General features: G+C 70.7%; 55 protein-coding genes (1 of these 55 cut by a window edge). 24 read left to right on the plus strand and 31 right to left on the minus strand.

Going from position 1 to position 54967, the window contains the following annotated elements; all coding sequences use genetic code 11:
- Positions 1-111: 111 nt before the first annotated feature.
- The 17 genes from ACIOHC_RS21310 to ACIOHC_RS21390 form a co-directional block, all read right to left on the minus strand.
- On the minus strand, positions 112-1926 hold the full coding sequence (locus ACIOHC_RS21310; protein ID WP_401843499.1) for an AAA family ATPase: 1815 nt from the start codon (positions 1924-1926) through the stop codon (positions 112-114).
- A 313-nt stretch (positions 1927-2239) separates the two neighbouring features.
- Positions 2240-2620: a hypothetical protein gene (locus ACIOHC_RS21315; RefSeq protein WP_401843501.1), complete on the minus strand. Its 381-nt coding sequence runs from the start codon at positions 2618-2620 to the stop codon at positions 2240-2242.
- Positions 2621-2670: 50 nt separating this feature from the next.
- Positions 2671-3096, minus strand: a complete 426-nt coding sequence (locus tag ACIOHC_RS21320) for a hypothetical protein (RefSeq protein ID WP_401843503.1) — start codon at positions 3094-3096, stop codon at positions 2671-2673.
- Positions 3093-3341: a hypothetical protein gene (locus ACIOHC_RS21325; protein WP_401843504.1), complete on the minus strand. Its 249-nt coding sequence runs from the start codon at positions 3339-3341 to the stop codon at positions 3093-3095. Before ACIOHC_RS21325 ends, ACIOHC_RS21320 begins: the two co-directional genes overlap by 4 nt.
- Complete coding sequence (locus ACIOHC_RS21330; RefSeq protein ID WP_401843507.1) at positions 3338-3925, minus strand: hypothetical protein; 588 nt, start codon at positions 3923-3925, stop codon at positions 3338-3340. The genes ACIOHC_RS21325 and ACIOHC_RS21330 overlap by 4 nt, the downstream gene beginning before the upstream one ends.
- The gene (locus ACIOHC_RS21335) at positions 3922-4626 is read right to left on the minus strand and encodes a 3'-5' exonuclease (RefSeq protein WP_401843510.1); all 705 of its coding nucleotides are present in this window, start codon (positions 4624-4626) and stop codon (positions 3922-3924) included. The genes ACIOHC_RS21330 and ACIOHC_RS21335 overlap by 4 nt, the downstream gene beginning before the upstream one ends.
- Complete coding sequence (locus tag ACIOHC_RS21340; RefSeq protein ID WP_401843512.1) at positions 4623-5408, minus strand: ERF family protein; 786 nt, start codon at positions 5406-5408, stop codon at positions 4623-4625. The genes ACIOHC_RS21335 and ACIOHC_RS21340 overlap by 4 nt, the downstream gene beginning before the upstream one ends.
- A complete protein-coding gene (locus tag ACIOHC_RS21345; protein ID WP_401843514.1) occupies positions 5405-6451 on the minus strand; it encodes a YqaJ viral recombinase family protein in 1047 nt (348 codons plus the stop codon). The genes ACIOHC_RS21340 and ACIOHC_RS21345 overlap by 4 nt, the downstream gene beginning before the upstream one ends.
- Positions 6451-6912, minus strand: coding sequence for a hypothetical protein (locus ACIOHC_RS21350; protein ID WP_401843517.1), 462 nt, complete (start codon positions 6910-6912; stop codon positions 6451-6453). Before ACIOHC_RS21350 ends, ACIOHC_RS21345 begins: the two co-directional genes overlap by 1 nt.
- The gene (locus tag ACIOHC_RS21355; protein WP_401843519.1) at positions 6909-7103 is read right to left on the minus strand and encodes a hypothetical protein; all 195 of its coding nucleotides are present in this window, start codon (positions 7101-7103) and stop codon (positions 6909-6911) included. The genes ACIOHC_RS21350 and ACIOHC_RS21355 overlap by 4 nt, the downstream gene beginning before the upstream one ends.
- Positions 7100-7381, minus strand: coding sequence for a hypothetical protein (locus ACIOHC_RS21360; RefSeq protein WP_401843521.1), 282 nt, complete (start codon positions 7379-7381; stop codon positions 7100-7102). The genes ACIOHC_RS21355 and ACIOHC_RS21360 overlap by 4 nt, the downstream gene beginning before the upstream one ends.
- Complete coding sequence (locus tag ACIOHC_RS21365; RefSeq protein ID WP_401843524.1) at positions 7378-7800, minus strand: hypothetical protein; 423 nt, start codon at positions 7798-7800, stop codon at positions 7378-7380. The genes ACIOHC_RS21360 and ACIOHC_RS21365 overlap by 4 nt, the downstream gene beginning before the upstream one ends.
- A 70-nt stretch (positions 7801-7870) precedes the next feature.
- On the minus strand, positions 7871-8344 hold the full coding sequence (locus ACIOHC_RS21370) for a hypothetical protein (protein WP_401843527.1): 474 nt from the start codon (positions 8342-8344) through the stop codon (positions 7871-7873).
- On the minus strand, positions 8341-8790 hold the full coding sequence (locus ACIOHC_RS21375; RefSeq protein ID WP_401843530.1) for a hypothetical protein: 450 nt from the start codon (positions 8788-8790) through the stop codon (positions 8341-8343). The genes ACIOHC_RS21370 and ACIOHC_RS21375 overlap by 4 nt, the downstream gene beginning before the upstream one ends.
- Positions 8787-9110, minus strand: a complete 324-nt coding sequence (locus ACIOHC_RS21380; protein ID WP_401843532.1) for a hypothetical protein — start codon at positions 9108-9110, stop codon at positions 8787-8789. The genes ACIOHC_RS21375 and ACIOHC_RS21380 overlap by 4 nt, the downstream gene beginning before the upstream one ends.
- Positions 9111-9194: 84 nt before the next feature.
- Positions 9195-9419 carry a hypothetical protein gene (locus ACIOHC_RS21385; protein ID WP_401843534.1) on the minus strand — a complete coding sequence of 75 codons (225 nt, stop codon included), beginning with the start codon at positions 9417-9419 and terminating at the stop codon, positions 9195-9197.
- A 9-nt stretch (positions 9420-9428) separates the two neighbouring features.
- The gene (locus ACIOHC_RS21390; protein WP_401843537.1) at positions 9429-9677 is read right to left on the minus strand and encodes a helix-turn-helix domain-containing protein; all 249 of its coding nucleotides are present in this window, start codon (positions 9675-9677) and stop codon (positions 9429-9431) included.
- Positions 9678-9851: 174 nt separating this feature from the next.
- Between ACIOHC_RS21390 and ACIOHC_RS21395 the strand changes: the two genes are divergently transcribed.
- Together ACIOHC_RS21395 and ACIOHC_RS21400 are read left to right on the plus strand one after the other, a co-directional pair.
- The gene (locus ACIOHC_RS21395) at positions 9852-10292 is read left to right on the plus strand and encodes a hypothetical protein (RefSeq protein WP_401843540.1); all 441 of its coding nucleotides are present in this window, start codon (positions 9852-9854) and stop codon (positions 10290-10292) included.
- A 404-nt stretch (positions 10293-10696) separates the two neighbouring features.
- On the plus strand, positions 10697-12061 hold the full coding sequence (locus tag ACIOHC_RS21400; RefSeq protein WP_401843542.1) for a LysM peptidoglycan-binding domain-containing protein: 1365 nt from the start codon (positions 10697-10699) through the stop codon (positions 12059-12061).
- A gap of 126 nt (positions 12062-12187) precedes the next feature.
- Here the strand turns inward: ACIOHC_RS21400 and sodN are convergent, their stop codons facing one another.
- Positions 12188-12583: a superoxide dismutase, Ni gene (gene sodN, locus ACIOHC_RS21405; RefSeq protein WP_365692072.1), complete on the minus strand. Its 396-nt coding sequence runs from the start codon at positions 12581-12583 to the stop codon at positions 12188-12190.
- A 123-nt stretch (positions 12584-12706) separates the two neighbouring features.
- Here sodN and sodX point away from each other — a divergent pair, with 123 nt between their 5' ends.
- Positions 12707-13222: a nickel-type superoxide dismutase maturation protease gene (gene sodX / locus ACIOHC_RS21410; protein ID WP_351078571.1), complete on the plus strand. Its 516-nt coding sequence runs from the start codon at positions 12707-12709 to the stop codon at positions 13220-13222.
- On the opposite strand, the gene ACIOHC_RS21415 is transcribed toward sodX, so the two are convergent.
- On the minus strand, positions 13126-13755 hold the full coding sequence (locus ACIOHC_RS21415) for a CGNR zinc finger domain-containing protein (RefSeq protein WP_351078573.1): 630 nt from the start codon (positions 13753-13755) through the stop codon (positions 13126-13128). The genes sodX and ACIOHC_RS21415 overlap by 97 nt on opposite strands.
- A gap of 89 nt (positions 13756-13844) precedes the next feature.
- On the opposite strand from ACIOHC_RS21415, the gene ACIOHC_RS21420 reads away from it, so the two are divergent.
- From ACIOHC_RS21420 to ACIOHC_RS21430, 3 genes are all read left to right on the plus strand, one after another.
- Positions 13845-14606: a class I SAM-dependent methyltransferase gene (locus tag ACIOHC_RS21420; RefSeq protein WP_351078576.1), complete on the plus strand. Its 762-nt coding sequence runs from the start codon at positions 13845-13847 to the stop codon at positions 14604-14606.
- A gap of 146 nt (positions 14607-14752) precedes the next feature.
- The gene (locus ACIOHC_RS21425) at positions 14753-15241 is read left to right on the plus strand and encodes a SigE family RNA polymerase sigma factor (protein ID WP_351078579.1); all 489 of its coding nucleotides are present in this window, start codon (positions 14753-14755) and stop codon (positions 15239-15241) included.
- Entirely contained in the window at positions 15238-16008 is a 771-nt protein-coding gene (locus ACIOHC_RS21430; protein WP_351078581.1) for a hypothetical protein, read from the plus strand. The genes ACIOHC_RS21425 and ACIOHC_RS21430 overlap by 4 nt, the downstream gene beginning before the upstream one ends.
- Positions 16009-16070: 62 nt before the next feature.
- On the opposite strand, the gene ACIOHC_RS21435 is transcribed toward ACIOHC_RS21430, so the two are convergent.
- The 3 genes from ACIOHC_RS21435 to ACIOHC_RS21445 are packed head-to-tail and all read right to left on the minus strand — an operon-like array spanning position 16071 to position 18759.
- Positions 16071-16835 (minus strand): amino acid ABC transporter ATP-binding protein, encoded by a 765-nt coding sequence (locus ACIOHC_RS21435; RefSeq protein ID WP_351078584.1) that lies wholly within the window; start codon positions 16833-16835, stop codon positions 16071-16073.
- Positions 16832-17782 (minus strand): amino acid ABC transporter permease, encoded by a 951-nt coding sequence (locus tag ACIOHC_RS21440; protein ID WP_351078587.1) that lies wholly within the window; start codon positions 17780-17782, stop codon positions 16832-16834. Before ACIOHC_RS21440 ends, ACIOHC_RS21435 begins: the two co-directional genes overlap by 4 nt.
- Positions 17783-17811: 29 nt before the next feature.
- On the minus strand, positions 17812-18759 hold the full coding sequence (locus tag ACIOHC_RS21445) for an ABC transporter substrate-binding protein (RefSeq protein WP_351078590.1): 948 nt from the start codon (positions 18757-18759) through the stop codon (positions 17812-17814).
- A 524-nt stretch (positions 18760-19283) separates the two neighbouring features.
- Between ACIOHC_RS21445 and ACIOHC_RS21450 the strand changes: the two genes are divergently transcribed.
- The 5 genes from ACIOHC_RS21450 to ACIOHC_RS21470 all read left to right on the plus strand — a co-directional run bounded on the left by ACIOHC_RS21450 (position 19284) and on the right by ACIOHC_RS21470 (position 23958).
- Complete coding sequence (locus ACIOHC_RS21450) at positions 19284-20495, plus strand: NADP-dependent malic enzyme (protein ID WP_351078593.1); 1212 nt, start codon at positions 19284-19286, stop codon at positions 20493-20495.
- Positions 20496-20694: 199 nt separating this feature from the next.
- Positions 20695-21660, plus strand: coding sequence for a zinc-binding dehydrogenase (locus tag ACIOHC_RS21455; RefSeq protein ID WP_351078596.1), 966 nt, complete (start codon positions 20695-20697; stop codon positions 21658-21660).
- Between the two features lie 32 nt (positions 21661-21692).
- Positions 21693-23141, plus strand: a complete 1449-nt coding sequence (locus ACIOHC_RS21460; protein ID WP_389636454.1) for a glycoside hydrolase family 5 protein — start codon at positions 21693-21695, stop codon at positions 23139-23141.
- 32 nt (positions 23142-23173) lie between these two features.
- Positions 23174-23383 carry a helix-turn-helix domain-containing protein gene (locus tag ACIOHC_RS21465; protein ID WP_351078602.1) on the plus strand — a complete coding sequence of 70 codons (210 nt, stop codon included), beginning with the start codon at positions 23174-23176 and terminating at the stop codon, positions 23381-23383.
- On the plus strand, positions 23383-23958 hold the full coding sequence (locus ACIOHC_RS21470) for a Clp protease N-terminal domain-containing protein (protein ID WP_351078604.1): 576 nt from the start codon (positions 23383-23385) through the stop codon (positions 23956-23958). Before ACIOHC_RS21465 ends, ACIOHC_RS21470 begins: the two co-directional genes overlap by 1 nt.
- An 87-nt stretch (positions 23959-24045) precedes the next feature.
- On the opposite strand, the gene ACIOHC_RS21475 is transcribed toward ACIOHC_RS21470, so the two are convergent.
- Positions 24046-25041: a helix-turn-helix transcriptional regulator gene (locus tag ACIOHC_RS21475; RefSeq protein WP_365694137.1), complete on the minus strand. Its 996-nt coding sequence runs from the start codon at positions 25039-25041 to the stop codon at positions 24046-24048.
- Between the two features lies 1 nt (position 25042).
- The gene (locus tag ACIOHC_RS21480; protein WP_389636455.1) at positions 25043-25900 is read right to left on the minus strand and encodes a DUF4097 domain-containing protein; all 858 of its coding nucleotides are present in this window, start codon (positions 25898-25900) and stop codon (positions 25043-25045) included.
- Between the two features lie 162 nt (positions 25901-26062).
- On the opposite strand from ACIOHC_RS21480, the gene ACIOHC_RS21485 reads away from it, so the two are divergent.
- Complete coding sequence (locus ACIOHC_RS21485) at positions 26063-26911, plus strand: hypothetical protein (RefSeq protein ID WP_351078611.1); 849 nt, start codon at positions 26063-26065, stop codon at positions 26909-26911.
- A gap of 121 nt (positions 26912-27032) precedes the next feature.
- Here the strand turns inward: ACIOHC_RS21485 and ACIOHC_RS21490 are convergent, their stop codons facing one another.
- Positions 27033-27215 carry a DUF6104 family protein gene (locus ACIOHC_RS21490; RefSeq protein WP_003961784.1) on the minus strand — a complete coding sequence of 61 codons (183 nt, stop codon included), beginning with the start codon at positions 27213-27215 and terminating at the stop codon, positions 27033-27035.
- A 196-nt stretch (positions 27216-27411) separates the two neighbouring features.
- On the opposite strand from ACIOHC_RS21490, the gene ACIOHC_RS21495 reads away from it, so the two are divergent.
- The 9 genes from ACIOHC_RS21495 to fxsT all read left to right on the plus strand — a co-directional run bounded on the left by ACIOHC_RS21495 (position 27412) and on the right by fxsT (position 41523).
- On the plus strand, positions 27412-28170 hold the full coding sequence (locus tag ACIOHC_RS21495; RefSeq protein ID WP_401843552.1) for a CU044_2847 family protein: 759 nt from the start codon (positions 27412-27414) through the stop codon (positions 28168-28170).
- A complete protein-coding gene (locus tag ACIOHC_RS21500) occupies positions 28167-30278 on the plus strand; it encodes a trypsin-like peptidase domain-containing protein (protein ID WP_351078614.1) in 2112 nt (703 codons plus the stop codon). The genes ACIOHC_RS21495 and ACIOHC_RS21500 overlap by 4 nt, the downstream gene beginning before the upstream one ends.
- Before the next feature lie 106 nt (positions 30279-30384).
- Positions 30385-31419 carry a MoxR family ATPase gene (locus ACIOHC_RS21505; protein WP_351078617.1) on the plus strand — a complete coding sequence of 345 codons (1035 nt, stop codon included), beginning with the start codon at positions 30385-30387 and terminating at the stop codon, positions 31417-31419.
- A gap of 7 nt (positions 31420-31426) precedes the next feature.
- On the plus strand, positions 31427-35038 hold the full coding sequence (locus ACIOHC_RS21510; RefSeq protein ID WP_351078620.1) for an SAV_2336 N-terminal domain-related protein: 3612 nt from the start codon (positions 31427-31429) through the stop codon (positions 35036-35038).
- A 222-nt stretch (positions 35039-35260) separates the two neighbouring features.
- A complete protein-coding gene (locus tag ACIOHC_RS21515) occupies positions 35261-35467 on the plus strand; it encodes a hypothetical protein (RefSeq protein WP_351078623.1) in 207 nt (68 codons plus the stop codon).
- A complete protein-coding gene (fxsA, locus tag ACIOHC_RS21520; RefSeq protein ID WP_351078626.1) occupies positions 35467-35664 on the plus strand; it encodes an FxSxx-COOH cyclophane-containing RiPP peptide in 198 nt (65 codons plus the stop codon). The genes ACIOHC_RS21515 and fxsA overlap by 1 nt, the downstream gene beginning before the upstream one ends.
- 238 nt (positions 35665-35902) lie before the next feature.
- Complete coding sequence (locus ACIOHC_RS21525) at positions 35903-37060, plus strand: FxsB family cyclophane-forming radical SAM/SPASM peptide maturase (protein ID WP_401843734.1); 1158 nt, start codon at positions 35903-35905, stop codon at positions 37058-37060.
- Positions 37057-38448 (plus strand): aKG-HExxH-type peptide beta-hydroxylase, encoded by a 1392-nt coding sequence (locus ACIOHC_RS21530; protein ID WP_351078629.1) that lies wholly within the window; start codon positions 37057-37059, stop codon positions 38446-38448. Before ACIOHC_RS21525 ends, ACIOHC_RS21530 begins: the two co-directional genes overlap by 4 nt.
- An 81-nt stretch (positions 38449-38529) precedes the next feature.
- Positions 38530-41523: an FxSxx-COOH system tetratricopeptide repeat protein gene (gene fxsT, locus ACIOHC_RS21535; RefSeq protein ID WP_401843557.1), complete on the plus strand. Its 2994-nt coding sequence runs from the start codon at positions 38530-38532 to the stop codon at positions 41521-41523.
- A gap of 176 nt (positions 41524-41699) precedes the next feature.
- On the opposite strand, the gene ACIOHC_RS21540 is transcribed toward fxsT, so the two are convergent.
- The 4 genes from ACIOHC_RS21540 to ACIOHC_RS21555 form a co-directional block, all read right to left on the minus strand.
- Positions 41700-45530, minus strand: a complete 3831-nt coding sequence (locus tag ACIOHC_RS21540; protein ID WP_401843560.1) for a multifunctional oxoglutarate decarboxylase/oxoglutarate dehydrogenase thiamine pyrophosphate-binding subunit/dihydrolipoyllysine-residue succinyltransferase subunit — start codon at positions 45528-45530, stop codon at positions 41700-41702.
- A gap of 257 nt (positions 45531-45787) precedes the next feature.
- A complete protein-coding gene (locus tag ACIOHC_RS21545) occupies positions 45788-46864 on the minus strand; it encodes a HAMP domain-containing sensor histidine kinase (RefSeq protein ID WP_351077904.1) in 1077 nt (358 codons plus the stop codon).
- Positions 46861-47598, minus strand: coding sequence for a response regulator transcription factor (locus ACIOHC_RS21550; RefSeq protein ID WP_014154105.1), 738 nt, complete (start codon positions 47596-47598; stop codon positions 46861-46863). Before ACIOHC_RS21550 ends, ACIOHC_RS21545 begins: the two co-directional genes overlap by 4 nt.
- Positions 47599-47818: 220 nt before the next feature.
- Complete coding sequence (locus tag ACIOHC_RS21555) at positions 47819-48514, minus strand: spermidine synthase (protein WP_351077900.1); 696 nt, start codon at positions 48512-48514, stop codon at positions 47819-47821.
- Between the two features lie 344 nt (positions 48515-48858).
- Between ACIOHC_RS21555 and ACIOHC_RS21560 the strand changes: the two genes are divergently transcribed.
- Positions 48859-49722, plus strand: a complete 864-nt coding sequence (locus tag ACIOHC_RS21560) for a rhomboid-like protein (RefSeq protein ID WP_401843563.1) — start codon at positions 48859-48861, stop codon at positions 49720-49722.
- Positions 49723-50016: 294 nt separating this feature from the next.
- Positions 50017-52440 (plus strand): endopeptidase La, encoded by a 2424-nt coding sequence (gene lon, locus ACIOHC_RS21565; RefSeq protein ID WP_401843565.1) that lies wholly within the window; start codon positions 50017-50019, stop codon positions 52438-52440.
- Positions 52441-52668: 228 nt separating this feature from the next.
- Here the strand turns inward: lon and ACIOHC_RS21570 are convergent, their stop codons facing one another.
- Both ACIOHC_RS21570 and ACIOHC_RS21575 read right to left on the minus strand, forming a co-directional pair.
- Positions 52669-53427, minus strand: a complete 759-nt coding sequence (locus tag ACIOHC_RS21570; RefSeq protein WP_401843736.1) for a polysaccharide deacetylase family protein — start codon at positions 53425-53427, stop codon at positions 52669-52671.
- 226 nt (positions 53428-53653) lie between these two features.
- On the minus strand, positions 53654-54511 hold the full coding sequence (locus ACIOHC_RS21575; RefSeq protein ID WP_351077873.1) for a lysozyme: 858 nt from the start codon (positions 54509-54511) through the stop codon (positions 53654-53656).
- A gap of 228 nt (positions 54512-54739) precedes the next feature.
- Here ACIOHC_RS21575 and ACIOHC_RS21580 point away from each other — a divergent pair, with 228 nt between their 5' ends.
- On the plus strand, positions 54740-54967 hold the beginning of the coding sequence (locus tag ACIOHC_RS21580) for a MarR family winged helix-turn-helix transcriptional regulator (RefSeq protein ID WP_401843568.1). The gene runs 270 nt beyond the window's last position; only the first 228 of its 498 coding nucleotides appear in the window; the start codon lies at positions 54740-54742; the stop codon falls past the right edge of the window.

Below are 54967 nucleotides of genomic sequence, written 5' to 3' on the forward strand. Positions count from 1 at the left end.
GATCCGTCCGGGGGCGGAAACTTCAGGGCGTGGATTGCGCGGACCGCGGCGCGGAGTTCGGCGGCGGGTGTGGTCATGTCGTGCTCCTGTGTGTGGGTGGAGGGTTCCGGGTTAGGCGGCGGGGTGTGCGGGCCGGTCGGGGTGGCTGCCGGTGGTGGGGTCGCAGCCGATGTGGGTGTCGTATCCGCGGTTGGCCCGGAGGGGCTGGAGGGGGGTGCGGCAGATGGTGCAGAGAGGGGTGTCGGGGGTGGTGTTTTTCTCGTCCTCCCCCACACCTCCCCCCTCCCTAGAGGGGGAGCGGGGGGAGGGAGGTTTTGATGGGCCATCCCCCGGACCTCCCCCCGGCTGTGGGGGGATGTTTGACCTGGGGTTTTCTTCGAACTCCCCCGACCTCCCCCGGGAATCGGGGGGAGTTTGGGGTTCAAGATCGCGGGGGAGGTTTGGGGGGAGGTCATTTCGGACATCCTGAAGCTCCTCGAAAGAGCCCCTCCGCTTACGAATCCGGATGGCCTCTTCGATCTTGTCCTTGCGCATCTGGATGCCCCTGTCGCGGCACCACTCGATGACACGAGGGCTGCCCCACCGCATATCGACCCGGTCCGTGTCGAGGCGCCGCACCAACCACTCCGGGGTGCCGATCGCGGGCACATCGGGCCGCTGGTCAAGGGATTCAAGGACCACAGAGGTGACGGGCCGGCCGTCAGGCTTGTGCTCGCCGTCAAGGGTGACGACCTTCAGCCCGAACTGGAGGTCGGCGCCTTCCTCGGAGTCCTTCTGCTTGCCGACCTTCATCGTGACGACGATGTTCTTGGCGCTGTCGCCCTTCTTGCTGACGTGCATTTCGGACTGGAGGGCGCCCTTGGCGGCGGAGGCCCCGCGGCCGTGCTCGCCGACGTGCCCGGTGTGGTGGATCAGGAGTACGCAGGCATCAGTGGCGCGGCGGAGGTCGTCCATGCGCTCGATGACGATGCCGAGTTCGGTGTTGGAGTTCTCCTCGACGCCGACGGACACGCGTGCCTGGGTGTCGATGACGATCATTGCGGGCTGGAGGCGGCGCATCGCTTCGATGAGGGTGTCCCACTCGGGGCCGCGGGCCTGGACGGGGCGGGGCAGGAACAGAACACCGTGCATCGGCCGCCCGTAGTGCTTCTCCCAGGCCCGGACACGCTGGCGGATACCGCGGGCGCCCTCGGCCACCAGGTAGACGACGGTGCCTTGCCGGACGTGGTGGCCGTGCCACTTCATGCCGGTGCCGACGTGTCCGGCGAGGTCGATGGTGACGAACGACTTCATGTGCCCGGACGGGCCGATGATGCGGGCGAGGGTGTCGAGGTGCAGGAGGTCGCCGACGAGGGGCTCCAGCGTGGGCATGTTGTCGAGGCTGGACGCGTCGAGGAGTTCGGCGAGGAGCGCGTCGGCGGGGTCGCCGGAGCGGCCGGCGGCGCGTTCTTTCTGGCGCTGGAGGTAGTCGTCGATGAAGGTGACGGCCTGGCCGGGTTCGGCGTCGGGGGCGGTGGCCTGTTGGACGATGCGTCGGCCGAGGTCGGCTTCCGCGCGGAGGTCGGCGGCGGCGCGGACCTTCTCGGCGAAGTAGGCAGGCTCGCCGCCGCCGGTGTGGTCGCCGACCTGGACGAGGTAGGGGAGGCCTCCGGCGCGGGTCAGTTGCTTGCGGCTCTCCAGCTCGATACGCAGAGCGACGGGGGTGATAGGGGCGCCGGTGTCGAAGAGGTGGCCGAGCGCGTCCCAGATCAGTTCGTGGGCGGGGCGGGCGAAGTCGCTGCCCTGGAGGATGGTGCGGACGGTGGGGATGTGCCTGGGGTTGTGTAGGCATCCGCCGATCACGTCCAGCTCGGCCTCCATGTCGTCACGCGTCTGGCCGTGCGGGTCCGCCTGGTCGCGCGGTTCGAGGTGGCGGACGTTCTCCACGGGGCGGGCTCCGATCAGAAGAGGGTGGTCGGCTGCGCTGTGCAGTGGTGGTCTGTGACGTGAGGGTGGGGGCAGTCAGTGGGGTGGGTGTGCCCGGTCCAGCGGAGCCGTGGGGAGCTGTGGGGTCCTCCGGCTTTGAGGCACCAGATGAGGCGGTTGGGTGTGCGGACTTCGTTCTGCTGCTCGGGGGTGAGAGGCCGCAGGTCCGCGGTCACCTTCAAGGCGGCGCGCTGGCCCACCCATTGGGTGAGGGTGGGGGCCGCGCACGACGGGCACCGGGAGTCGTCGGCGCCCGTCGTGCGTGACCTGGCCATCAGTCCTCGGTGCCGAGGTAGATGCCGGCACCGTTGCGCAGGATCGATCCGGCGACCTCGTGGCCGAGTTCGTCGAAGCTGCCCTCGGCGGTGCGGGCCCGGTACATGCGCTGCTGGACGTCGCGGAGGACGTTCTCCATGTCGGGGCCCTGCGCGGCCTCGGCGAACGTGGCGCGGACCTTGACGGAGGGGGCCTTGTCCTCGCTGGAGGCACTGCCGGTGTACTGCTTGGCGGTGAGCTCGACGATCACCATGACGGTGGAGTCGGGGTTCTCGAACAGCTCGCGGCGCTGGTCGCGGGTGAGGGACTCCTCGACGGCGCCGCCGAATGCGTCGAGCTTGATCTCGGGAACCTGGTCCTTGGGGAGGCGCGGCATCATGTGGCCTTTCGTTGCTGTTGTGGCGGTGGTCACCGGTCGGGCGGGGTGGGTCAGAGGTTGCGGAGGACGACCCTCGACAGCTCCATGACGAACTGGTCGCGGGCGGGGGCAGGCATGTCGGGGTGGAAGGCGAAGTGCACGCGGATCCGCGGCTGGTCGCCGTTGCCGGGGTCGACGCCGAGCTGAAGGGTGTGGCCGTCAGGCTCCAGCCCGTCGGCGCCGAGGTTTACGGCCCACTCGGACACGTCCGCGGCCCCGACGATGAGGTCGCGGATCTTCTTCTGTGCGGTGCTGAACGCGTCCTCGTTGGGAAGGAGGTCGCCCCACGTGAGGTTGGGGCCGTCCCCGGTAGAGGCGATGATGCTGTCGCCCATTGCCTCGCCGATGCACATGAACTCGGGGTCCTCGGTGAGGCTGGCGTGCTGGTTGGCGGCCTCGGCCCGCAAGTCGTCATCGGTGTACGGCAGGTTGCTCATGCGGCTTGGGCTCCTTGCTGGATGGGGGACCCCGGGCAGGTGGCCGGGTGGGTGGTGCGGATGGTGTGGGTGAAGCGGGTGACGGCCTCGGCGCCGATGACCGTCTCGGTTGTCTCGCAGAGCAGGCATTCGTACTTGGCGGCGGGCTGCTCGATCCACCGGCCGGTTCCGCGGGCCTGCTGGCCGAACTTGACGCTGAGGGCTCCGGTGATCTGCCGGCCATCGGGAAGCATGTAGGCGCTCACCGGGCACCGGCCACGGTCTCGGGCCAGGCGCACCCGTCGAGAGCCTTCAGCGCCCGGTCCGGCACCCTGGCGAGCGGGTAGCCGAGGTGGTGCAACCCCATGGCCATCGCGGTGTACGCGTCGGCCTGGTCGTACCGCCCGACGCCCTCGGTGTGGTGCCCGTACCGGTCCGCAACACCGGAACGAACCTCGCCCTTGGTGGCGTTGCCGCGGCCGGTCGCGAACATCTTGAGGCTGGAGGGCGGGACGACGCCGTACGGGATGCGGTGCCGGTAGCAGTACTGCCGGACCAGGACCCGCAGGCCGGCCAAGTCCTCGTGTCCGGCGAGGGCGGCGTGCCCGTAGGAGGGGCCCTCCATGACCACGAGGTCGGCGCGCTTCACGAAGTCGGCGACGGCGGCGAGCAGGTGGTTGAGGCGGTCGTCGCCGCGGCGCTTGGTGCGGATGATGTCGGACCATCCGGCCCCGGCGACGCCGGTGCAGGTGAGGGACAGGTCCAACCCGATGACGAGGGGGATCCCCGCGGCCGGGCGGGGGGACAGCCCGGCCGCGGGAGTCTGGTCGAACAGGGTGGGGGCGGTCACTGGGCACCGTCCTGCTGGCGGGGGATGAGCGGCCATGCGCCCTCGACGACCGCAGCCGGGTCCTTCTTGCGGAAGTGCTCCTGCAAGCTGGCGGCCTGCTCGGCAGCCCACTCGATCTGCGCCCGGTGTAGTTGCTCCAGCCTCATCGCGGTGAGCGGCGGATGCATGGTGCCCTGCCCCCACGCGACCCGGCACGCGGCGATCGCATCGGCGTCGGCGGTGTGTGCGTCCCCGATCGGTACCCGGTAGTGCTCGCACAGGTCGGTCAGCTTGCGGCTGCCCTTGCGGTACTTGTCGACGTGCTTGTCGATGACGAACGGGTCGACGACCGGGCCGGCCGGGAGCGGGTCGAGGTCGAACCGCTCAGCCTCGCGGTCCAACAAGGTGAGGTCGTAGCGGGCGTTCATCGCGACGACTGGTGTCCCGGCGAGGATGACCTGAGCCAGCCCGGCGAGGATCTCGGCGACCGCTTCGGCGAGCGGTACGCCCTCGGCGCGGGCGCGCTCGGTGGTGACGCCGTGGATGTTCGCGGCCTCGTCGGGGATGGTTTCCCCGTCAGCGTCGGTCAGCCAGTTTGCGGAGACGACGGGCTGTCCGCCGCCGACCTGGACGATGCACGCGGTGACGATGCGCGCGGTCAGCGGGTCGGGCCCGGTGGTTTCGAGGTCGAAGCCAGCCATGCGGCCGAGGTGCCAGCTCATGCGGCACCGCCCGCGATGCGCTCCTGACCGATGCGGAAGAGGAACGCACCCAACTTCTCGTCGTCGCCGACCTCGTTGATAACACTTGCCTCGTAAAGACCGGCCTGCTTGATCTCGTAGTTGATCTGCGCAAGGCGCTGGCGAGACGTGTTCTGTTCGAGGATCTCGTCGCGGTACGAAACCGCCGATCGCACCGGGGCCTCACCGCGCTCCACGTAGGACGCGTCCGGGTCCTTGTCATGCGTCGGCGTCAGCCCGCCCGTCAGAAGCAGCACCCGCAGCGCCACGCTCTGGGCCTTGGCGGTGCCCTTGTCCGCCGAATCGAGGGCCTCGCCCTGCGTCTGGAGAGTCAGGGTGTCGCCCTTCGGCCCGACGATCAGCCACGAGACGCGCACGGTGCACTCGCGCATCTTGTTGCCCTTGCTTGTCGTGGTGTCGCGGTACGACGCATCCACCTGCACCGGCAGGACACTGATGCCGTGCCGCAGCGTGACCGGGCCGAACGTGTTCACCACGGTGTCGACGCCGCGGAAGTTGAACCGGGTACCGCCGCCGTTGTACTGCTCGCCCTTGGCGATGGCACGGACGTCCTTGCGGACCCGCAGCCATGCGATGTGGATGGGCACCATGTCCGGGTCGTCGTTGCCCGGCTCGTAGTCGGCCATCGGGTCCGGTGCCGGGGCGAACTCGGCGGGTGTCGCGAGGAGGACGTGCTCCTCGGCAGCCGGGGTCGTGTCGGTGCGGCCGGCCGCAGCTGCCGCGCGCTCTGCGATGGTGGTCATGCCTGGTGTGCCTCTCGGACGGTGCTCGGGATGTTGATGCGGCGCGACGGCCGGTCTTCTACGCACGCGGCGTAGGCGTCGGGGAACTCTTCGCGGAGCCGCTCGCGGTCGACGTGCTCGCGGCTGGTCTCGTCGTAGGAGTAGGCGACGTGGCCGCCCTGGATGGCCGTGTCTGCGCCGCCTAGGGCGCGGATGAGTACGGCCTTGGCCGTCTTCTTCCTGGCCTTCGCCTCGCGCTCACCGGTTACCGCGTCGAGGTAGTCGGACAAGGCGTCTAGCGCGTCGCCGTCCCGGTCGATTGCGACGACGCCAGCACGCTCGTGGTGCAGCTGCTCGTACAGGTCGAGGAGGACGTCAGGGTCGGCGTCGTGTGGGAGGACCGGCGGGCGTCGCTCGGTGATCTGCTGCCAGGCCCGTTCCCCGGCGGCGCGGAGGTCGGCGATGAGCTGCTGATGCTCGGCGACGCGCACGACGAACTGGCGGTAGTCGTTTCCGCCGATCAGCACGCCGACGTGGATGTGGTCGTATCCGCAGACGTCGGCCTGCCAGAGGGTTTGTGCAAGGACGTCGTCCGGGCAACCGGTGCGCCACTGCCCAGCCTTGAATGCGGCTCGGCACTTGATCTCCACGGCGCAGCGTTCGCGTTCGGTGGCGAGGGGGCATTCGAGGACGCGGCGGTCGAGGGTGCACATCTGCCACGGGCGGTCGACGTTCGCGACGAGGCCGACGCGACGAACGACGCTGCGGTTTCGGCGGGCCCACTCGCGGGCGACGGTGTCCTCGATGGCTCGTCCCCACAGGGCGGGTTCGGAGTCGTCGTTCTCCAAAGGGAGGCCGCCGGTCTTGTCGTGGTAGACGGAGAGGGCGTTGCCGTACCGGCTGATGCCGAGGACGGCGGCCATGTCGGAGGAGCCGAGACCGGAGCGGCGGGCGGTCAGCCAGTCGGCGCGATCGGCGTCGGCGGGGAGAATGAGGCGGCCGGTCGGCGTGACCTTGCGGCCGGCGGCCGGGGCCGAAGCCCCGGCCAGCACGGTGTTCGTCATCAGGCGTCCGCCTCCGGGTCGTACTCGGTGGCGACAGCGACGCGGGTGACGGTGTAGTCCGTGGTTTCCTGCGTGCCCCCGACCGTGGTCAGCAGCTCGGCCGGGTCGCCCGGCTCGAACGCGTCACCGAACCACTCGAAGGACAGCCCGGCGGGGTTCTCCGCGTTGTTCGTGGCGTCGGCCTCGCAGTGCGTGCGGGCGGCGGCCAGGTTGGTGTACGTGCCGAGCGGCGTCATGCCCCACGCCGCCTTGAAGACGCAGGCGACGGTGGGCTCGGTCTCCAGCTGCGGGACCACCGCGGCCGGGGCGGCCTGTGCGGCAGCGAGGGCGAGCGTGGCGTGCACCTGCGCTTCGGTGGCGAGTGCCAGGCCCACGGCCGGGTCGGCGCCGTCGCCGTAGGTGAAGTGGTGGGCGCGGGCGGCGAGGCGCTCGGCCTCGCGGTAGTGCTCGGGTCCGGTCATGCGATCACTCCGGTGGTGGTCAGGGCGGCCACGAGGACCAGCCCGAGGAGGGGAAGAGCAAGGATGAGGAGGCAGGACGCTCCGGCGGCGGGGGCCTGGTCGAAGCTGGCGCGGTCCCTGAGCTCGCGCTGGGAGCGGCCGACGCTGGACCGGTCGGGGCGGGTGTGGAGCCCGCCGAACGTCTCGCTCATCGGGCACCGCCCTGCTCGCGGAGCTGCTGGAGGGTGTGCCGGGCGTCCTCGACCCGGGCCAACTGCGCGGCGGACGCACCCTCGTTGGCCATGCGGCGCAGAAGGTCAGCGGCCCAGTGCGTGCCGGGAGTGGTGGCCCAGAACACGCGGTCGTTCTCGGCGACGATGGCGTCGGCGGCCTCGGCCAGCACCTCGGCGCGGTGCATCGCGACGTGGTCGTGGTCGTCGCGGGTGCACCCGAAGTCGATGGCCTCACGCAGGTGTTCAGCGGCGCTCATGCGGCACCTGCCTCACGCTGCGACGGCAGCGCCACGACCGTGCCCGCACCATTCGACGAGAGCAGCAGCTCCGCCACCCGGCGCACCTGCTCCCCGTACAGGTGGAGGTGGGTACCGCCGATCTGGTCGAGGAACTCGTCGACCAGCTGGTCCCGGTAGTGCTCGGCGTGCGAGTCCTCACGGGGGTTGGCCAGTTCGTCAATTTCGGTGAGCAGTTCCCCGATGCCGTCGGGGTCCTCGACGAATCGCTCGGCCAGTTCCAGCACCGTGAAGAACAGGAAGTGGTCCAGGTGCAGGACCGCGCCGCCGGGGATCGAGGACACGTTGACGCGGGTCGGTCCGGTGTACGCGCCGCCGAGGATCTGGGGGCGGACGGTGGTGAGGAAGCGGAAGAACCGCATCGCACGGGTCAGCTTCATTCGGTACCTCCGAGGACAAGTTCGAGGAGCCAGAAGAGGAGGGCGGCGGCGGGGAGGAGGAGCAGCCAGATCACGACGCGCCGCCCCACTGCACGGCCGGGATGCCGCGCTCGACGCGGAACTCGGCGATGGCCTTGTCGCAGCACACGGGCTCGCCCTCGACGCTGTGCTCGTCCTGCTGGTGCGAGGCGTTGGCCGCCTCGGCGGCGGTCAGCACCTCCCACGTCAGGTCGCAGTGCGAGCACACGTGCGTCTCGGTGCAGGTGACCCGGCCACCCTTCACGTGGGGGCGGCGCAGCAGTTCGGCGAGGAGTGCGTCGCAGCGGCGCTGATAGTCGCCGTCGATGTCGCGGCTCACGATGGAGTCGCTCATCGACATGTATCCGAAGTCGCCGAGACGCTGCGGGGCGATCTCCAGCTCGAACGGGTCGCCGACGATCGTGCCGTCGAGACCCTCGAACCCGAGGGCGGCCAGGGGGATGCGGGTGGCGCGGGGCTTGACCTCGATGATGACGCGCCAGTCGTCGCGGTACGTCTTCTTCACAGCGCACCGTCCTCGTCGTGGGTGAGCACCCAACGGCGGGCCTTCAGGTCCCACTCGATGTGCTCGTCACTGAACGGGCCGCTGATGTGCCCGTCCGGCTCAATCCAGAACGCAATGTCCGCGTCGACCAGGGCGTTCAGCCCGGTCACCGCCCGATCCCACGGAGACGCCGCCTCCAGCTCGGCGACCCGGTCGCGGGCGCGGCCCCAGCCCTTCATGGCTGCCTCTGTGTCCTGCGCCTTGGCCGCGAGGTCGGTCTCCAGCTCGGCGACCCGGGCCCGCAGCCCGTCAACCTCGGCCAGGAGTGCCAGCTGCTCGGCCGCCGACTCCGGCGACTGCAACAGGCCGGCCGCCTCCAGGCACATGGCGACACCCGCAGCCGTCTGCCTGGTCTTCTGCGCTGCGTGGATCACACCAGCAGCCGCATTCACGCGCTTCGCGTTCATGCCGCCACCTGCTCGGCAATCGGAGCGGGCAGAACCACGACGACCTCAACCCGCACGTCACGCCACATTGCGTGCAGCCGGTGGGGGCGCATCATCTGCCCCTGGTGCAGGTAGTCGCGGCCGGGCCGGATTGCTCCCCCGAGAACGGCGGCGTACTGCGCCAGCACCTCGAACGTGGCGTCGTGCGCGTGGCCGTGCAACGCACCCGTGTACTGGTCCAGCGACCACGACGCGGGCGGCAGAGTGGGGTTCTCGCTGAGCAGCTGCACCAGCGCCGTCGCGGCGCCCAACTGCGGGATCAGGATAGGATTCTGGTTCACGGTGTTCTCGATTTCTGAAGTGGTTGAGGGTGCCGAGGGGTCGTCCGGATTGCCGTCCGGGGCGGCCCCGTTTTGTGTGGTGGATCAGGCGGCGAGCGCGCGCCGGCGCTTCATCGGCCGGGCGGGGATGCGGTGCATCTCGGCGATCTCGGCGCGGTCCTGCGGGCTGAACATCAGCCGGCGGCCCATGCGGTGGGCCGGGAAGCCGCCGTGGTTCACGCCGTCGCGCAGTCGGCGGGCGCCGATACCGAGGCGGCGAGCGGTCTCGGCAACGTTGGTGAAGTCCTCTACGACCGTGGCAGCGGACATTGGGTCACCTCATTCGGAGTCGGTCTCGCCAACTTCGGCGAGGAGTTGCGTGTCTTCGTGGGGCACGCCCAGTGCGGTGCGGAGCGCCACATAGGTGGGCGGCCGCATGTGGCGACGAACGCCGATTTCCAGCCGCGTGAGATAGCTGCGGCTGATGCCTGCGGTACGGGCGAGGTCGGCGATCTGGATGCCGCGTGACATGCGGAGCTCTCGGATTGCCGCCCCGTCCACTTCGAAGGTGGGTTGGGGTGCCTTCATGGGAAGAAGCTAACAGTATCTCCTAGCAGCATCTAGCAGTACTAGGTAGTAACTTGTAGATACTGTTAGTTCATGGCATCCGAGATCCAAGAGATACCCAAGAGGTCGCGGTGAAGATGTGTAGGCCGAAAGGTGTTCCTGGCGGTACCTAGTAGTTCCTGAGAAGATCTGGGCATGGCCACCACCACAGACGCCGACCCTCGCCAGCGCCTCAGGCGCCTCGTGATTCAGCGCCGGGTTCAGCTCGGCTGGCACAAAGCCGACGCTGCCGCGGCTGCCGACCTGACGATCACCACGTACATGCGGGTCGAGAAAGGCTTGTCTGTCCGCGACGTGACCTATGCCAAGATCGAGCGCGCCTTCGGCTGGGCGGCAGGTGCCTGTGAAGCGATCCTCGAAGGCGCTGCTGAAGCCCAGTTGGCCGGCGACGTTGCCGAAGGTGTGCGGTACGCACCTGTTGCAGGTGAAGACGGGGCGCGCCGGGCGGTGCAGGACGCGGTGATTGCGACGATGCCGGAAGTTACGGCGGGCCGCATGGCTGAGCTGACCGAGGCTGTGGTGGCTGAGCTTCGGAGGCGAGGCATCGTCAGTGGTGAAGGGTCAAGCGATTCGTAGTACAACCATTTCGCGTGGCGAGATCGTTACTCTGTGTTCGATGGCATATTCAGGTAACTCCTGTTCGGTTATGCGTTCGATATGTAAGGCTCGTCTCTCGGGTCTTCCGAACGCGCACCGAAGGGAGGGCCATGCACGAGTTCATCACCTTCGATCAAGGGCCGGACTTCATTGGCCTGGTGGGTCAGGTAGGCGATACGACCGTGTGTGTCATGACACCGAGAGTCCTCAACGACGAGTCAGCCAGACGCGCCGCGAGGACACTGGTGAAGCGCCAAGGGGGCAACTGCGCCTCCTGCGACTGCCGAAGCTGCCCGCTCCGGTAGCCATCACGGCGCTGTCTTGAGAGATGACTGGCAGTCAGGGGTGCCTGCCGTCATCGGCCACGCGGAGGGGATGAGCAAGTGGCGTACGCGGAGAAGCGCGGGAAGAGTTGGCGGGTCAGGTACCAGCTCCCCAACGGGAAGTACGACTCGGAGAGCGGTTTCGAGACCAAGCAGGATGCGCTCGACTGGGGTCGCGCCCAGGAGACCGACGTTCAGCGGAAGGTCTTCGTCAACCCGTCCGACGGGCGCAAGCTCTTCGGCGAATGGGTCGACGAGTGGCAGCAGGTCATGGACGTCGGCGAGATGTCGCAGCAGACCTACGGCAGCCGCCTGAACGCGGTCATCCTCCCGAAGTGGGAGAACACCCCCATCGGCGACATCACGTCGATGAGCTACAAGGCGTGGCGGGCCCAGCTCGTGGGCCAGTACAAGAAGAACTACGTCGACGCCATCGAGGGCCTCATGCGCATGCTCCTCGATGACGCGGTCGACGAGAAACTCATCCCCTTCAACCCCATGCCCGCCGGGTCCAAGCGCAAGCGCGGCCGGCACGTCCCCGTGGAGACCGGCGACGAGTACGTATGGCCAACCCCGCGGCAGGCGCGGCTCCTTGCCGAGAACGCCCGCACCGTGCGCGGCTACCAGTGGTACGTCATGGTCCTCACCGTGGCCTACACCGGCCTGCGCATGGGGGAAGTGGCCGGGCTGCGCCGCGACCAACTGCACCTCCTGGGCCTGGAGTACGGCAAGTCCCTGCGGGTTCAGTGGCAAGGGCAGTGGCTCACCAACGCGGCCAAGCACACGGTGAACAAGGGAGACACCCTGGAATCGGTCGCCGCGCTGCGGCACGCCGACCCGAAGCGGGCCGCAGACATCGCCAAGGCGAACGAGATCGAGGCCGGGGCCAAGCTGCGCGTAGGGCAGAAGCTTTGGTTGGCCAAGGGGTTCACGCTGCTGCCGCCGAAGTACAGCTCGTACCGCACGCTGATCCTTCCGCCGTTCCTCGGTGACCTGCTGTCCGAGCTCCTCGCTGCGAACAGTCACAAGTACCTCGTGTTCCCATCCCAGCGCGGCCGGCCGCTTCGGGTCGACGACCAGTTCTACGGCCGGTTCTGGCACCCGATCGTCGAGGGGCAAGATGAGGAGCCCTCCAGGAAGGGGCGCCGCGCTCAGGCCGCACTTCCTGCGGTGGAAGGCATTGCCGAGATGGTGCCGCACGGTCTGCGTCACGGGCACAAGGTGTGGCTCGACGGGCAGGGGCACCCGCGGGTCGCGGTCGAGGAGCGGATGGGCCACAAGCTGCAGGGTGTCGAGGGGACGTACTCGCACACGTCGCCAGAGATGGAGCTCGGCATCGCTCGGGGCCTGCAAGAGGCGTGGGAGAAGTCGTTGACGGACGAGGTGGACGAGACGGCGGAATGGCGGGAGAGGCGCTCTTCCTGACCTCGTCTCCCAAACGTCTCCCAAAGGATCTTGAAAGCAAGTAGAGGCCCGATCGCTCGAAGCGGTCGGGCCTCTACTATTCGCGCTCTGACCTGGCATCCAGTCGGATGCCGAACGGTAGGGCGATCAGGCCTTCTTGGTCTCCCAGAAGATCCTGTCGATCTCGGCGATGTAGTCCAGCGCCTTCTGGCCCGTCGCCGGGTCCGTGGAGGCCTTCGCCGCCGACAGCGCCTTCAGGGCGTCGTTGACCAGCTGGTGCAGCTCCGGGTACTTCTCGAAGTGCGGGGGCTTGAAGTAGTCGCTCCACAGCACCGAGACGTGGTGCTTGGCGAGCTCGGCGCGCTGCTCCTTGATGACCACCGCGCGGGCCCGGAAGTGCGGGTCCTCGTTGGCCTGGTACTTCTCCTGGACGGCCTTGACCGACTCCGCCTCGATGCGGGCCTGGGCCGGGTCGTACACGCCGCAGGGCAGGTCGCAGTGGGCGCTGACCTTCACCTTGGGGGCAAACAGGCGGGAAAGCATTGAGCTGTCCTTCCTCGTGATCGTCTTCTCAGGTGGGACATTACTCCGTGAGAGACGGGTTTTCGTGGGTGCCCCCATGGGCTTAGGCCAAAAGTCCGGGGTGGGAATGGGCCCAGTGGCCGAATGTACGGAACGCTGTACTGGACGGTGTACTGGATGGACCGGGAAGGTGCCGGAGAGATGCGGGAGGTGCCGGAGGTGCCGGAGCTGACGCGGGAGCAGCCCGCACGAGGGCTGGCCGGGCGTGTGCCGTTCCAGGTGGTGGAGGTGACCGGGCCGTCGATGGTGCCCACGCTGCATCACGGGGACTGGTTGCTCGTGCAGTACGGGGCGCCGGTGCGCCCCGGGGACGTGGTGATTCTGCGCCATCCGTTCCAGCAGGATCTGCTGGTCGTCAAACGGGCCGCCGAGCGCCGACGGGGCGGCTGGTGGGTGCTGGCCGACAACAGCTTCGCGGGCGGCGACAGCACGGATTACGGGACGGTGCCCGACGAGTTCGTGCTGGCCAGGGTCCGGGCGCGCTACCGGCCGTTGAAGAAGGATCAGCGGTCGGTGTGGTCCGTGCTGACCTGGGCGGTCTCCGCGCTGCGGCCGGTGTCGGCGGCGCGTTCGGTCTCCAGGCGTTTGCGGGCCCGGTAGGCGGCCACGTTGGCGCGGGTCGCGCAGCGGTCCGAGCAGTAGCGGCGGGAGCGGTTGGTCGAGGTGTCGAGGTAGGCGTTGCGGCAGGGCGCCGCCTCGCACAGGCCGAGCCGGTCCACGCCGTAGGAGGTGAGGTGGAACGCCAGGCCCATCGCGGCGATGGCGGCATACCCGGCCGTGGCGTTCGACGGGTGGTCGGCCAGGTGCATGTGCCAGTCCGGCTTGCCGTCCTCGTCGCGCAGGTCGTGCCCGGAGATCTGCGGGCTGACGGGGAACTCCAGCAGCAGCGAATTGAGCAGGTCGACGGCGAGCGTCTCGTCACCGCCGTCGGCTGCTTCGAAGACCGCGCGCAGCCGGCCCCGTACGGACCGGAAGCGGGTCACATCGGCGTCCGTCGCCCGCCGGGCCGCCTGCCGGTTGACCCCGAACAGGTCGCGGACCGCCTCGACGGAGGTGAGGGAGTCCTTGTTGCGGGCGGGCTCCTCGGTGTTGACCAGACGCACGGCATAGTCCGAGTAATAGGCCAGTTCCACTTGTAGTCCTTACGGCGTCGGTCTAAAGTCGTTGCAGCGAGCAATGTAATGGGCTTTCTTGGCACCAGGGTATTACATGGAGGTTCCTCGTGACGGAGACGACAACAGGTACTGACTGGGCGGCCTGGCAGGAGAGCTGGGACCGCCAGCAGGAGTGGTACATGCCCGACCGCGAGGAACGGTTCCGGGTGATGCTGGACATGGTCGAGGCCGTGGTGGGGCCCCGGCCGAGAGTGCTCGATCTCGCATGCGGTACGGGAAGTATTACGGACCGGCTCCTCAAGCGGTTCCCGGACGCCACCAGCACGGGCGTCGACCTCGACCCGGCCCTGCTCGCCATCGCCCGCGGGCACTTCGACGGCGACGAGCGCGTCACCTTCGTCACCGCCGACCTCAAGGACCCCGACTGGGCGGGGAAGTTGCCGTACGACTCGTACGACGCCGTCCTCACCGCCACCGCCCTGCACTGGCTGCACACCGACCCCCTCGCCGCGCTCTACCGGCGGATCGGCGGGCTCGTCAGGGACGGCGGGGTGTTCATGAACGCCGACCACATGATCGACACGCAGACGCCCAGGATCAACGCGGCGGAACGTGCCCACCGGCACGCGGCCATGGACCGGGCGAAGGCCGAAGGCGCCCTCGACTGGGCGGACTGGTGGGCTCTCGCGGCCAAGGACCCGGTCCTCGCCGGGCCGACCGCCGAGCGGTACAGGATCTACGGCGAGCACGCGGACGGCGACATGCCGTCCGCGCGCTGGCACGCCGACACCCTGCGCGAGGCGGGGTTCGGCGAGGCGCGGACCGTCTGGGCCTCCCCGTCGGACTCCCTGGTGCTCGCCGTGAAGTAGCGGCAGCACGCGCGGGAAGGGGTGGTACGGGCCGGGACCCGTACCACCCCTTCTTTTTCTCCGCTCTGCTGCAACCCGCCGTGCGTCCCGCCGCACTGGAAGGGTGAGACGGTCCGCACCCGCGGACCCGGAGAGGGGCGCCGACGATGCGGATCGATGACGACGCCGCGCTGCACGCCTTCGTCGAGGGCAGGCGTACCGCACTGTTCCGCAGCGCGTACCTGCTGTGCGGAGACCGGCACGAGGCCGAGGACCTGGTGCAGGCCACGCTGGTCAAAGTGGTGCTGGGCGGGCGGCGGCACGGACGGCTCGACAACATCGAGGCGTACGCGCGCAAGACCCTGGTCAACACCTTCATCGCGACCCGCCGCCGGTTGTGGCGGCGCGAACACGCGTACGGCGAACTGCCCGACCGTGCGGACCACGGGCCCGACACGGACACCGGCCTCGCGGTGCGGGCGGCCCTCGCTCGGCTCACGGACAAGCAGCGGGCCGTACTGGTGCTGCGCTACTGGGAAGACCTGAGCGTCGAGGCCACCGCCGGACTGCTCGGTATGCGGGAGAACACGGTCAAGAGCCATGCGGCTCGGGGGTTGGCGGCGCTGCGCGCCGAGATGGCGGAGGAATTCGTATGAACGACGTGCGTGAGCTGCTGGGGCGGGTCGCCGAGGAAGCGGGGCGGCCGGTCATCTCCACCCAGGCGGTGTACGCCGGGGCCGCCCGGGTACGTCTGCGGCGCCGGCTCACCGTCTCGGCCGCGGCACTCGCCGTGGTCGCGGCGGGAGCGGCGGCCGTACCGGGACTGGCCTCGGGCGAGAACAAGCAGAACGCCCCGGTGGCGGCCCCCGCCGAACTCACGGGCAGCGGCGGCCGGGCTCAGCGGCTGGCCGAGCTGCTCCCCGAGGGCGTGGGGAAGGTCGAACAGGTCTCGCTGGCCGTCATCATCAAGGGCGCCACCCCCGAGCAGGCCAGGGACCACCTGGACGGACCGCTGGACGGGCAGTACTCCGTACGACGGGACGGCGGCGTCGGCTACCTCGTCATCGGCTTCCTGGACGGCCGGCAGGCCGGCAGGAAGTTCGGCGGGCAGGACCCGGCCGCCGATCTGTGCCGGCCGGTCGACGGGGAGCCCCGTCCGGACGACTGCGTACGCGAGGAACTCCCGGGCGGACGCGTGCTGACGACCTGGAAAGACCCCATGAACTACTCGGGCACCCCCAAGTGGGGAACCGAATTCGTGGGGCGTCTCACCCTGAAGGACGGTGGGGTGCTGGCCGTACGGGACAGCACCGGGTTCACGAGCGACCGGGCGCAGGGGCCGCTGCTCAAGAATCCGCCACTGACCCGTGCCCAGCTGCGGAGCCTGATGCTCAGTCAGGAGCTGCTGCCGAAGAAGGGGTGACGCACACGAGGAGGGCGGTACGGACCGGGTCCGTACCGCCCTCCTCGTGTTCCCTGAGGACCCTAGAGGACCTTCGACAGGAAGGACTTCGTCCGGTCGTGCTGAGGATTGGTCAGCACCTCGCGCGGGTGGCCCGACTCGACCACCACGCCGTCGTCCATGAAGACCAGCGCGTCGCCGACCTCACGGGCGAAGCCCATCTCATGGGTCACGACGATCATCGTCATGCCGTCCTCCGCGAGCCCGCGCATGACGTCCAGTACGTCGCCCACCAGCTCCGGGTCGAGCGCCGACGTCGGCTCGTCGAAGAGCATCAGCTTCGGCTCCATGGCCAGGGCGCGGGCGATGGCCACCCGCTGCTGCTGGCCGCCGGAGAGCTGGGAGGGGTAGTTCTTCGCCTTGTCGGCCAGACCCACCCGGTCCAGCAGCCGCTCGGCCCGCGCCCGCGCGACGGCCTTGGACTCGCCCTTGACCTGGACCGGGGCCTCCATGACGTTCTCGATCGCCGTCATGTGGGGGAAGAGGTTGAAGCGCTGGAAGACCATGCCGATGTCCCGGCGCTTCAGGGCGACCTCGCTGTCCTTGAGCTCGTAGAGCTTGGTGCCCTTCTGGCGGTAGCCCACCAGATCGCCGTCGACGTAGAGCCGTCCGGCGTTGATCTGCTCCAGGTGGTTGATGCACCGCAGGAAGGTCGACTTGCCGGAACCGGACGGGCCGATCAGACAGAAGACCTCGCGCGGGGCGACCTCCAGGTCGATGCCCTTGAGGATGTGCGCGGCGCCGAAGGACTTGTGGACGCCCTCGGCCTTCACCATGGCGGCGGTCATGCCATGCCTCCCTTCGGGCGGCCCAGGGACAGCAGATTGGCCCTGATCTTCTGCAATGGAGTGGGCGGCAGATTGCGGCTCGACCCGCGTGCGTAGTACCGCTCCAGGTAGAACTGGCCGATGCTCAGCACCGAGGTCATGATCAAGTACCAGGCCGCGGCCAGGAAGTACATCTCGACCGGGGCTCCGGAACCCTGCCCGATGTCCTGGGCGTACTTGAACAGTTCGTAGAACTGCACAGCCGCCACCAGCGACGTCGTCTTGAGCATGTTGATCACTTCGTTGCCCGTCGGCGGCACGATCACCCGCATCGCCTGCGGGATCACGACGCGGCGCAGGGTTTTGCCGTGGCTCATGCCCAGCGCGTGCGACGCCTCCGTCTGGCCCTCGTCGACCGAGAGCAGACCCGCACGGCAGATCTCGGCCATGTAGGCGGCCTCGTTGAGACCCAGGCCGAGCAGCGCCGTCAGCAACGGCGTCATGAAGCTCGACCAGTAGTCCTTGTAGATGGGCATGAGGTTGATGTACTCGAATACCAGGCCCAGGTTGAACCAGACGAACAGCTGGACCAGCACCGGCGTGCCGCGGAAGAACCAGATGTAGAACCAGGCGATCGACGAGGTCACCGGGTTCCTCGACAGCCGCATCACGGCCAGCAGGACCCCGCCGACGATGCCGATGACCATGGATAGGGCGGTCAGCAGCAGGGTCTGGGTGACACCCTTGAGGATGCGGTCGTCGAAGAAGTAGTCGGGGACCGCACTCCAGTTGATCTTGCCCTGGCTGAACGCGTAGACGATCGCGACGAGCGCGGCGATGGCGATGACGGCCGAGACGTACCGGCCGTAGTGCCGGACCGGAATGGCCCTGATCGCCTCCGGACCGGCCGACGGGGTGGGTGATATGGGCGGCTGGTCGGCCGGGCCCGTCTTCTTGATGTCAGTCACAGAACGACCCTTTCAGCGCCGCGACCTTTTCAGGATCCGCCGTTCAGCTTGGCCTCGGTGACCGCGCCGGCCTCCACGCCCCACTTGGCGATGATCTTTCCGTACTCGCCGTTCTTGATGATCGCGTCCAGGGCCGCCTGAACGGCCTTGGTCAGTCGGTCGTTGCCCTTGGCGACGGCGATGCCGTACGGGGCGGCCTCGACCTGCTCGCCGACGAGCTCGAAGTCCTTGCCGCCGCCCGAGGTCTTCACCGCGTACGCGGCCACCGGAAAGTCGGAGGAGCCGGCGTCGGCGCCACCGCTGCGCAGCCGGGTCTGGGCCTCCAGGTCGTTGTCGAAGGTCTCGATGGCGATCTTCTTGCCGCCCGTACACTTCTTCGACTCGGACTTGGCGAGGTTGTGCGAGACGGTGCCGCGCTGCACGGCGATCTTCTTGCCGCAGAGGTCGGCCCAGGTCTTGATGGACTGGTCGTCGCCCTTCCTGGTGTAGATCGAGACACCGGCCTTGAAGTAGTCGACGAAGTCGACGCCCTCGCCGACCTTCTTCTTCGTATCGGGGTCGACACCCTCCTGGCGGTCCTTGGTGTCGGTCATCGACGACATCGCCAGGTCGTAGCGCTTGGAGCGCAGCCCGGTGATCAGCGTGTCGAACGTGCCGTTCTCGAACTGGAACGTCACCCCGAGCTCCTTGCCGAGCGCGGCGCCGATGTCGGGGTCGATGCCGACCGTCTTGCCGGACTTGTCCTTGAACTCGACCGGCGGATACGCGATGTCCGAGCCGACCTTGATGACACCCTTGGCCTTGATCTCCTGCGGCAGCAGATCCGCGGCCGCGGAGCCCGTGGTCTTGGCGGGGCCGGAGCCGTTCTTCGTCTGGTCGCCGCAGGCGGTCAGCAGCAAGGTGCCGGCGACCGCGATGGCGCAGACCGCTGCAATCCGGGACTTCGCGGTCGTACGACGGGTGGTGCTTGCGGTCATGATCAGGTTCCTCCGGCAGGTGAAGGCTGTGTTGCCGGGCGGTGAATGACACGCGTCATCGCGTTTCGCCGCCCTGTGCGATTACGGCATCTTGCCATTCGGATTTGCCCAAACAGTGGGCCAGTCATGTCAAAATCGGGTAACGGGCGATTCCGAACCTCAAGCGGCCGGTACACCAAGGCCGGACCATCTGTGGGGATTTCATCTTCACGCCGCAGGATCTGCGGCGCGTCTCGACTGGTGGACGCCATTTCGCCGGTAGGCCGACTTGTCCAGATATTCGACTATGAGTCACATCACCGCGCCGAGATGGACTCGTCGGTCACGTGGTCCGTCGGGTAAAAAAGACCTTTACACCCCTCATCCGGGGCTCAGGACGCGTGTGCGGCGCGTCCGCGCGTATGTATCTCCCCCTGCCGGGGCGGGCCAACCGCCGGGCGCAGGGAACGTACGCGGTGCCCGCCCACCCCTCCTCAATCAGGAGTGGCCACCCTCAAACGTTGAAGACTTAAGGGGTCAACACCATGGCAGCGGAGATCGTCAATCCTCGCAGCGACAGCACCACCGACAGCGCCACCGACGAGCCGTTCGATCCGGCCTTCGCGCTGCACCGCGGCGGCAAGATGGCCGTGCAGGCCACCGTTCCCGTCCGCGACAAGGACGACCTGTCCCTCGCGTACACACCCGGCGTCGCCAAGGTGTGCAGCGCCATCGCCGAGAATCCCGAGCTGGTCCACGACTACACCTGGAAATCGCAGGTCGTCGCCGTCGTGACGGACGGCACCGCGGTGCTCGGTCTCGGAGACATCGGCCCCGAGGCCTCCCTCCCGGTGATGGAGGGCAAGGCGATTCTTTTCAAGCAGTTCGGCGGTGTCGACGCGGTGCCGATCGCGCTCGCGACCACCGACGCGGACGAGATCGTCGAGACGGTCGTCCGCCTCGCGCCCTCCTTCGGCGGGGTGAACCTGGAGGACATCTCGGCGCCGCGCTGCTTCGAGATCGAGCGCAGGCTGCAGGAGCGGCTCGACATCCCGGTCTTCCATGACGACCAGCACGGCACCGCGGTCGTGACGCTCGCGGCCCTGCGCAACGCCGCGAAGTTGTCCGGCCGGAACCTCGGCGAACTGCGCGCCGTCATCTCCGGCGCCGGTGCGGCCGGAGTGGCCATCGCCAAGTTCCTGCTGGAGGCGGGGCTCGGCGATGTCGCCGTGGCCGACCGCAAGGGCGTCGTCAGCCGGGACCGCGAGGACCTGACCGACGTCAAGCGCGAGCTGGCCGAGCTCACCAATCGGGCCGGGATCTCCGGGACGCTGGAGAGCGCGCTGGCCGGCGCGGACGTCTTCATCGGTGTCTCCGGCGGCACGGTGCCCGAGGCGGCCGTGGCGTCGATGGCGCCCGGCGCGTTCGTCTTCGCCATGGCCAACCCGAACCCCGAGGTCCACCCCGACGTCGCACACAAGTACGCGTCCGTCGTGGCGACCGGGCGTTCGGACTTCCCGAACCAGATCAACAACGTGCTCGCCTTCCCCGGCATCTTCGCGGGCGCCCTCCAGGTCCGTGCCTCGCGGATCACCGAGGGCATGAAGATCGCCGCGGCGAACGCACTGGCGGACGTCGTGGGCGACGAGCTCGCGGCGGACTACGTGATTCCGTCGCCGTTCGACGAGCGGGTGGCACCGGCCGTGACGGCCGCCGTGGCCGCGGCGGCCCGTGCGGAGGGCGTGGCCCGGCGCTGAGGTCCGGGGGCGGGGTGCGGGGTACGCCCGTGCTCCGCTCCTTCCCGCAACCAGGGGCAGTACCCGGCCCCTGCGGCCCGTTGCTGCAGCGGCCCGTTGCTACTCGGTGCGGGGGGACACCCCGGCGGCTCCCGCGCGCGGTGTGCGTCACACCCGTGGCCGGTTACGCCGGCCCGCGCCCCGGCCTATCGTCGAGGCCATGTTCGCCGCCTACGCATCCCGCATCGACCGCGACCAGCCCCTCAACGGCCTTGAGCTGGGCGAGCGCCCCGCTCCCGGGGCACGACCGGGCTGGACCACCGTCGACGTCCGGGCCGCCTCCCTCAACCATCACGACCTCTGGTCCCTGCGCGGCGTCGGTCTCGCCGAGGACAAGCTGCCGATGATCCTCGGCTGTGACGCCGCCGGGATCGACGAGGACGGCAACGAGGTCGTCCTGCACTCCGTCATCGGGCAGACGGGTCACGGCGTCGGCCCGAAGGAACCCCGGTCGATCCTCACCGAGCGCTACCAGGGCACCTTCGCCGAGCAGGTCACCGTCCCCAGCTGGAACGTACTGCCCAAGCCGAAGGAACTCACCTTCGAGCAGGCCGCCTGTCTGCCGACCGCCTGGCTCACCGCGTACCGGATGCTCTTCACCAACGCCGGGGTGCGTCCCGGCGATTCCGTCCTCGTCCAGGGTGCGGGCGGCGGCGTCGCCACCGCCGCGATCGTGCTCGGCCGGGCGGCCGGGCTGCGGGTCCACGCCACCAGCCGCGACGAGGCCAAGCGCAAGCGCGCTGTCGAACTCGGCGCGATCGAGGCGTACGAGCCCGGCGCACGGCTGCCGGAGCGCGTCGACGCGGTCATCGAGACGGTCGGCGCCGCCACCTGGTCCCACTCGGTGAAGTCGCTGCGGCCCGGCGGCACGCTCGTCATCTCGGGTGCGACCAGCGGCGACCGGCCCTCGCACGCCGAGCTGACCCGGATCTTCTTCCTGGAGCTGAAGGTCGTCGGCTCGACCATGGGGTCGAAGGACGAGCTGGAGGACCTGCTGGCGTTCTGCGCGACCGCCGGCGTGCGGCCCGTCATCGACGAGGTGCTGCCCCTGGACCGGGCCCGCGAGGGCTTCGAACGGCTGGAAACGGGCGGCCAGTTCGGAAAGATCGTGCTCACCTGCTCTTGAGGTGTGCGGGGTGAGCTGTTCTCATCTGCGCCATGCGAAAGCGGACGCGGATGCGGATGGGCAGCGTACTCACCTCGGTCGTCACCTCGCTCGTGCTCGCGGCGGGGGCGCTCGCCCCCGCCGCCGGCGCGCGTCCCGTGCCCCCCGACCGGACCGGCATACCCCGCCTCACCGACGACGAGGGCCGCACCCTCACGCTGCGCGGCTGGAACGTCGAGGACAAGGCGAACCGCGATGACCAGGCGCTGACCGCCATCACCGAGAAGCACTTCCGGGATCTGCGCGCCAAGGGCTTCGGATTCGCCCGGCTGCTCATCTTCTGGGACGACCTGGAGCCCCGCCGCGGCCAGTACAGCGTCGGGTATCTGCGCCGGATCGACCGGGTGCTGGGCTGGGCGCGGAAGTACCGCGTCCAAGTGGTGCTCGACGCCCACCAGGACGTCTTCGGCCCGGCGTTCGGGCATCGCGGCATCCCGGCCTGGGCCACCCGTACCGATGGTCTGCCCTTCACCCCGCACCCCGACGACTGGTTCGCCGAGTACTTCGAGCCCGCCGTGCAGCGGGCCTTCACCCATCTCTACGAGGACCCCGATCTCCAGCGGGCCCAGGCGCGGATGTGGAAGGTCGTCGCCGACCGCTACGCGCACCACCCGGCCGTCCTCGGCTACGACCTGATCAACGAGCCGATGGGGGAGATCGAGGAAGGGGAGGACCTGGCGACGGCCGCCCGTCGCATCGAGTCCCGGCAGCTCACCCCGATGTACAACCGGCTCGCCCGCGCGGTCCGTTCGGTGGACCGGGCCAACTGGCTGTTCGTCGAACCCACCCCCGTCGTCGGCGAGGGCGTCCCCACCGGACTGGGGGCGGTCAGGGACCACCGGACCGTCTACGCACCGCACTTCTACAACACGGCGATGGAGGCGGGCGCCGACTACGACCCGTCGGCGGGCTGGATCGAGTCGTACGAGGCGGCTGTCACCGCGTACCCGGAGCAGCGGCACATTCCGGTCGTCGTCGGCGAATGGGGCCCGCTGAACAACACGCTTCCTCGGATGGGCCGCTTCTACCGGGACGCGATGGCCTCCCTGAGCCGTTACACCTCGGGCTGGGCCGGCTATGTGTGGTGCTACGGCGGTGGGTACTGCGCACTCGACAAGGACGGCGCCTTCGCGGCGAACAAGGAGCGAACCGCCACGCCGTACGCGCCCGCCGTCGCCGGAACCGTCCACGGCGACACGTACGACGACGCCACCGGCGTCTACCGGCTCTCCTACACGGCGGGCCGCCGCGGCACCACGGAGGTCTCCCTGCCGCCGACCGTCGGGAACTGGCGGGTCGCGGTGGGCGGCCGGGCCCAGGTCCGCAGGCACGGGGGAGAGGTGCGGATCCGGGCCCGTGAGGGGGTGCGCGTCACGGTCACGGTCACCCGGACGCCGCACGGCCGAGCCGGCCTCGGCAGCACGCTTGTCAACGAAGGTTGACGACGCTGACGGTGTCAACGTAAGTTGACATCATGACCGAGGCAACGGATCTCGCCGCGCGCGCCGGTGACCACGACCCCCGGGTGGGACTGCGGGCGGTCGCCGCACTGCGACGGCTGCTGGAGCAACTCGAAGCCGTGCAAGTCGCAAGCGCCCGCGCGAAGGGCTGGTCGTGGCAGGAGATCGCGGCCGAGCTGGGTGTCAGCCGACAGGCCGTGCACAAGAAGTACGGGAGGCATTGATGTTCGAACGATTCACCAGAAGCGCCCGGTCGACCGTGACCGGCGCGGTGACCTGCGCGGAACGCGCCGACGCCGGATCGATCACCGAGGAGCACCTGCTGCTCGCCCTGCTGGACCAGGAGGGCGGCCGGGCGTCGTCCGCCGTCACGGCGCTGGGGCTCGTGGACCGCAGGGCGTCGGTGGAGGCGGCGCTGGCCGATGCGCGCAGACGCGGCGGCATGACCAGGGCCGACGCCGACGCGCTCGCCGGTATCGGCATCGACCTCACCGCGATCGTCGCCCGGGTCGAGGAGGCGCACGGCGAAGGAGCCCTGCGGGGCGACGGCAAGGACCGGCGCCGGTGGGCAGGCAGACGCCCGTTCACCCGGGAGGCCAAGGGGGTCCTGGAGAAGTCGCTGCGGATCGCGCTGCGCCGAGGCGACCGGTTCATCGGCGAGGAGCATCTCCTGCTGGCCATGACCGTCGGACCCGGTGTGGTCGCCGATGTCCTCGCCGAGCACGGTGCGACCTACGAGACGGTCGACCGCGCGTTGTACGGGGACGGCGGCGCGGATCACGAGCGGAAGGCGGGCTGAGAGACCACGGGGAGGACGGGGCGGGAGGGGTGGAGCGGCGGGCGGTGCGGCGGAGCCCGGGGAGTGCCCCGGGCTCCGCGCCGCTCCCTACTCCGCGCCGTCGGTCTCCTTCCGCAGCAGCGCTCCGATATGGGCCGCCGCCGTCGACAGATGGCGGCGGGCCTCCGTCAGCTGCTCCTCGGTGACGCCCCGGTCGCGGGCCGCGTCGCGGATGTCGTCGCGGAAGCGGTCGAGCAGGCGGTCCAGGTCGCGGGTGGGGTCGCCGGTGGCGGCGGTGTCCTTGCCCCACTCCGGGTCGGCACCGGCGGGTTCCGGCTTGATGTACGGGGGCCGGCTGCCCGTCCTGGCGAAGCTGCCCAACTGGCCGGTGATCTCGGCCAGCCCCTCGCGTACGCCGGAGGGCCAGTCGCCCCGTGCGAAGTGCTCCTGGACCTGGCGGGCGGCGTTCTGCATCTGCTCGCGCGCCCTGTCCTGGGCCTCCTTGGCCTGACGGCGGGCCTGCTGGGCGTCCTCGCGGGCGCGACGGGACTCGTCCTTCGCCCGGCGGGCCTGCTCCTTCCATTCCTGCTTGGCCTTGCGCAACTCCTCCTTCGCGGCGTGCCACGCGTCCTTGTCGCCGAGATCCCCGAGGTCGCCGAAGACGGACTCCCAATCGCCCGTGCGGCCGGTACCGGTGCCGGTGGAGCCGGAGGCGTGCCGGGTCTCGTGCGCCGCGGCCCGCATCTCGCTGCGCAGCTTGCCCGCGGCGCCGCGTACGTCGTCCCGTATCTCGGCGGCCAGTTCGGAGACGGAGTCCCGGATCTCCATTTCCAGATCGGCCAGTTCGCCCGTGCGGCCGGCCAGTTCGGCGCGGCCCGCGTCGGTGATCGAGTAGACCTTGCGGCCGCCTTCGGTGGCGTGCGTGACGAGGCCCTCGGTCTCCAGTTTGGCGAGGCGCGGATAGACCGTGCCCGCCGAGGGCGCGTACAGGCCCTGGAAGCGCTCCTCCAGGAGCCGGATCACCTCGTAGCCGTGGCGCGGGGCCTCGTCGAGCAGCTTCAGCAGATAGAGGCGGAGACGCCCGTGGGCGAATACGGGAGGCATGTCAGAGCACCTTTCCGGTCGGCGCGGCATCGTGCGGATCGTCCTCGGCCGGCGGGCGGCGCAGCAGGGCGATCGATCCCGAGACGGTCGTCGCCCGCAGCTTGCCGGTCCCGGCGCCGAGCGTGCCGGTGATCTTCTTCGCCCCCCACTGTCCGCTGACCCGCAGATCCTCGAAGCCGTTGGAGACGGCGCCGCTCGCGGTGTTCGCCTCGACCGTCGCGTCCGCCGGGTGCGGCAGTCGGATGGCGACCTCGCCGGACACCGTGGTCAGCCGGACGTCCGTGGGCTTCCCGGTCGGGTCCAGGTCCAGCACCATGTTGCCGCTGACGGATTCCGCCCGTACCGAGGTGCCCGCGCCCTCGACGACCGTCAAGTCGCCCGAGACCGTCTGGAAGCGCAGCTCACCGGTGACCGACTGGGCCTCCACGCTGCCGGAGACCGTCTCCGCCCGGGCCGGGCCGGCGAGCCCGACGAGCGTGGTGTCGCCGGTGACGCCCCGGACGTCCGTACGTCCACGGATTCCGGAGACCACGGCTCCGGCGCCGACCACACCGACCGCCACCGTCGCCCCGGCCGGTACGGCGAGTGAGACGACCGCGCTGCGGTGCCAGCCCTTGCGGTCGAACCAATTGAGGAAGTCGTTCCACGGCAGACCCTCGTACGCGACCGTGAGGGTGCCGCCCTCCTGGGTCACGATCAGTGGCGGGCCCTCGATCGAGGAGATCTCCAGCCGGGCGGTCCGCTCCTCGGTGCCGACGACATTGACGGCGCCCCCGACGATGCGGACATTGAGCGAGGTCACGGGGTCGTCGAAGGTCAGCTTCTGGGGCTCGTTGATGGCCCATGTCGACACAGGCATGGATCTGACCTCCTGGGACGCCGTATGACGCAACATATCGCGTCTCTTGCGGAACACGATATATCGCGGATCGGGGAAGTCAAGAGGAGTCGTGATGGCGCCGGGTCGCCCCAGGCGTGCCGAATAGGCCAAACAGGGGCGAATTACCCTAGCGTGTGAGGCATGAACGCGACATCCCCCGTGGGGGCGCTGCTGCTGTGCCGTACCGAACCCGAGAATGTACGGACGGTGGCCCATCTGCTGCGCGAGCGGATGCTGCTCGCGCCCGCCGGAGACGGGTGGTCCGTCCTCGTCCCCGAGGGAAGGCCCTGGCGGGACGGTGGCGAGGGGGGTGCGGACGCGGAGCCGGTCGACCGGGTCGTGGCGGGCTGGGCCGCCGCGCTCGCCGTCGGCTCGACCTGGCCCGTCCTCGCGCTGTGGTGGGACGGTGACCGGGCCGGCCACACGCTGGCGTACGGATTCCGCCGCCCGGTCGGTTACGTCTGGCTGGCGGACGGCACCCCGGTCGGGGAGGACGAGGCGATGCGTACGTTCGCCGAGCGGTTGGGCCTCGACCCCGTGCTGGATGTCCAGGCGCTCGAAGAGCTGATCCGCCCGGACCCGGACGCCGATGCCCGCATCCGGCTGCGCGGGCTGCTCGCCGTCCTCACCCGGATCGGGCTGAACCTCCCGCCCGGCCTCGACCCGGACATGCCCGGCGACCGGCTGTACGCGGCGGCCGACGGCCGGCCGGAGACCGAAGCGATCCGCTGGACCGGTCGGCGCGAGGCGGTGCGGGCCCAACTCGACGCGGTCGAGAACAGCCGCCTCGGGCCCTGGATGCGCGGCCCCAGGGCCCGCGCGCTGGGCGGCGCCCAGGTGGCGGCCGGACTCCCGCTCACCCTCTGGGGGATCGGGCGCCGCAGCGGCGGCTGGGCCTTCGCCGGAGCGCTGCTGACGGCGCACGGGGCGCTCGGCCTCGCGTACGACCGCTTCAGGGCCGAGAGGACCGGGACCGTCGCAGCGGACTGATCAGCGGCCGGAGTGCATCGAGCAGGGGCCGGAGCGGGCCGATCAGGGATCGGAGCGGGCCGATCAGGGATGGATCGATCAAGGGTCGAAAACGAATCGATCCGCGGTTGGAGCGGATCGATTACTCGTCCTCGTCCTCGTCGTCGAGGCGGGCCAGCCAGGTGGCGAGGCGCTCGACCGGCACCTCGAAGTCGGGATTGAGATCGACGAAGGTACGCAGCTGCTCGGCGAGCCACTCGAAAGTGACCTCTTCCTCGCCTCGCCGCTTCTCCAGCTCCTCGATACCGCGGTCGGTGAAGTACATGCGGCAAGCCTAATGCCTGGTGACAGCCCCACGACGGCCGGGAGCGCACCCCCTGGCGCGGTCCGCGACGGCCGCACGGAGCCACGGCGAACCCGCCGAGAACCGGTCGGCGGCGTTCCGGCGTCATGGTCCATGAGCCTCGCATCGGCCGCGTACTGCCGTTAGCCTGCGGGTAGTTGGGGGAACGGGGGGTTTCATGGGTGACAGCGAGGCCCGTATCACGCGCATCGAGATGCCGGACGGCACACCGGTCTGGGCGCGGATCTCCGGGGCGGAGGAACTGGCCGAGCCTGTCCGGGGTCCGGCATTCACGGACATCGGGTACGAGGACTTCGCCGAGCGCGTGCAGGCCCGGGTCGAGAGCCTGCGGGCGGTCGTGACCAGCGTCGCGCGCTCGCTCGCCGAGCCGCTGCGAGCGGTGCGGCCCGACGAGGTCAGCGTCGAGTTCGGCATCGAGCTCACCGCGAAGGCCGGCAAGGTCGTCGGTCTCCTCGCGGACGGTGAGGCCAAGGGCGGCATCAAGGTCACGCTGACGTGGAACGGCGGAGGCCCGCCCGTCGATCCGCCGATCCCGGCGCAGAGCGGGGCGCGGGCAGCGGGGCAGACCACGGCGCCCCCGCCCCCGCCCCAGCAGGCCGCGCCGCGCCCCGCTCCCGGCGCGCAGACCGCGTCGTACGGCCCGCCGCGGCCACAACCCGTCCCGCCCATGCCGCCCCCGCCCTCCTCGCCACCCGGACACCCGCCCGTGCCGACGGCGCCCCCGGCGGCGACCCCGGACCCGGGTGCATCCTCGGCGACCCCGGACACAGGCGTGCCCGCGGCGCCCCCGGACGATGGCGCATCCGCGGGGACGCCGGATGCGGACGCCCTCGCGGGGACCCCGGGCGCCGGTGCATCCACCGGCGCACCGGCGCATTCCGACGGAGCCGGGCCGGACACCGGAAGCCACTCATGACGCAGCCGCCGGGCAGGGGCGCAGGGGGCGGCTCGGAGAGCACGTACCGTGCGCTGGCGGGCCTCGTGATGGCCGCGACCGTACGCATCCATCGCCCGGAGCCCGGGTATGCCCCTGACGGATCCGACCGCGGCTTCCTGGGGAGCGGCTTCTTCATCGCCCCGAGCTGGGTCCTCACGTGCGCGCACGTGGCGATGGAGGGGGAGGGGCGTCAGGTGAGCGTGGTGTTCAAGCCGGACCCGGGCAGCGCCGAGACCGCGGTCGAGGGCATCGTGGTCGCCGCCCTGCCCGAGGACCGTCACGGCCCGGCCGGGCCGGGCGGGGCGCGGGTCCCGACACCCTCGGGCGGCTGGCCGGCCCCCGACCTCGCGCTCATCCGGCTGCTGAGACCCGTCGAGCACCCCTGTGTGTACGTCAGCGAACGTCCGGCGGGCATGTTCGGCGGCGGCTCGGTCCTCTACACCGGCTGGACCGGCGGCGGATCGGGGCAGCTGACCCGCTTCAGCGGGCGCTGCCAGGTGATGGGCACCTTCGGCGACTGGGCCGAGGACGACGAACAGATGCGGCTCGACGGCGACCGGATGTACCCGGGCCTGTCCGGCGGACCCGTGGTGGACCTGGCCCGCGGCGAGGTCGTCGGCGTACTCAAGTCGCGGTCGGACGGCACGACCGGCGGCACCTCGATCGGCGTCGAACGGCTGCGTACGCTGCCCGTGCCGCCCGGGGCCGTCGCCACCGAGTCCGACGACCCCTACCAGGCGGTGTTCCACGCCCACGACCGCTACCACGCCGACCGGCACGGCAGCCCGGTCGGCACCGAGCGGACGTGGGCCGACCTCCAGCGCGAACTGGGCGCCGGAGCCGGGCTCGCACTCAGCCCCCAGCAGCGCGTCGACCTGCTCGGCCGGCTCGCCGAACTCCCGCCGCCGCTCAGCACCCGCAGCCTCCTCGACCTCCTGGACCGGCTGCCCGACACCCACCCGACCGAGCACCATGCGGCGCCGCGCGGCTGGCGCGACGGACTGGGGACGCTGTACGACGCCCCCGGCGGCGACAGCGCGCTGGAACTCATCCTGCGTTACTGCATGAGCGCCCTCTCCGCCGAACGCCCCTACGTCCTGCCGTCCACCCGGCTCGCCGAGGCATCCCTGTGGGACTGGGTGAAGCGGATGGCCGAGGACCGGCTCTCCCGCAAGTTCCGCCACGAGCTCGCCGGGCTCCGGCACAACGGCCGCCTCACCCCCGACCGCGAGCATCTGCGCACCCCGGTGCCGGTACTCGAACCCACCAGGACCCGCGGCGCTCCGTGCGTCCTGCTGCAGCTGGAACCGCGCGGCTGGGAGCGGGACCGCTACGACTGGCGGATCGGCGTCGTCCAGCACACCGGGGACGTCCTGCCCGTCGCCGAGGACAGCCGGGGCACCGCACCGGAGGCTCTCCCGGCCCGCCTCGCCGGGCCGCTGGCGGAGGCGTTCCGGCGGTGCGACGCACCCGACGACCCCGCGGTGCTCCAGGTCGCCGTGCCGCAGTCCCTGATGGACCTGGAGGTCGACGGATGGCACGTGCCGCCCGACGGGCGGCCGCTCGGAGTGCTGCGCCCCGTGGTCATCCGCCGCCTGGACCACCGCCCGAGGCCGGCCGACGACGGGCCCGACGAGCGCGAGGCGCGCTGGAACCGGACCATGACGGCCCCGATGCAGGCCGCCGTCGTCGACTGCGAGGACGGAATGCGGGTACCCGTAGCCGTGGTGGAGGAGCTGCGCGGGCTGGCGTACGAGACCGTCCCGGTGCTCTGCAGGTACGGGGACCGGCCCGACCCGGAGACCGCGGCCGGTCTCGGACGGGTGCTCGACGGGGGGTTCGGGGTGGCCCTGTGGCGGCGCCGGGCGGCCGAGCCCGCCGCCGTCTGCACGGATTTCCACCGGCGCGCCGCCGAGTCGGTCTCCGGGGCCCGCACGGCCGATCAACTGCCGAGGAAGGTGCATGAATTGAGACGGGGGGTACGCGCGGGCCGTACGGAGACGTACTGGTCGGACGGCGTCGCCCTCTACTGGGACGATCCGCACCACCCACTGCCCGGCTCCGACCAGTTCCTGGAGGCGCCATGAGGGACGACCGCGCCGACCGGACTCTTACGGGGTGCACCTCGGATCGCTACCGTGATGCACGTTCGACTGCTTCCCCTGGCGGACGAGTGACGACGAGGAACACGCTATGAGTGAACCAGGCGAGTGGCTCATCTACCGAGGGGCCGGCGAACCGCACGAAGGTATCGAGCAGTTGCCGCCCCCGCCGCCGTGGCGGGACTTCGCGGGCCGTGGTGCGTCGGAGCCCGACGAGCACGGCGGGGACGGATCGGCCGACCGTCGCCTCGGGGGGCACCGGCACCTCGCCGAACTCCATCGGCCGGGTGCCGAAGAGCTCGAAATGATCAATGCCGCGCTCTATCTGCGCCGTCCGCTGCTGGTCACCGGCAGCCCGGGGGCCGGTAAGAGCACGCTGGCCCACTCGGTCGCCCATGAGCTGGGGCTCGGCCGGGTCCTGCGCTGGCCCGTCGTCAGCCGCTCGACGCTCCAGGACGGCCTCTACCACTACGACGCGATCGCCCGGCTCCAGGACGTGCAGATCGCCGCGCACAGCGCGGCGGCCGGGGCGGCCGGCGGCGTCGAATCGGCGGAGAGCGTCGGCAGCTACATCCGGCTCGGGCCGCTGGGCACCGCGCTGCTGCCCTCGGACCGGCCGCGCGTACTGCTCATCGACGAGCTCGACAAGAGCGACATCGATCTGCCCAACGACCTGCTCAACGTGCTGGAGGAGGGCGAGTTCGCCATCCCCGAACTGGAACGGATCACCGACCGGCTGCCCGGCGGCGAGGCGGAGGTCCTCGACGACGACGGCAACAAGGTGAAGGTGAGGGGCGGCCGGGTGCAGTGCCGGTCCTTCCCGTTCGTGGTGCTCACCAGCAACGGTGAGCGGGACTTCCCGGCGCCCCTGATGCGCCGCTGTATCCACCTGGAGCTCGGTCGCCCCGACCACCAGCGGCTCGCGACCTTCGTCCGTGCCCACCTCGGCGACGAGGCGGCACGCTCCGGGGACGATCTCATCGCCCACTTCCTGGAACGCTCGCGCAGCGAACTCCTCGCCACCGACCAGCTGTTGAACGCCATCTACCTCACCGACGCCGCCGCGCCGGCCGGCCGCGACCGTCTCGCCGATCTGCTCATCCAGCGACTCGACCAGCCGAGGTGATGAGCTGATGGCCGGCGGCACGGCACGGCACGGACCGGAGGGCGGGCCCGGTCCCGACGGCGGTCCGGGCGCGGGCGTGGGTCCTTGCGGCGAGGTGCCGGACGAGGCCGCGGGGGATCAGGAGGCCGGGGTTTCGGGACCGGCCTCGCCGCGGGCGCCGGAATCGATGTCGGAGGCGGCGTCGGGACGGGAGGCGGAGTCGGCGTCGGGACCGGCGCGGCACTCGGATTCCCTGCCGTACGACGGCGGCCTGCTGCCCGTGTTCGTGGCCCGGCTGCGCGAGGCCGGGCTCGACCCCGATGCCGAACAGCTCTGCGACGCCCTCTGGCTGGCCCGCTGGACCCGCCATCCCGACGCACCGGACGACGAGGGCGACGAGGTGGGGCCGCCGCTCCGCTTCGAGCGGGCACGGGAGATCCGGGAGGCCGAGCGGCCCACGTCGCCGGTGACCGGCCGCGGCGAGGCCCCGGCCCCCGTGGCGGACGACGACGAGCCGGTGGAGGAGCAGGGCCTCGGGGGCGACGACCGGCGGATCCACCTCTACCCCGTACCCCGCACGCGGCCGCCCGCCGGTCCCCGTCCGGACGGCTCGGGCGGGCGCGGGCGTGGTGCCGCCGGGGGAGGGCGGCCGAGAGCGCTCCCCCTCGGGGTGCCCGCCGCCCCTGCCCTGCCCGCGCCGCTCGAACTCCAGCGAGCCCTGCGCCCGTTGCAGCGATACCGTCCGGCGGCGCCCCCGCTGCGCCGCACCCTCGACGAGACGGCGACCGCGGAGCTCAGCGCCCGGTCCGGCGGGATGATCATGCCGGTCTTCCGCGGCGCGTCCCGAGGCGAGGCGTTGGTGCAGTGCGTCATGGACGCCTCGTCGTCGATGCTGGTGTGGGACCGGATGTTCGGAGAAATCCAGCAGATATTCGGCCAATTGGGCGCCTTCCGGGACGTTCAGGTGCGCTATCTGCACCAAGGTCCCGACGGCGCGGCCGCGGTGAGCCGCAGCCCCGATCCGGCCGCCGCACCGCTGAACTCCGCGGACCGGCTGAGCGATCCGACCGGCCGCCGTGTCACCGTACTGGTCAGCGACTGCGCAGGTCCGCTCTGGCACAGCGGCCGGGCCCACCGCCTGCTGCACCAGCTGGCCCGCCAGGCGCCGACGGCCGTGCTCCAGCCCCTGCCGCAGCGGATGTGGAACCGGACCAGGCTGCCGGTCACCTACGGTTCGCTGTCCCGCGGCGAGGGGCCGGGGGGAGCCGCCGTCCTGAAGGTCACGGAGCATGCCGGTACAGGACCCGCCGTGCATCCAGGAGCCCTGGCGATTCCCGTACTCCCGCCGGTGGAGGGCGCGTTGGCGGCCTGGGCGAGGCTGCTGTCCGGCACCGGCGCGGGGCAGATCTCCGGAGCCGTCGGCTGGGTGCGGGCCGATCAGCCCGCGGCGGCCGCACAGCGTCCCGGTGACGGGCTGTCCTCGCTCCAGTTGGTCAGCCGCTTCCGCTCGGCGGCCTCCCCGGTCGCCGGACAGCTGGCCGTCTACCTCGCGGCGGCCCCGCTGTACCTGCCGGTGATGCAGTTGGTGCAGCGCACGATGCTGCCCCACTCGGGGCCGTCCGAACTCGCCGAGGTACTGCTGAGCGGGCTGCTGTCACGGAGCAGGGGCGAGGACGGGGCCGAGGACGGCGGCCAGTGGTACGAGTTCGCGCCCGGAGTCCGCGAGGCGCTGCTCGGCCCGCTGGGCCGGGACGAGGCGCTGCTCGTGCTCAAGCACTGCTCGCAGTACATCGAGCAGCGCTTCGGAAAGGGCGGGCCGAACTTCCCGGCCCTGGCCTTCGCCCAGCTCGGCGAGGGCCGGTACGGCTCCTCGCGGGCCGCCCGCACCACGGACGGCATGGGGAACGGCGCGTCCGACGGGGAGTTCGAAGAGGGTGACGAGAACGGGGAGGGCGGCACAAGCGGCGGGTCGCGCGTCCCCCACCCCTTCGCCGAGGTCGCGGTCCGCGTACTGGAGCGATTCATGCCCCTGCCCGAGCAGTTCGTGATGGAGACCGGCCGGGACGCCCACCGCGGCGCCGTCCAGACACCGAACGCGGCGGTGGAGAGCGCCCGCGTCCTGGTACGGCATTTCGAATCGGACAGCATGGTGCAGTACCTGATCGACGCCGTGCAGCTGCTGCGGGGCGCCACGGAGCGCGAGGAGCAGCCGGGCGCCGACCCCGAGCTGTGGGCGGAGTACTCGCGCTGCGTCCTGAGGCTGTGGGAGGTGCAGGGTGACGCCGAGCTGCTCCGCGAGGCGGAGTACGCCGCCGAACGGGCCGCCGCGCACCCCGGAGCGGTGCGCGAACGAGCCGTGCTGGCCAAGGTGCTGCACGCCGCGGCGGACGACCGGCGGCGGCGCGATGACCGGCGCGGCGCACTGGAACTGCTGCGCCGCGCCGACCGCGAGTACACGGCAGCCTGCTCGGACCCCGGTCTGGAACCCGCCGAGGCGCTCCGGCTCACCCTGGAGCGGGTCCGGGCCCTGGAGGCACAGTGGAGGCTCGACGGCGACACCGCTCTGCTGCAGGCCGCGTACGGCATGCTGGAGGCGTTCGCCGATGTCTGGCCCGACCAGGAGAACCGGCCCACCGCCCTGCCGCTGGCCCACGGCCGCACCCTGCTGAAGCTGGCCGGGGCCACCGTCGACACCGAACAGTCCCGGGTGTACGCCGCACAGGCGGCACGCTCCTTGCGGATGGCGTTCGAACAGGGCGGCGGCCGGCACACCGTGGGAACCGAGGTGCGCATCCTGCTGGACCTCGTGGACGCCCTGCTCGGCTCCGGCGAGGAACCGGACGAGGCCGCGACGCTGGTCGAGCAGGCCCTGGAGACCGTGCGGGAGCAGCGGCAGCGCGCCCTGCTCCAGACCCGGGCGGGCCGGGTCCGCGTCGCGCGTTACGAACACACCGGCGACCCGGACGCCCTCGTCGAAGCGGCCGACTGGTTCGCCCGCGCCGCGCGCGGTGTCCCGCGCGACTCGCAGGCCCACGCCGATCTGCTCGCCGAGTGGGGCGGCACGCTGCTGCGTCGTGCCCGACTGCCCGACGGACGCGCGTACATCGGTGCCGCGGTACGGGTGTTGCGGGACTGCCGTACGGAGACGGCGACGGGGGGGACACGCCAGGCCGAGCGTTTGCTGATGCTGGGCCGGGCGCTGATGCTGCGGCACCGGGCCACCGAGGACCGGGTCGACCTGCGGGAGGCCGAGCATCTCTTCGGGCTCGCCGCCCAGGAGGCCGCCGATCCGCTGACCGCGGCGCGCTGCTGGCTGGAACTGGGCCTGTCCCACCTGGACGCCTCCCGGGTCCTGCGACGTCCGGCCCGGCTCGACGAGGCGGCCGAGGCGTTCCGGGACGCTGCCGAGTCAGCCGGCACGGCAGAAGCGGAGCTGGAGAGTCCGCAACAGCGCCGAGAAGCAGTCGAGTTGGGTGCTACAGCCAACCATTGGCGGGGTATGACCTACGAAAGGGCGGGACGCCCCCGGGCCGCACGCGAGGCGTACCGGGCGGCCCGCCAGGAATGGCGCAAACTGCCGGACGGCGGCGGCGCGGCGGGCGAGTCGACCGCCGAGCGGCTGGCGGAGCTGGAGCGCTGACTGCTCGACGGAGAGCACCAGGGTCTCTCGTTCGGTCGGGCCGAACCGGCGAGGCACGGTGCCGGGGCACGCAAGCCCGGCATGATCCGAACGAGAGGCCTGGGCGATCCGATGCCGGAATGATGCGCGCCGTGTGCGACCGGCGTACGACCGACGCCGGTCGGCGACGCCCACGGCCAGGCGTATGCCCCGCTGTGCGGGGCATCGGTACAGGAGCGACGGGTGCCCACGGCCCGCACCGACGCCATGGACGGGCGCGCGGGCATCCTTCGTGAACGCGGCAGGGGCGAACGGGGTGCGGGCGTCGGCAGTACGGGTGCCGGTGCCGTGCCGGCAGGGACATGCGGGTCAGGGACGCGGGCTCGGCGGGATGCGCTCAAGGGCGAGCACATCACCGGCGGCTCGATGCGGCAGTACGGGGAGACATGATGAGCGAGTCGATACATGACGGCGGGCCGGACGACGGACCGTCCAAGGGGCCGGATGCGCTGCCGGATCTGCTGGAGCTCGATCTGGAGGCCCTGCGGACCCTGAACCACCCGGTGCTCTCCGAAGTGGTCGCGGACCTGCGCGGCCGGGCCGAGCAACCGCGGGAGATGCTGTGGGGATTCACCAACGCCTTCTGAACCGGGTCGCCGGGCCGCCTCGCCGGAAGGGGTCGCACGATTTCGGTCCGGAGCCCGGTTGAACAGGACATCGTGGTCCGGGACCGGTTTGCCCGCACTGCGGGCCAGGGATACTCGCTCCGGGCCGGCAACGGGGGCCGGTCCCGGGGACGTGCAGCACGGGGGTGCCGGAGTGTCTCGAAAGGCCACGCCGCGCACGCCCCGGCGCCCGGGGCCCCACGCCGACGGCCGGATCCCGCTGCCCTTCGGTCAGTTCATCGTCAAGGTGCACGGCCGCTGCAATCTGGCCTGCCGCTACTGCTACCTCTACGAGGGCCCGGACCGGACCTGGCGTGATCGCCCGGCCGCCGCGGCACCCGCCGTTCTGGACCGCGCGGCGGAGCGGATCGCCGAACACGCGGCGGCCCACCAACTGAGCGGCGCGGCCCTCGTCCTGCACGGCGGCGAACCCCTCCTCGCCGGCGTCGACCGGCTGACCGCCCTCTCCGACCGGGTGCGCGACCTGGTGCCCGCGGGCTGCACCGTCCACGCCACCGTGCAGACCAACGCCACCCTGCTCACCGATGCGCGCGTCGCCGCTCTCGCCCGGCACGGCATACGCGTCGGCATCAGCCTCGACGGTGGTCTGGCCGCCCACAACACCCGGCGCACCGACCGCGCCGGACGCCCCTCCTGGCCCGCCGCCTCGCGCGGCGCCCGGCTCCTGGCCGACCGGTACCCCGGCGCGTACGCCGGCGTCCTCACCGTAGTCGACCCCCGGAGCGACCCGATCGAGACGTACGAGTCGCTGCTCGCCCTGCGCCCACCGGCCCTGGACCTGCTGCTGCCGCACGGCAACTGGACGAACCCCCCGCCGGGACTGCCCGTCGCGGGGACGACCCCGGCAGGGCCGGGATCGGGCCGCCCGACCCCGTACGGCGACTGGCTCACCATCGTCTTCGACCGCTGGTGGCGGGCCGGCCGACGCGAGACCCGGGTGCGGCTCTTCGAGGAGTGCCTCGCCCTGCTGCTGGGTCTGCCCGCCGCCACCGAATCGCTCGGCCTCTACCCCGTCAATGCCGTCGTCGTCGAGACCGACGGGACGATCGAACAGGTGGACTCCCTCAAGTCCGCCTATGACACGGCCGCCGCCACCGGGCTCGACATCTTCCGCCACACCTTCGACGACGCCCTGCACCACCCCGGTGTCGCCGCCCGTCAGGCAGGCGCCGCCGCGCTCGCCGACGCCTGCCGCACCTGCCCACTGCTGAACGTCTGCGGTGGCGGCCACTACGCACACCGCTACCACGCGGCCCGTGGCTTCACCAACCCGTCGGTCTACTGCGCCGATCTCGAACGGCTGGTACGCCACATCGCGGGCCGGTTGTCCGAAGCGACCGCAGGAGAACACCGATGATCCCCCCACTCCCGGACCACGCGCTCCACGAACTCGGCCGCACCGAGGGCGGGGCCGACACCCTCCGCCTGCTCGTGCGCGACCAGGACACCCGACGGCTCCTCCTCCTGCGTGCCGTGCTCGACGCGGCCGAGGCGGCCCCCACGACCGTCTGCCCGCCCCGGCTGCTCGACCGGCTCCGTCAGGACTGGGCCCTGCTGGAGACGGCGGAACGCGCCGACCGGGCCGCCGTGCGCACCGTCCTGCTCCACCCCCTCGCCGGCCCCTGGGCGCAGCGCTGCCTGCGCGGCCTCGCCGGTGCCGGTTCCCGAGCCGAACTCCACGCGGACCTGGACCACTTGAGCGCTCTGGCCGCCGCGGCGGCGATCCGCGCGGGAACCGCGTTCACGGCCCGCCTCGCCGCTCACGGCGGACTGCTGTCCCTGCCCACCCTGGGCGCCCTGCGCACGGCCTCCGGCCCGGTCGACATCGCCTTCTCCGACAGCGACCTGACGATGCGTGCGGTCGCGGGCGGGCCGTCCCTGGCCGCACACGCGCAACCGGAGGGAACGATCTCCTCGGCCGACCCGCGCTGGCTGCCCGTGTCCGCCCTGCCCGCCGTGCCCGGCGGTGTCGGACCCGTGCCCCTGGACGACGTCGATCCGTACCGCACCGACGGGGACGGGCTCCGGCGTCACGGACTGAGCGCCGCCACTCACATCGACGACCACGAACGCAAGGCCTGGGCCGAGTCCTGGTCCGGGGTGGGGCCCCTGCTCCGCATCGGTGGCGCACACCGCCTCACCGAAGCGGCCGTCCTGCTGCGCTGCCTGGTGCCGCTCGGCCCGCCCCCCGGCTCCGGGCCCGTCGGCGAGGGCGCGGCGCACTGCAGCGGCACCAGGCGCGAGGCGTTCGGTGCCGTCCTCAGCAGCAGACCGGCCACCCCCGCCTATTTCGTCTCGACCCTCGTCCATGAACTCCAGCACACCAAACTGGCCGCCCTCGGCTCCCTCACGCCGCTGCACCACGAGGACGCGACACCGCGTCACTTCGCGCCCTGGCGCTCCGACTCGCGGCCCTTCGACGGCCTTCTCCAGGGCGCCTACTCGCACCTCGCGCTCGCCGACTACTGGCAGCGGTTCGCGCTCGCCGCGCGGCGTGTCACCCACCGCGACCTGGCGTGGGCCGAGCACGCCCGCTGCCGCGAGCAGGTCGGTGCCGTGCTGCCCGTGCTGGCGGGATCGGCGGCACTGACCCGTGAAGGCCGGTTGCTGGTCAACGAGATGATCACGCTCTACCACCGTCTGGACGATTGTCCGCCCCCGACGGGTCATCTCGCGCGGGCGCAGGCGTACGTGGCCACCACCAGGGTGATATGGCAGCAGAGGAACGGCTCGCGAACACAGTGAACAGCCCCCGCGACACCGGTCGGAGCGACCATGCTCCGGTGTATGTTGAAAACGCTCGCATCGAGGCAGGGAGACGGTTGAATGCCCGGAACGCGTAAGCAAGTTGGAGCAACCGGGGCGCAGACCGTCACCATCAGTTCCGCCGGTTTCAACCGCGCCTGGGCGGCGTGGATCGCGGACCGTCTGGAACGGCGTGGCGTGACGGTGGTCCAGCAGCGCTGGGACCCCCCGGTGGAGATCCCGCTGGAGGAGTCCCTGCGGGACCTGACCCTGTCCCGAGGCCAGGTCCTGGTGATCCTCAGCGACTGGTACTTCCAGCTCGGACCCCGTGGCCACGACGAGTGGAACAGGGCCCTGCGCGAGGTCGTCGCCCCTGATCCCGACCGCTTCGCCGCCGTCTCCGTCACCACCTCGGCGTTGCCCGGGGCCACCTCCGTCCTCGGCGCGGCCGACCTGACCAACGTCGGTGCCGACGAGGCCGAGCGGCGGCTGCTGACCCGCCTGGGCCTGCCCACGGACCCGCTGCCCGCCTCCGCGGAGACCCGGCCGGGCCCCCGCTATCCGGCCGACACCCCCGAGGTGTGGGGCGGGGTACCGCGCCGCAACACCCGGTTCACCGGGCGTGAGGAACTGCTCAACAAGGCGTACCAGGCCCTCCAGGACGCCGGAACCGGCGCCGGGGTCGTGACCCTGTACGGCATGTCCGGCGTCGGCAAGACCCAACTGGCCGCGGAGTACGTCTACCGCTTCGGTTCCGAGTACGACGTGGTCTGGTGGGTGCCCGCCGACCGGCGTGCGCTCTACCGCCAGAGGCTCGCCGAACTCGCCCCCGAACTGGGCCTGTCCACCGGCGTCGAGTACGGCGAGCGGCTGCGCGCGGTACGGGACGCGCTGCGTCGCGGCGAACCGCACTCCCACTGGCTCCTCGTCCTCGACGGTGCCGACGAGCCCGAACACATCTGGGACCTCGTGCCGACCGGTCCCGGACACGTCCTCATCACCTCGCGCAACCCGGAGTGGGGCGAGCACAACAGCAACCTCGTCGAGGTGCCCGTCTACAGCCGGGACGAGTCGGTCGCCTTCATCCGGCGCCGCGCGCCGCGCCTGACCCCGGCCGAGGCCGACCGGCTCGCCGACGCCCTCGAAGACCTCCCGCTGCTCCTCGACCAGACCGCGGGCTGGCTGAACGACTCCGACCTGTCGGTCGAGGAGTACATCGAACTCCTCGAAGGCGGCATCGACCAGGACGTCGTCAAGGTCTCCGCGGACTTTCCGCTCGCCTTCCAGACCGCCTGGTCGATACTGCTGAACAAGCTCAAGGACACCGTCCCCGAGTCCGTCGACCTGCTCCGCCTGTGCAGTTTCTTCGCACCCGGCTCCATCCCCGTGCGGCTGCTGAAGGAAATGCCCGCCGGTGAGCTGCCGGAACAGGTCTCCGGCCTGATGAACGACCCGCTGCTGTGGAACAAGGCGATCAGCCAGCTCCGTCAGTACTCCGTGGTCCGGCTGGAGTCCCACGAGTCGGCCGTCGACGAGGCGTCGTCCGGCGAGTCGCTCTACATGCACCGCATGGTCCACCAGATCGTCGGTCACGACATGACGGAACGGGACCGCCGGGAGTTCATCGACGTGGTCCGCCGGGCTCTCGCGGCCGCGGACCCCGGCAGACCCACCGACACCCGGCTCTGGCCCGCCTACGCCGAGATCACCCCGCACCTGAAATGGGCCGATGTGCTCAAGAGCACCGACCCGGCGGTGCAGACCCTCGTGCTCAACTGTCTGCGCTACATGTACCTCTCCGGGGAGTACCGGGCCGGCATCAAGCTGGGCGAACGCGCCATGAAGGCCTGGCGGGAACTGCTCGGCGAGGACCACCCCAGGATCTGGGACCTCAGCTACCACTACGCCAACCTGCTGCGGGCCGTCGGTGACTACGCCGGCACGGAAGCGATCGAACGTGCCGCCGTGGACCATCTGCGTACCGAGCGCGGCGTACAGGATCTGGAGCACCTGCGTGCCGCCGGAGGCCTCGCCGCCGACCTGCGGGGCCTCGGCCGGTACGACGAGGCACTGGAGATGTCGGGCTGGGTCCTCGCCGCCTACCGTGAACTGCTGGGCGACCAGGACTCACGGACACTCAACGCCCAGAACAACCTGGCCGTTTCGCTGCGGCTGCTCGGCCGGTACGAGGAGTCGTTGGAGCTCAACCAGCGGACTCTGGAAGCCCGTCGCCAGTTCCTGGGCCAACGTCACAACTGGACCCTGTCCTCCCAGACCAGCTACGCCATCGACCTGCGCCTGCTCGGCCGCTACGGCGACGCGCTGTCGCTCCAGAACCAGAGCGTCCGGGTGCACCGGCTGGTCATGGGCCAGGACAATCCGCAGACCCTGGGAGCCGAATACAACCTCGCGCTGTGCCACTACCGTTCGGGGGAGCGCGCCACGGCCTCGGCCCTGTTCACCCGGGTGCTGGAGCGATGCGAACGGGTGCTGGGCGAGGGCGCCCCGCTGACCATGATGTTCGCGGCCGGCCAGAGCTGCTTCGCCCGCGAGCACGCGGACATCGACCAGGCCAGGGGCATAAGCGAGAAGGTCGTCGACGGCTATGTGGACATGCTCGGCGAGAACCACCCCTTCGTGGCGGGAACGCGGGCCAACCACGCCCTGATCCTGCGCAACGTGGGCGAGCGCGACCACGCCCACGCACTGCTGGAAGGGGCCCTGGCCGCGTTGACACAGGCCGTCGGCGAGTACCACCCCTGGACCCTGGGGTGTGCCATCAACGCCTCGGCGCTGCGCAACCTGGTGGGGGACCCGGAATCCGCGGCCACGCTGACGGACGCGGTCGTCACCCGGGCCACCGAGACCCTCGGCCGGACCCACCCGTTGACCCTCTCCGCCCGGATCGCCCACGCCGCGGACCTGCGCGGCGTCCGGGAGCGGCAGCGGGCCGAGAAGGTCGAGAACGAGGCGCTGGGCGACCTGGCGACCACCCTCGGCGCCCAGCATGTCCATACGGTCTCGGCCCGCTCGCGCAACCGCCCGTACTGGGACTTCGAGCCCCCGATCGTCTGAGGGCCTGTCGGGTGACCTCCGACCGGGCGGACGCGGTCCGAGGTCACCCGACAGGCTCTGGGACGGGGCGCTGCCCGCGCACCGGCGGCGCCCGTACAGCGCCGACCGCACACCGAAGGGCGGCCCGGTCCCGCGAGCAATTCGCGGGACCGGGCCCTGGTTCGTACAGCAGCGGGTCAGGCGTCGAAGACCTCGGCGACCAGCTGGGCCTGCTCGGCCTGGTGGCGCTTGGCGGAGCCCACCGCCGGGGACGAGCTGTGCGGCCGCGAGATGCGGCGCAGACGCTCACCGTGCGGGACGTCGGCGCCGACGGCCAGGTCCAGGTGGTCGATCAGGTTCAGGGCGATGAACGGCCAGGCGCCCTGGTTGGCCGGCTCCTCCTGGGTCCAGAGGTACTTCTCGGCGTTCGGGTACTTGGCGATCTCGGCCTGCAGCTCGGCACCCGGCAGCGGGTACAGGCGCTCCAGACGGATGATCGCGGTGTCCGTGACGCCACGCTTCGTACGCTCGGCCTCCAGGTCGTAGTAGACCTTGCCGGCGCAGAAGACGACCTTGCGGACGTCGTCCGCGTTCACCGAGTCGTCGCCGATCACCGGGCGGAAGCCGCCGGTGGTGAACTCCTCCACCTTCGACGCGGCCGCCTTGAGGCGGAGCATCGACTTCGGGGTGAAGACGATCAGCGGCTTGTGGTGCGGGTTGTGCACCTGCCACCGCAGGAGGTGGAAGTAGTTCGACGGCAGGGTCGGCATGGCGACCGTCATGTTGTTCTGCGCGCACAGCGTGAGGAAGCGCTCCGGGCGGGCGGACGAGTGGTCCGGGCCCTGGCCCTCGTAACCGTGCGGCAGCAGCAGCGTGACGCCGGAGGTCTGACCCCACTTCTGCTCGGCCGAGGAGATGAACTCGTCGACGACGGTCTGCGCGCCGTTGACGAAGTCACCGAACTGGGCCTCCCAGATGACCAGCGACTCCGGACGGGCCAGCGAGTAGCCGTACTCGAAGCCCATCGCCGCGTACTCGCTGAGCAGCGAGTCGTAGACGTTGTAACGGGCCTGGTCGTCGGAGAGGTAGAGCAGCGGGGTGTAGTCCTCGCCGGTCACCTGGTCGACGAGGACCGCGTGGCGCTGGCCGAAGGTGCCGCGGCGGGTGTCCTGGCCGGCGAGCCGGACCGGGGTGCCCTCCATCAGCAGCGAACCGATGGCCAGGGTCTCGCCCATGCCCCAGTCGATCGTGCCGTTCTCCACCGAGGCCGCGCGACGCTGCATCTGCGGCATCAGACGGGGGTGGACGGTGATCCGCTCGGGGATGTTGACCTGCGACTCCGCGATGACCTTCACGACCTCCTGGGAGACCGCGGTGGTCACGGTGACCGGGAACTCGGGCTGGACCTCGGGGGTGTGCGTCGGAGCCGGCAGCGAGGTGGCCTCGCGGACCTCCGCGAAGACCTTCTCCAGCTGGCCCTGGAAGTCCTGGAGCGCCTGTTCGGCCTCTTCCAGCGTGATGTCGCCGCGACCGATGAGGGACTCGGTGTAGAGCTTGCGCACCGAGCGCTTCTTGTCGATCAGGGTGTACATCTGCGGGTTGGTGAACTCGGGGTTGTCGCCCTCGTTGTGACCGCGGCGGCGGTAGCAGATGAGGTCGATCACGACGTCCTTGTTGAACGCCTGCCGGAACTCGAAGGCCAGCCGTGCGACGCGGACGACGGCCTCGGGGTCGTCACCGTTGACGTGGATGATCGGCGCCTCGATCATGCGCGCCACGTCGGTGGCGTACATCGAGGAGCGCGAGGACTCCGGGGCGGCGGTGAAGCCGACCTGGTTGTTGATCACCACGTGCACGGTGCCGCCGGTGCGGTAGCCGCGCAGCTGCGACATGTTGAGCGTCTCGGCGACGACGCCCTGGCCGGCGAAGGCCGCGTCGCCGTGGAGCGCGACCGGCAGGACCGTGAAGTCCGTGCCGCCCTTGTTGATGATGTCCTGCTTGGCGCGGGCGATGCCCTCCAGGACCGGGTCGACCGCCTCCAGGTGCGAGGGGTTGGCGGCCAGCGAGACCTTGATCTGCTCGCCGTCCAGACCGGTGAAGGTGCCCTCGGCGCCCAGGTGGTACTTCACGTCGCCGGAGCCGTGCATCGACCGGGGGTCGAGGTTCCCCTCGAACTCGCGGAAGATCTGCGCGTACGACTTGCCGACGATGTTCGCCAGCACGTTCAGCCGGCCGCGGTGGGCCATGCCGATGACGACCTCGTCGAGGCGGGCCTCCGCCGCGGAGTCGATGACCGCGTCGAGCAGCGGGATGACGGACTCGCCGCCCTCCAGCGAGAACCGCTTCTGGCCGACGTACTTGGTCTGCAGGAACGTCTCGAACGCCTCGGCGGCGTTGAGGCGGCGCAGGATGCGCAGCTGCTCCTCGCGCTCGGGCTGCTGGGCGCGCGGGCGCTCCACCCGGTCCTGGAGCCACTTGCGCTGCTTCGGGTCCTGGATGTGCATGAACTCGATGCCGGTGGTGCGGCAGTACGACTCACGCAGCACACCGAGGATGTCGCGGAGCTTCATCATCGACTTGCCGGCGAAACCGCCGACCGCGAAGTCCCGCTCCAGGTCCCACAGGGTCAGGCCGTGCTCGGTGATGTCCAGGTCGGGGTGCTTGCGCTGGCGGTACTCCAACGGGTCGGTGTCGGCCATGACATGGCCGCGGACCCGGTAGGAGTGGATCAGCTCGAAGACCCGCGCGGCCTTGGTCACGTCGTTGTCGTGCGAGGCGTCGATGTCCGTGAGCCAGCGGACCGGCTCGTACGGGATGCGCAGCGACTTGAAGATCTCGTCGTAGAACTCGTTCTCGCCGAGCAGGAGCTGGGCGACGATCCGCAGGAACTCGCCGGAGGCGGCGCCCTGGATCACCCGGTGGTCGTACGTCGAGGTCAGCGTCATGACCTTGGAGATGCCCAGCTTGTTCAGGGTGTCCTGGGAGGTGCCCTGGAACTCGGCCGGGTAGTCCATCGCGCCGACGCCCATGATGAGGCCCTGTCCGGGCATCAGGCGGGGCACCGAGTGCACGGTGCCGATGCCGCCGGGGTTGGTCAGCGAGGCGGTGACGCCGGTGAAGTCGTCCATGCCGAGCTTGCCGTTGCGGGCGCGGCGGACGATGTCCTCGTACGCCTGCCAGAACTCGAAGAAGTTGAGCGTCTCGGCCTTCTTGATGGCCGCGACGACCAGCTGGCGGTCGCCGTTCGGCTTCACCAGGTCGATGGCCAGACCGAGGTTGACGTGCTCCGGCTTGACCAGGGTCGGCTTGCCGTCCTTCAGCGCGAAGGAGTGGTTCATCGTCGGCATGGCCTTGAGGGCCTGCACCATCGCGTACCCGATGAGGTGCGTGAAGGAGATCTTCCCGCCCCGGGCGCGCTTGAGGTGGTTGTTGATGACGATGCGGTTGTCGAAGAGCAGCTTCACCGGAACGGCGCGGACGGACGTGGCCGTCGGCAGCTCCAGCGAGGCGTTCATGTTCTTCGCGACGGCGGCCGACGGGCCGCGCAGCGTCACGTACTCGGGGCCGGCCGGGGCCTCGGTGGCCGGTGCCGCCGCGGGCTTGGCCGGGGTCTCGGCAGCCTTCGCGGCCGGGGCCGGCGCGGCCTTCGCCGGGGCTGCCGGAGCAGCGGCGGCGGGAGCGGCCTGTGCGGGCGCCGGGGCCGCGGGTGCGGTGGCCTTCGTGGCCGGAGCCGGGACCTGCGCCGGGGTGGCCTGGGGCGCGGCTGCCGGTGCGGCGGCGGCCGGGGTCACCGCAGCCCCCGCGGCTGCGGCGCCGGGAACGGGCTTGTCCGCCGTGCCGGACGTACCCGGCTTGTAGTCGGCGAAGAAGTCCCACCAGGCGCGATCGACCGAGTTGGGATCCTGGAGGTACTGCTGGTAGATCTCGTCGACGAGCCACTCATTGGGGCCGAAAGCCGCGGCCGGGTCGGTACCCGGGCCGGCTTGGTCGGTCGAGATGCTCGAGTTACTGGGGGACTGAGACGACACGGCGGCAACCGCCCTCTTCCGCTTCACAAGGTGATGGACAGCGGAAATCAAGGCTACGCCTCCCCAGCCGTTCCATGCAGGCCGGGCCGCCCTTCGTCGCGCAAGTCACATCGGAAGGCGGGTTTCGGCGCAGGAAATGGCGGGAAACAAGCATGGTTCCGCCTCACTCCGGGTACGCGGGGCCGCGGCTACGACCCCTTGGACCGTACCCATGGAAGAGAACACGTAGAACGTGCCCTTCCGGTTCGAACCCTATGTCAACCTCGCGGTTGCGGGATCCCCGGAAGAGTGACCTGGATGCGGCACCCGCGAGCGGATTCGGCCACACCGATCCGCCCGCCGTGCAGATCCACCGCCCAGCGGGCGATCGCCAGGCCAAGACCCGTACCGCCGTCGCTGCCGGGACCGTGCGGGGACGGCACCTCGCCGCGGTTGAAACGCTCGAAGACCCGGTGCCGCTCGGACTCCGGGATGCCCGGACCCTCGTCGACCACCTCCAGCGCCAGGGACTCCGGCCCGGCGCCCCGCCGGGCCAGCACCGTGACCCGGCCGTGCGGCGGGCTGTGCTTGACAGCGTTGTCGACCAGATTGGCCACCACCTGGTGCAGCCGTTCCGCGTCCGCGTGCGCGGTCAGCTCGGGCGGCGACACGTCCAGATGCAGATGCACGTCCGTGCGGGTGTGGTTCCCTGAGCCGGAGGGCAGCCGGCGGTGCGAGGCGGCGAGATTCGCCTCCTTCAGCACACCCGACAGATACGGCCACACCTCGAAGCGGCGGGCCTTCAGCGTGACCACCCCGTTGTCCAGGCGGGACAGGTCCAGCAGTGTCTCCACCAGCCTGCCGAGCCGCTCGGTCTGTTTCAGCGCCGTGCGCATCGTCTCGGGATCGGCCGAGGACACCCCGTCCACGACGTTCTCCAGTACGGCTCTCAGCGCCGCGATGGGCGTCCGAAGCTCGTGCGACACATTGGCCACCAGCTCCTTGCGGTGCCGGTCCACGGCCTCCAGGTCGTCCGCCATGCGGTTGATCGTCTGGGCCAGGTCGCCGAGTTCGTCACGCCGGTCGGCGCCGCTCACCCGTCTGGTGTAGTCGCCGTGCGAGATGGACCGGGCCACGGTCGTCATCTCGTCCAGCGGTGCGGTGAGGCCGTGCGCCACGAACTGGGTGATCAGCAGGGTCGCGATCACCGAGAACACCGTGATGAAGCGCAGCTCGGTCCTGGTGCGCAGGGCCACCATCAGCAGCCCGGTGGTGATGAACACCGACACCACCACGAGCGTGCCCAGCTTGGCCTTGACCGAGAAGGGACGCAGTCCGGAACCGGGCCGGGTCATGGCGCAGGGGTCTCCAGGGCGTAGCCGACACCGTGCACGGTACGGATCCGCTCCGCACCGATCTTCCGGCGCAGCGCCTTGATGTGGCTGTCGACCGTACGGGTGCCGGAGGCGTCCGCCCAGTCCCAGACCTCGGCCAGCAGTTGCTCCCGGGAGAGCACCGCGCGCGGTGTGTTGGCCAGGCAGACCAGCAGGTCGAACTCGGTCGGCGTGAGATGGACGTCGTCGGCGCGCACCCGGACCCGGCGCTGCGCGTGATCGATCTCCAGCTCGCCGAGGCGCAGTATGCCGCTGCGCGGTGTGACCGCGGCCAGCGCCGCGCGCTCGACCCGGCGCAGCAGGACGTGCACCCGGGCCGCCAGCTCACGCATCGAGAACGGCTTGGTCATGTAGTCGTCGGCGCCGACCCCGAGGCCGACCAGCATGTCGGTCTCGTCGTCCCTGGCGGTCAGCATCAGCACCGGCACCGGCCGCTGGGCCTGCACGCGACGGCAGACCTCCAGTCCGTCGAAGCCGGGGAGCATGATGTCGAGCACCATCAGATCGGGCTGCCACGCCTCGGCCGCATCCACGGCCGCGGGCCCGTCGAGTGCGGTCTGCACCAGAAAGCCCTCGGCCCGCAGCCGGGCGGAAATGGCATCGACGATCGTGGCGTCGTCCTCGACCACCAGCACCCGGCGCTGCGCGCCCGGGGTGGCCGCGACACCGTTGTGGGTGGTGTGTGTCTGTTCCATCGCCCCGCCCCTGCCCGCCCTCACGGGGGCCATTCCCCCGGACGCGCGGTCTTCGCTTGTGGATGTCATGGGTGATCCCGTCACCGGTCAGCAGCGTAAAGGCAGCGGACCGCTCTCGGCTACGCAGGGTGTAACGGCTTCGGTGCAATGAAAGTGGCGGAGTGTCGGCCTTGTGGCGCTTGGCCCCGGGCGTCCGGGGGGCGCGGACACCCGGTGGGCGTCATCGGTCTGTCCGAAGTGCGAGATGAACCACGTCCGGAACACCTCGGGCAACGCTGACCTCTTCGGTTCTTACCCCACTGAATCCGGCATTCCGCAAGGCCTGTTCGAACTCGGCGGACGGTTGTGCGGACCACACTGCGAGAACGCCGCCGGGTGTCAGCCGCTCCCGGCAGTCCGCCAGGCCGGCGGGGGAGTACAGGCTGGTGTTGTCCTCGGTGACGGTCCAGTCGGGCCCGTTGTCGATGTCCAGGCACAGGGCGTCATAACGGTCCGTAGTCGTGTGCAGGTACGAGACGAGATCCGTCGTCAGGATCGCGGTCCGCGGATCGGCGAGCGCCGCCCCGGAGATCGCGGCCAGCGGTCCCTCCCGGTGCCAGTCCACGATCGCCTGCTCCCGCTCGACGACGGCGATCCGCCCCCACCGCGGCTCGTCGGCGGCCCGGACGAGAGAGAAGCCGACCCCGAGACCCCCGATGAGTACCGACGGGGCCGTCCGCCCGGCGGGCAGAGCGGCCAGCGCCGCATCGATCAGCAGCCGCTCGGAACGCCCGTCCGAGGTGTCCATCAGGAAGCACCCGTTGGCGATGATCTCGAAGTCGTCGCCCCGCTCCCGCAGCACGACCTCGCCGTACGGGCCTTCACGGCGGTCGAGTGTGACAGGGGCGAGGGCGTCGGGGCCGTGGATGTCGGGCATGGTGCGGATCTCCGGTGCGTGGCGGACACGGTCCCCGCCATCCTGTCCGGTCGACGCGGTCGGCGGCCAGCGTATTGCCGAGGGGTGCGCCGGTGGGGCGCCGCTCCGGGACGGCGCCGGTGGGGCGCCGCTCCGGGACTCGGGGGCGCGCCGTCGAGGAACGTGTCCCTCGGGGAGCGTAAGCGCATATAAGAGGACGGAAGAATGGTGTGGCCGGCACCCGGCGCGAAGGGATGGCCCGTTTTCGGCCACCTCATGTGGCTCACGCCATGGACGACGTGGGGGACGATCGCGGAGGGTAGGACGTTGTTCTGGGGGGCTTGTACGGGAAGGGGCCTCGCGCGGTGCATCAGGGTACGGACAGAGCGGCTGGCGAGGAACACCACGAGGCGCTACCGCTCGACGCCATACCGCGTCAGCGCCGCAAGGGAGAGGGCGCCCCTCCTCCGGCCCGGCAGGCCCCGAAGGCCCGCGATGCGCGCAAGGCCCGCGAGGCCCGCGAGGCGCGCAAGGCGCGCCGTCGGCTGCGGCTGCTGCCGACACCCACCGGCACCCCGTTCACCTTCGGCTATCTGCTGGTGCTCGTCGGTACGTCCCTCTTCATGGAGTTCGCCGACCAGGACACCGTCTTCGCGTTCCTGCGCGCGTCGAGCACGGATGTCGCGCATCTCGGCGAGACCCCGCTGCTCGTCCTGGCCGCCAGCGCCCTCTGGGTCGTCGGCGGGCTCACCTCGCCGTACGTCATCGGCTTCGCTCTCGTGCTGACCGCCCTGGAGCGTCGCATCGGGGGGTGGCGCACCGCCGGGGTGTTCCTGCTCGGCCATGTCGTGGCGACGCTTGCCACGGAGATCCCGGTCGGGCTGTCCGTGGTGGCCGGTCACCTGCCGGAGTCCTCGCTGCACCGGCTCGACTACGGCATCAGCTTCGGGCTGATGGCGAGCGTGGGCGCCCTCGCCGGGCTGCTCGTGCCGTGGCTGCGGGTGGTGGTGCTCGGCGGCGTCGGCGCGATGCTGCTGCAGGATCTGTTCGAGCTGAGCAGCCCCCTCACCGACTGGGGGCATCCGCTGGCGCTGCTGCTGGGTGTGGCCTGCTGGCCGCTGCTGCGCCGGGTCGTCGCGGCCAGGGGCGTGGTGATCGGGGGCGCGGGGCCTTCTCACCGTGCGCCGCGAGGTATTCGGCTGCCGGCCAGGGCGCCGGATCGTCGATGAGTATCGCCAGGACGGCCGGATCGGCGCAGGGCGTGCGGCCCGTGTGCGCGGCCACCCGCATCTGCAGGCGGCCCGGCCGGAGCGCCGACGGGGCAATCGACGACCTCCCATGGGACTGAAGCGGAGGGCCGCGAGGTTCACCATGTACAGGCCCGCGACCGGGACGGGCCCGCCCGATCCGTGCGCGGCGAGTGCCTCTCGGTGATCGCTCACAGCGAACGTGCCCCGGGGAACAATGGGCGGCTCAGGAGCATTGAGTCTTCATAGCTCAACTTGACTGCTGAAGGGGAGATCATGGCTACCGAGTCCAATGCGGTCACTCCGCTCGCCCTGCCTGTGCTGCCGCTCGACGACGAAGTCGTGCTGCCCGGGATGGTGGTGCCTCTGGACCTGTCCGACGCCGATGTGCGCGCCGCCGTGGAGGCCGCGCAGGCCGCGGCCCGCGAGGGCGGCGGCAAGCCCGAGGTGCTTCTGGTGCCGCGGATCGACGGGACGTACACCGGCACCGGCGTCATCGGCACCGTCGAGCAGGTCGGACGGCTTTCGGACGGAGATCCGGGCGCGCTCATCCGCGGCCGTGGCCGGGTACGGATCGGGGCCGGGACCAGCGGGCCGGGGGCCGCGCTCTGGGTGGAGGGGACCCGGGTCGACGCGGTCGTCCCCGACCCGCTCCCCGGAGCCGCGGCCGAGCTGGTCAAGGAGTACAAGGCACTCGCCACCAGCTGGCTGAAGAAGCGCGGGGCCTGGCAGGTCGTGGACCGGGTCCAGCAGATCGAGGACATCTCCGCGCTCGCCGACAATTCCGGATACTCACCCTTCCTCACCACTGCCCAGAAGGTGCAGCTCCTGGAGACCGTGGACGCGGTCGCCCGGTTGAAGCTCGCCATCCAGTGGCTGGGCGAGCACCTCGCCGAGCAGGACGTCGCCGAGTCCATCGCCAAGGACGTCCAGGAGGGCGTCGACAAGCAGCAGCGCGAATTCCTGCTGCGGCGCCAGCTCGAAGCCGTACGCAAGGAGCTCTCCGAGCTCAACGGGGATCCGGGGGACGAGTCCGACGACTACCGGGCGCGCGTCGAGGCCGCCGATCTTCCCGAGCACGTCCGCGAGGCGGCGCTGAAGGAGGTCGACAAGCTGGAACGTTCGTCCGACCAGAGCCCCGAGGGCTCCTGGATCAGGACCTGGCTCGACACCGTCCTCGAACTGCCCTGGACGGAACGGACCGAGGACGCGTACGACATCCGGGGCGCCCAGGAGATCCTCGACGCCGAGCACGCGGGCCTGCAGGACGTGAAGGAGCGGATCACCGAGTACCTGGCGGTCCGCAAGCGGCGTTCCGACCGCGGCCTCGGCGTCGTCGGCGGGCGGCGCGGCGGTGCCGTGCTGGCGTTGGTGGGTCCTCCGGGCGTGGGCAAGACCTCGCTCGGCGAGTCCGTCGCGCACGCCATGGGACGCAAGTTCGTCCGCGTCGCGCTCGGCGGTGTGCGGGACGAGGCGGAGATCCGCGGCCACCGGCGTACCTACGTCGGCGCCCTGCCGGGGCGTATCGTGCGGGCCGTCAAGGAGGCCGGTTCGATGAACCCGGTCGTCCTGCTCGACGAGATCGACAAGGTCGGCTCGGACTTCCGGGGCGACCCGGCCGCCGCCCTCCTCGAAGTCCTCGACCCGGCCCAGAACCACACCTTCCGCGACCATTACCTGGAGGTCGAACTCGACCTCAGCGACGTCGTGTTCCTGGCCACCGCCAATGTGCTCGAAGCCATCCCGGAAGCCCTGCTGGACCGGATGGAACTGGTTCGGCTCGACGGCTACACCGAGGACGAGAAGGTCGTCATCGCCCGCGACCACCTGCTCCCGCGCCAGCTGGAGCGGGCCGGTCTGGAGAAGGGCGAGGTGACGCTCGACGAGTCCGCGCTGCGCAAGCTGGCCGGCGAGTACACCCGTGAAGCGGGCGTACGGAACCTGGAGCGGGCCGTCGCCCGGCTGCTCCGCAAGGTCGCGGCCCAGCACGAACTGGGCGAGCGGGAGCTTCCGTTCACGGTCGCCGAAGCGGATCTGCGCGGCCTGATCGGACGGCCGCACCACGTCCCCGAGTCCGCCCAGGACCCGGCCGAGCGCCGGACCTCGGTGCCGGGCGTGGCCACCGGGCTCGCGGTGACCGGAGCGGGCGGCGACGTGCTGTTCGTGGAGGCGTCGTTGGCCGACCCGGAGACCGGGGCTTCCGGACTGACCCTGACCGGTCAGCTCGGCGACGTGATGAAGGAGTCCGCGCAGATCGCGCTGAGCTTCCTGCGGTCGCACGGCGCGGAACTGGAACTGCCGGTCGCGGACCTGAAGGACCGCGGCGTGCACATCCACTTCCCCGCGGGCGCGGTCCCCAAGGACGGCCCGAGCGCCGGTATCACGATGACGACCGCACTGGCCTCGCTGCTCTCCGGACGGCTGGTCCGCACGGATGTGGCGATGACCGGTGAGGTCTCGCTGACCGGACGGGTGCTGCCGATCGGCGGCCTGAAGCAGAAGCTGCTGGCCGCGCACCGGGCCGGGATCACCACCGTGGTGATCCCGAAGCGGAACGAGGCCGACCTGGACGATGTTCCGGCCGAGGTCCTGGACACCCTGGAGGTCCACCCGGTGACGGACGTCCGCCAGGTGCTGGAGATCGCCCTCGCGCCGGCCTCCGCGGTCAGGCCCGAGGAGAGGATCCCGGCCGCGGCGTAGCCGCCACGGCGTGACGGACGTGGCACCACGTGCGCGACCGGTACGGACGGCCCGCCTCCCCGGCAACGGGTGGGCGGGCCGTTCCGCGTGTGCCGGCGGGTCGGCCCGCGGAGGCCGCACGGCGAGCGGCGCACCGAAGGCCCGACGGCCGGCGACTTCCCCCGCGGCGCACGCCGGTATGGGCGTCGGCGCGGGTGCGGCTGGTGGGCCCCGTCGGCCGACAGGCTCTCAGGGGCGGTAGATCGTCCCCGGGACGGGCTCGGCGGGCGCCATCAGCTGCGGGACGGTGACAAAGGTGTAGCCCTGCTTCTTCAGCGCGTCGATGATGCCGGGCACCGCGGGCACCGTCCCCTTGTAGATGTCGTGCAGCAGGATGATGCCGTCCTTGCTCGCCTGGTCCAGGATGCGCTTCTTGATCAGCGCCGAGTCGGTGGTGGAGTAGTCCTTGGCAGTGGCGCTCCACAGGATCTGGGAGAGCCCCAGGTCCTTGCTGATCCCCGAGACGGTGTCGTCGGTACGGCCCTGCGGCGGGCGCATCAGCCGCGGCTTCTTGCCGGTGATCTCCGCTATCGCGTCCTGTGTCTTCTCCAGCTCGGCGCGTATCTCGGCGGGCTTCTTGTCCGTCAGGATCTCGTGGGACCAGGTGTGGTTGGCCACCTCGTGCCCCTCGGCCGCGAGCCTGCGCACGGTGTCGGGGTGCTTCTTGACGTGGTTCTTGCCCAGCAGGAAGAAGGTCGCGTGCACCTTCTTCTCCTTGAGGACGTCCAGCAGGTGCGGGGTGTCCTCGCCCGGTCCCGCATCGAAGGTCAGCGCTATGCACTTGGCCTTGCGGCAGTCCACCGGGCCGAAGGAGCCCTTGGCGTCGGAACCCGCGTCGCCACGCGCCGAGGCCGGTGCGGTGGTCTGCATGGAGCAGCCGCTGAGCATCAGGGTGAGCGCCGTCACAAGGGCAGCGGCCAACCCCGCACCGATCGACTTCGTCTTCATGGGCAAGGCGGGTCACTCCTCCGTGGCTGAACAGGTCGCACGATGTGCGGCGGAGAAGGACTATACACACGGCGTATACACCGGATTCATAGGGGTGCCCGGCGCCCGCTCGGGGGCCGAATGGCCCGGTCATGGGTGCGAACAGGGTGGAGCCCCCGGTGATTGGGTGGGTCACCGGGGGCTCGGTCGTGCGAAGCGGTGTGCCGCGCGGCAGCGGCCGGCCGGCTCAGCCGTTGGCGAGGGCCTGTACGCGGTCGAGCGCGCCGTTGAAGTGGCTGTGGTCGCCGACGTACGGGCCGGACGAGGTGTACTGCCACATCGTGTAGTAGCCCCAGCCGGCCGGGAGTTCGCCGACCGTGCTGTTGTACCGGGCCACCCACAGCGGGTTGGTGGCGCCGAAGCTCGCGTTGTTCCCGGTGCAGGTCTGCCACCAGCTGGTCGCGGTGTAAATGACCGCGTCGCGTCCGGTGCGCGCCTTGTAGGTGTTCACGAAGTCACGGATCCAGGACACCATGGCGGCCTGGCTCAGGCCGTAGCACTGGGCGCCGTACGGGTTCCACTCGATGTCGAGCGCGCCCGGCAGGGTCTTGCCGTCCTTGGACCAGCCGCCCCCGTGGTCCACGAAGTAGTTGGCCTGGACGGCGCCGCTCGTGGTGTTCGGGGTGGCGAAGTGGTACGAGCCCCGGATCATGCCGACGTTGTACGAGCCGTTGTACTGCTGGGCGAAGTACGGGTTCGTGTAGTAAGTGCCTTCGGTGGCCTTGGTGTAGGCCCACTTCACGCCGCTGTTCCAGAGGGTCGGCCAGTCGACGTTGCCCTGGTAGCTGGCGACGTCCACGCCTTCGGTCTGGGCGGCGAGGGTGTTGCGCGGCAGTCCGCCCTGGCCGTCGTGGGCGGCGACGCCCATGCCCATCGTGGCCGTGCCCCGTGCGGGCTTCTTGGCCGCGACGGCGGAGTCGTGGGTGCCCGCGGCGCTCGCCGCGCCGGGCAGGGTGAGGAGGAGGGAAAGGGCTGCGAGCAGGGTTCCGGCCGCCGCGAAGCGCGAGCGGCGGGACGTTCCGGATCCGGATCTGAGCACGGGCATGTGAGTGCCTCCGAGGCCTTGGTGGGGGGGACGCGCTGATCCCAGGGGGGCGCCGGGCGCACCCCTGTCGGCATGCCATGGTGTGGACATGCCATACATGACGCTACGCACGTAGACCTGTGCTGCGGAAGAGGGCCTGGGCGCCGCCGTTGGTCTACGCCTGCGAAATACTGGCCAAGCTGCGGCGATGACCAGCGGCGAAAGAAACTTTCAGCGGCAGGAAAGCTTATGAGGGGTGTTGACGTGCACGGGAGCGAAAGCGGTAGTGAACCCGGCGCGACCGGAGAAAGTGGTGTGGACCACGCATTCCTGGCCCTGGAGAGGGAGTTGGCCGTCTTTCTGCGGCGGGCGCGGGCCAACTCCGGGGAAATGGCGCGCGAGGTACACCCTGAACTGGAGGCCGCCGCGTACGGACTTCTCGTCCGGCTGGAGTCGGCCGGACGGCAACGGGCCACC

This window comes from Streptomyces sp. NPDC088252, assembly GCF_044740965.1.
Lineage (GTDB): Bacteria > Actinomycetota > Actinomycetes > Streptomycetales > Streptomycetaceae > Streptomyces.

What these genes read in the sequence shown, in the direction of transcription:
- ACIOHC_RS21315 (WP_401843501.1), bottom strand. Translation starts at nt 2,620, where the DNA reads ATGATGCCGCGCCTCCCCAAGGACCAGGTTCCCGAGATCAAGCTCGAC.
- ACIOHC_RS21320 (WP_401843503.1), bottom strand. Translation starts at nt 3,096, where the DNA reads ATGAGCAACCTGCCGTACACCGATGACGACTTGCGGGCCGAGGCCGCC.
- ACIOHC_RS21335 (WP_401843510.1), bottom strand. Translation starts at nt 4,626, where the DNA reads ATGAGCTGGCACCTCGGCCGCATGGCTGGCTTCGACCTCGAAACCACC.
- ACIOHC_RS21340 (WP_401843512.1), bottom strand. Translation starts at nt 5,408, where the DNA reads ATGACCACCATCGCAGAGCGCGCGGCAGCTGCGGCCGGCCGCACCGAC.
- ACIOHC_RS21345 (WP_401843514.1), bottom strand. Translation starts at nt 6,451, where the DNA reads ATGACGAACACCGTGCTGGCCGGGGCTTCGGCCCCGGCCGCCGGCCGC.
- ACIOHC_RS21350 (WP_401843517.1), bottom strand. Translation starts at nt 6,912, where the DNA reads ATGACCGGACCCGAGCACTACCGCGAGGCCGAGCGCCTCGCCGCCCGC.
- ACIOHC_RS21355 (WP_401843519.1), bottom strand. Translation starts at nt 7,103, where the DNA reads ATGAGCGAGACGTTCGGCGGGCTCCACACCCGCCCCGACCGGTCCAGC.
- ACIOHC_RS21360 (WP_401843521.1), bottom strand. Translation starts at nt 7,381, where the DNA reads ATGAGCGCCGCTGAACACCTGCGTGAGGCCATCGACTTCGGGTGCACC.
- ACIOHC_RS21365 (WP_401843524.1), bottom strand. Translation starts at nt 7,800, where the DNA reads ATGAAGCTGACCCGTGCGATGCGGTTCTTCCGCTTCCTCACCACCGTC.
- ACIOHC_RS21375 (WP_401843530.1), bottom strand. Translation starts at nt 8,790, where the DNA reads ATGAACGCGAAGCGCGTGAATGCGGCTGCTGGTGTGATCCACGCAGCG.
- ACIOHC_RS21385 (WP_401843534.1), bottom strand. Translation starts at nt 9,419, where the DNA reads ATGTCCGCTGCCACGGTCGTAGAGGACTTCACCAACGTTGCCGAGACC.
- ACIOHC_RS21390 (WP_401843537.1), bottom strand. Translation starts at nt 9,677, where the DNA reads ATGAAGGCACCCCAACCCACCTTCGAAGTGGACGGGGCGGCAATCCGA.
- ACIOHC_RS21395 (WP_401843540.1), top strand. Translation starts at nt 9,852, where the DNA reads ATGGCCACCACCACAGACGCCGACCCTCGCCAGCGCCTCAGGCGCCTC.
- sodN (WP_365692072.1), bottom strand. Translation starts at nt 12,583, where the DNA reads ATGCTTTCCCGCCTGTTTGCCCCCAAGGTGAAGGTCAGCGCCCACTGC.
- sodX (WP_351078571.1), top strand. Translation starts at nt 12,707, where the DNA reads ATGTACGGAACGCTGTACTGGACGGTGTACTGGATGGACCGGGAAGGT.
- ACIOHC_RS21425 (WP_351078579.1), top strand. Translation starts at nt 14,753, where the DNA reads ATGCGGATCGATGACGACGCCGCGCTGCACGCCTTCGTCGAGGGCAGG.
- ACIOHC_RS21430 (WP_351078581.1), top strand. Translation starts at nt 15,238, where the DNA reads ATGAACGACGTGCGTGAGCTGCTGGGGCGGGTCGCCGAGGAAGCGGGG.
- ACIOHC_RS21435 (WP_351078584.1), bottom strand. Translation starts at nt 16,835, where the DNA reads ATGACCGCCGCCATGGTGAAGGCCGAGGGCGTCCACAAGTCCTTCGGC.
- ACIOHC_RS21445 (WP_351078590.1), bottom strand. Translation starts at nt 18,759, where the DNA reads ATGACCGCAAGCACCACCCGTCGTACGACCGCGAAGTCCCGGATTGCA.
- ACIOHC_RS21450 (WP_351078593.1), top strand. Translation starts at nt 19,284, where the DNA reads ATGGCAGCGGAGATCGTCAATCCTCGCAGCGACAGCACCACCGACAGC.
- ACIOHC_RS21455 (WP_351078596.1), top strand. Translation starts at nt 20,695, where the DNA reads ATGTTCGCCGCCTACGCATCCCGCATCGACCGCGACCAGCCCCTCAAC.
- ACIOHC_RS21460 (WP_389636454.1), top strand. Translation starts at nt 21,693, where the DNA reads ATGCGAAAGCGGACGCGGATGCGGATGGGCAGCGTACTCACCTCGGTC.
- ACIOHC_RS21465 (WP_351078602.1), top strand. Translation starts at nt 23,174, where the DNA reads ATGACCGAGGCAACGGATCTCGCCGCGCGCGCCGGTGACCACGACCCC.
- ACIOHC_RS21470 (WP_351078604.1), top strand. Translation starts at nt 23,383, where the DNA reads ATGTTCGAACGATTCACCAGAAGCGCCCGGTCGACCGTGACCGGCGCG.
- ACIOHC_RS21475 (WP_365694137.1), bottom strand. Translation starts at nt 25,041, where the DNA reads ATGCCTCCCGTATTCGCCCACGGGCGTCTCCGCCTCTATCTGCTGAAG.
- ACIOHC_RS21480 (WP_389636455.1), bottom strand. Translation starts at nt 25,900, where the DNA reads ATGCCTGTGTCGACATGGGCCATCAACGAGCCCCAGAAGCTGACCTTC.
- ACIOHC_RS21485 (WP_351078611.1), top strand. Translation starts at nt 26,063, where the DNA reads ATGAACGCGACATCCCCCGTGGGGGCGCTGCTGCTGTGCCGTACCGAA.
- ACIOHC_RS21490 (WP_003961784.1), bottom strand. Translation starts at nt 27,215, where the DNA reads ATGTACTTCACCGACCGCGGTATCGAGGAGCTGGAGAAGCGGCGAGGC.
- ACIOHC_RS21495 (WP_401843552.1), top strand. Translation starts at nt 27,412, where the DNA reads ATGGGTGACAGCGAGGCCCGTATCACGCGCATCGAGATGCCGGACGGC.
- ACIOHC_RS21500 (WP_351078614.1), top strand. Translation starts at nt 28,167, where the DNA reads ATGACGCAGCCGCCGGGCAGGGGCGCAGGGGGCGGCTCGGAGAGCACG.
- ACIOHC_RS21505 (WP_351078617.1), top strand. Translation starts at nt 30,385, where the DNA reads ATGAGTGAACCAGGCGAGTGGCTCATCTACCGAGGGGCCGGCGAACCG.
- ACIOHC_RS21510 (WP_351078620.1), top strand. Translation starts at nt 31,427, where the DNA reads ATGGCCGGCGGCACGGCACGGCACGGACCGGAGGGCGGGCCCGGTCCC.
- fxsA (WP_351078626.1), top strand. Translation starts at nt 35,467, where the DNA reads ATGAGCGAGTCGATACATGACGGCGGGCCGGACGACGGACCGTCCAAG.
- ACIOHC_RS21530 (WP_351078629.1), top strand. Translation starts at nt 37,057, where the DNA reads ATGATCCCCCCACTCCCGGACCACGCGCTCCACGAACTCGGCCGCACC.
- fxsT (WP_401843557.1), top strand. Translation starts at nt 38,530, where the DNA reads ATGCCCGGAACGCGTAAGCAAGTTGGAGCAACCGGGGCGCAGACCGTC.
- ACIOHC_RS21545 (WP_351077904.1), bottom strand. Translation starts at nt 46,864, where the DNA reads ATGACCCGGCCCGGTTCCGGACTGCGTCCCTTCTCGGTCAAGGCCAAG.
- ACIOHC_RS21550 (WP_014154105.1), bottom strand. Translation starts at nt 47,598, where the DNA reads ATGGAACAGACACACACCACCCACAACGGTGTCGCGGCCACCCCGGGC.
- ACIOHC_RS21555 (WP_351077900.1), bottom strand. Translation starts at nt 48,514, where the DNA reads ATGCCCGACATCCACGGCCCCGACGCCCTCGCCCCTGTCACACTCGAC.
- lon (WP_401843565.1), top strand. Translation starts at nt 50,017, where the DNA reads ATGGCTACCGAGTCCAATGCGGTCACTCCGCTCGCCCTGCCTGTGCTG.
- ACIOHC_RS21570 (WP_401843736.1), bottom strand. Translation starts at nt 53,427, where the DNA reads ATGAAGACGAAGTCGATCGGTGCGGGGTTGGCCGCTGCCCTTGTGACG.
- ACIOHC_RS21575 (WP_351077873.1), bottom strand. Translation starts at nt 54,511, where the DNA reads ATGCCCGTGCTCAGATCCGGATCCGGAACGTCCCGCCGCTCGCGCTTC.